Genomic DNA, 57,671 nt, shown 5'->3' on the forward strand with positions numbered 1-57,671 from the left:
CGATGAACTGCGTCAGGCGCTCTCGCGCGCCAGCATCGCATAGGCGTCGTCGCGCTCCAGCGGGCGCGCATAGAGATAGCCCTGGCCATAGGTGCAGCCGAGCGCGGCGAGCGTCTGGGCCAGTTCGTTGGTCTCGATGCCTTCCGCCGTCGTCCGCATCCCCAGTGCCTGCGCCAGGCTCAGGATCGCGCGGACGATCGCCACCTTGTCGCGATCGGCGAGCATGCCGGACACGAAGCTGCGGTCGATCTTGAGCACGTCGATCGGCAGCTTCTGGAGATAGGCGAGGTTCGAATAGCCGGTGCCGAAATCGTCCATCGCCAGCGTCGTGCCCAGACCTTTCAGGGCCTGCATCGTCGCGGCGATGCGATCGGGATCGCTGACGATCGCGCTTTCCGTGAGCTCCAGCGTCAGCCGCTCGCCTTCGATGCCGTACGCCTCGATCGCCGCGCGCACCATCGGCGCGACCTGATCGCGCTGGAGCTGGATCGCCGACAGGTTGATCGACAGGTTCGCGCCGCATCGCCCTCCCGCCTGTGCATCCCACGCCGCGATCGTCCGAGCCGCCTCGTCCATGGCCCAGCGGCCGAGCGGCACGATCAGGCCGCTTTCCTCCGCCACCGGGATGAAATCGACGGGCGATACCTCCCGTCCGTCGGGGGACCAGCGGGCCAGCGTCTCGAACGATACGATCCGTCCGCTCGCCAGGTCGCAGATCGGCTGAAAGGTCAACCGCAGGTCACCGTTGTCGATCGCATGGCGCAGCCGCGTCTCGATGCCGAACTGGGTGCGGACGATGTCGAAGGTCGAGTGGTTATAGACCTCGGCCTTGCCGGTCTTCTTCGCGCGCTTCACCGCGAACTGGGCGTGGCGGATCAGGTCCTCGGGCTCGGAAATCTCGTCGCCGCCGAGCGCGACGCCGATCGAGCATTCGACCCGGATCTCGAAATCCGAAAGGCGGAACGGCGTGGCCAGCGCGGCGCGGATGCGCGCGGCGACGTGCATCGCGTCGGCCTCCCCCTCGTCGGCGGCGACCAGCACGCCGAACTCGTCGCCGCCGATCCGCGCCAGCGTGTCGCGCGCGCGCAGCGCCCCACGCAGCCGCCGCGCGACAGAGATCAACAGCTCGTCGCCCGCCAGCGATCCCATGCACGCGTTGACGCGGGCGAACCGGTCCATGTTGACGATCATCACCGCATAGGCATGCGCGTTCTCGCGGGTGATCGATCCTTCCACCACGTCGCCGAAACCGCCGCGATTGGGCAGGCCGGTCAGGCTGTCGGACAGCATCTCGCGACGCAGGCTGGTTTCTGTGCGACGTTCGCCGGTCTGATCGACCAGGGTCATCAGGCAGCGCGGCTGGCCGCGCATCTCGGGCCGGCGCGCCAGCATCACATGGAAATGCCGCGCGTCGATCTCTTCGCCGACCTGCCAGTCGAACTCCTGCTGCGTCGCCGGCGATTCGAGGAAGGCGAGGATCCGCGCTCCGAGCAGGCGGATGATCGGGGACTCTGTCGCCGACATGCCCAGCCCGGCGCGACGGAACGGCCGGTTGACCCCCATGAAATGGAAACTGCCTTCGGAATGTTCGATCAACGCCGCCGGGATCGGCACCAGATCGACCACCCGCGCCAAGGCGGTCGGGCCGAACGCGCGTGCGGGATCGACCGCCTTGACCGGCGTGGCGGAAGTGTCCGTACTGATCGCCGCGCGCGGCTTGCGGAAAATCATTGTCGACGAGCTAGCCCGCCAATGGTTAAGGCAGGCTAAAACGCGGCCATCCTGTCCCTCGGTGTCAGAAGCGGTTGTCGCGGGGGAAGCCGGTGGGCGGCATCCGCCCCGCCGCCCCGCGCGCGGCGCGCCATGGGCCCATATCGCTTTCGGTCCGCATCCGCCCCGCCTCGCCGCCCATCGCCCAGGTCAGCCCGCGCTCAAAACGGAAGGTGATCGCGTCCGACAGGCCCCCGTCGCGATAGCGCTGGAGCTGTACGCCCTGACCGCGCGCCAGTTCGGCCAGTTCGCTGATCGGGAACACCAGCAGCTTGCGATTATCGCCGACCGCCGCGACATAATCGTCCTCCGCGCCGACCGGCCTGACCAGCGCCAGCCTCGCGCCCGTGCGCGGCGTCATCACCGTCTTGCCCTTGCGCGTCTCGGCGATCGTATCGGCGGCCTTGACCAGGAAACCGCGCCCGTCGCTGGCGGCGACCAGCAGCTTTTCCGCCGTGCCCGCGCGCATGAGCGCGACGATGCCGGCGTTGCCGTCCAGATCGATCATCAGCCGCACCGGCTCGCCGAACCCGCGCCCGCCGGGCAGCTTGTCGGCGCCCAGCGTGTAGAAGCGCCCGGTGTCAGCGGCGAGCAGCAGCTTGTCGGTGGTCTGCGCATGGAACGCGAACAGCGGGCCGTCGCCCTCCTTGAATTTCATCGTTTCGGCCGAAGCAAGCTCGACATGACCGCGCATCGCCCGGATCCACCCGCGCTGCGACAGGATCACGGTGATCGGCTCGCGCTCGATCATCGCCTCCAGGGGGATTTCGCGCGCGGGCGCCGCCTCCTCGATCGTCGTCCGCCGCGCGCCCAGCGCGGTCTCCGGACCATAACGGTCGCGAATCTTCGCCAGATCACGCTTCAGCCGCGTGCGCTGACGGGCGTCCGACGACAGCAGCAGCTGCAGGTCGGCCTGCTCCTTCGTCAGCGCGTCGCGCTCGCGGATGATCTCCATCTCCTCCAGCTTGCGCAGCCGCCGCAGCCGCATGTCCAGGATCGCCTCGGCCTGGCGATCGGTCAGCATGAACTCGGCGATCATCACCGGCTTGGGCTCGTCCTCGGTGCGGATGATCTCGATCACCCGGTCGAGGTTGAGATAGGCGATCAGGTAACCGCCCAGCAGTTCCAGCCGGTCGGCGATCTTGTCGAGCCGGTGCTCGGATCGCCGCCGCAGCACGACGAAGCAATGTTCGACCCAGGCCGCCAGCGCATCGCGCAGGGACATCACCCGCGGCGTGCGCGTCTTGTCGAGCACGTTGAGGTTGAGCGAAACCCGCGTTTCCAGATCGGACAGCCGGTACAGGCTCTCGATCAGCGTCGTCGGATCGACGGTGCGCGCGCGCGGCTCGATGACGATGCGCACCGCCTCGTCGCTTTCATCGCGCACGTCGCCCAGGATCGGCAGCTTCTTGGCGTTGATAAGCTCGGCGATCCCCTCGATCAGCTTGCCCTTCTGGACGCCGTACGGGATTTCGCTGACCGCCAGCGCCCAGCCGCCGCCCTTCTCACGCTCCACCGCGATACGCGCGCGGACGCGAAACCCGCCGCGCCCGCTCGCATAGGCTTCCGCGATCGCGGCCGGACTGTCGACGACGAGCCCGCCGGTCGGGAAATCCGGCCCCTTCACATGATCGAGCACATCGGCCTGCGGATTGTCGATCAGCGCGACGGCGGCGTCGATCAGCTCGGCGGCGTTGTGCGGGGGGATGCTGGTCGCCATGCCCACCGCGATCCCGGCCGCGCCGTTCGCCAGCAGGTTCGGGAACAGACCCGGAAACAGCTCGGGCTCCTGTTCCTCGCCGTTATAGGTCGGGCGAAAATCGGTCGCGTCCTCGTCCAGCCCGTCCATCAGGTCGATCGCGACCTGGGTCAGCCGGGCCTCGGTATAGCGGTACGCGGCGGCATTATCGCCGTCGATGTTGCCGAAATTGCCCTGTCCGTCGACCAGCGGGTAGCGCAGCGCGAAGGTCTGCGCGAGGCGAACCATGGCGTCGTACACCGACTGGTCGCCATGCGGGTGGTATTTGCCGATCACGTCGCCGACGACGCGCGCACATTTCTTGTAGCCGGAGGCCGGGTCAAGCCGCAGTAGCCGCATCGCCCACAACAGACGGCGGTGGACCGGCTTCAGCCCATCACGAACATCGGGCAGCGACCGCGCGGTGATCGTCGACAGCGCGTAGACGAGATAGCGTTCGGAAAGCGCGCTGTCGAAGGGGGCATCGACGATCGGTTCGACGGGTTGGCTGGCCATTGCCAGCGCGGGTTAGCAAGGCCCGGGGAACATCGCCAGAACCTTGTAGGCCCGGAACCTTGTAGACCCGGAACCTTCGTCGGCTCAGCCCGCCACGGCATCCAGATCGATGATCCGCGTCAGTTCGCGCCTCGCGATCCGCCAGCCCTCCGCCGTCCTGCGATAGGTATCGCGATACTCGCCGACCAGTTCCAGCCCGCCCATCGGCACGGGCAAGGTTCCGCGCGGTCCGTGGATCGCCAGGCCGATACAGAATCCCCTGGCCTCTCGATCATCGACGATCGTCACCCTGGCATTCGACAGCAGATGCCGCCGTATTCGCGGCGACGCCTGGATCACCAGCTCCAGCGAGCGGCGCAGCCCGGCATGGCCGGTGAACTCCAGCGCCGGTTCGGCCGGTACGACGCGGCGGAAAACCGCATCCTGCGTGAACAGCGCGACGAAGGCATCCGCATCGACGTTGTCGAGATGGATATTATAGTCGGTCATCAGGGCGATGCAGTCCTGAATCGCCAGCAGTTCCTCGATCCGATCCATCGCCGCTCTCCACCCGACGGTTGAGTGCCCGGCGTCGCGCCTGTGCCCGCTCTCCGCCAGTCGCGAAGGCCGGGCCCGCTAACTTATCACGTCGGGAATATCGTTTCGGTGAAAGCGGTTCCGAGGATCACTGCCGGACGAGCCGGATCGCGGTACATCCATGCCGGGCGGCGTGTAATTCGCGACAAGGCACTTTGATACCCGGACGGCCGGCGCAGCATGGTCGCCATCGCCATTCGCCGGTTTCCTCCCGCCCGGCTGCCGTTGTGGAGCCGTCAGCTTGACCCCTAAATCCGCGTTTCTCGCGGCCGTGCCGTTACTGGCACTGGCCTTTCCTGCCGCCGCGCAGGAAACCCGGACCACCGGCAGTGCTGCGCCGCCGGCGCCGCGCGAGGTTTCCGCTCAGGACGGCGCGGCGCCCGTCACCGACCGCCAGGTCTACACGCCCGCCGATTTCGCGCGTTACGCGCCGCGCACCGCCTACGACATGCTTCAGCGCATACCGGGCTTCCAGATCCGCGACAGCGAACAGTTGCGCGGGCTGGGGCAGGCGACCGGCAACGTGCTGTTCAACGGCGAACGGCCGTCGAACAAGTCCGACACGATGTTCACCCAGTTGTCGCGCATCCCTGCCGCGACGGTGGAGCGAATCGAGGTCGTCGACGGCGGCACGCTGCAGATTCCGGGCCTGTCGGGACAGGTCGCCAATGTCGTATTCCGCGCCGCCGCGCTGACCGGGCAATTCTCGTGGCGACCGCAGTTTCGCGTGCACAACACCGATCCGCTGGTGTCGCGCGCCAACATATCGGTCAGCGGGCGCAGCGGGCCGCTCCAGTACCAGATCGGCCTCGACAACGATCAGGCATCGCGCAGCGGGGCGGACGGCCTCACGCTGATCTACGACGGCGCCGGCGCGGTGATCGAGCGACGCGACGACGTCTGGACCAACGACGATGATTCGCCGAAGGTCAGCGGCCGGTTCACGCTCGACGGACCCGGCAACTCGGTCGCCCACCTCAACGCGCATTATCAGCGGACCTATTCGCGATACAATGAGGACGGCCTGCGCTCGCTGCCCGGCCAGGCCGACCGCCTGCGTACGGTGCGGGATCGCGAACTCGGCTGGAACTACGAGATCGGCGGCGACTATGAATTCGGGCTCGGGCCGGGCCGGCTCAAGCTGGTCGGCCTGCGCCGCTACAATTTCGAACCGTTCACCCAGACGATCCTGGTCGATTATCTCGACGCGACACCGACCAGCGGCGAGCGTTTCTCGCAGACCGGCCGGGTGGGCGAAACGATCGCGCGCGGCGAATATGGCTGGAAGATGCTGGGCGGCGACTGGCAATGGTCGGCGGAAGCCGCCTATAACACGCTCGACAGCGTGACGAGCGTCGGCGCGCTCGACGCCTCCGGCCGGTTCGTCGATACGCCCTTCCCCGGCGGCACCGGCGGCGTCGATGAAGACCGCTACGAAAGCCTGCTGAGCTACAGCCGGCCGCTGACGCCCCAGTTCAACATCCAGCTCATCGCCGGCGCCGAACATTCGACGATCACCCAGACGGCGGTCGGCGGCGTGTCGCGCAGCTTCCTGCGGCCCAAGGGATCTCTGTCGCTGTCGTGGAAACCGTCGGCGGATTTCGATCTGTCGCTCAAGCTGCGGCGCCGCGTGCTCCAGCTGTCCTTCTACGATTTCCTGGCCCGTGCCTTCCTGAACGACGGCAACCAGAACGCGGGCAACATCGATCTGCGCCCGCAGCAGGACTGGACCGTCGAGGCGGAGGCGAACAGGCGGCTCGGCCCCTGGGGATCGACCAAGCTGCGCTTCATCTATCGCGACGTCGTCGACTACGTGGACATCGTGCCGGTCGGCACCGGCGAATCCGCGGGCAACATCGCCAAATCCTGGGCTAGCGCGATCGACTGGACGAGCACCATCCAGTTCGAACCGCTGGGCTGGAAGGGCGCCCGGCTCGATTCGCGCGTGCTGTTCCAGAAATCCTCGCTACGCGACCCCTTCACCGGCGAGGTCCGCTACTGGAGCGGCTTCACCGACACGATCATCAACACCCAGTTCCGCCACGACATCCCCGCCAGCGACTGGGCGTGGGGCGGCGGCCTCGAATATTCGCACAACCAGCCGCGCTATCGCCGCAACCAGACCGACCGGACGTGGGAAGGGCCGATCTTCGCCTCGGTGTTCGTCGAGCACAAGGACGTGTTCGGGCTGACGGTGCGCGCCGACGTGGTCAATTTCAACGATGCGCGGTCCCGCCGGGAACGCTTCATCTACGCCGGCCTGCGCGGTGCCAGCCAGCTGCTGCTGCGCGAGAGCCGCGATCGCCGGATCGGGCCGATCTTCTCCTTCTCGGTGCGCGGATCGTTTTGATGGCTTAGGCTGCGGCGATGTTCCGCCTCGCCGCGCTTGCCGCTATCGCTGTCGCCATGACCGGCGACCTGCTGACCTGGCCCGACCTTGTAAAGCGTCCGCGCCCCGCCGCCGACGCGACGATCGCCTATGGCCCGGATCAGATGCAGAAGGTCGATCTTTGGCTACCCGCCGGCAAGGGGCCGCACCCGGTTGTCCTGATGGTCCACGGCGGCTGCTGGCAGACGTCGGTCGCCGATCGCAGCCTGATGGACTGGATCGCCGCTGACCTGCGGGGCGAAGGCTATGCAGTGTGGAACATCGACTATCGCGGGGTCGATCGTGCGGGCGGCGGCTATCCGGGCACCTTCGCAGATGCTGCGAAGGCATCTGATCAAATAGCTGTCCATGCAAGAAAATATCATCTCGACACGCGCCGCATCGTCGCCGTCGGCCATTCGGCGGGCGGGCATCTCGCGCTGTGGCTCGCCGCGCGCCCGCGCCTGCCGAAGGACAGTCCGCTGCGCACGCGCCGGCCACTGAAGATCGCGCATGTCGTCAGCCTGGGCGGGCTGCCCGATCTCGAGGCAACCGCCGCCAGCCCCGACAATGGCTGCGGCATAGAAGTCGTCGCGAAACTGGTCGGCGCCGGGCGCGACGATCCGTATCGCGACACCTCCGTGCCGCGCCTTCTTCCGCTCAAGGTGCCGCAGGACCTCGTCAACGGCCGCGAGGATCGCATCATCCCCTATCGCATGGCGACCGACTATTTCGCCGCGGCGACCGCCAGTGGTGACCGGGTACAACTCCACACCATCCCCGCGACCGGCCATGTCGAACTGGTCGCCCCCGAAAGCGCCGCCTGGGCGGAGACAAAGCGACTGATCGCCGCCGCCTTCGCCGCGCCTTGACGCATTTTCCTACTCATGAGACGGTATAACTACCTAAGTGGGAGAATGAAGATGCGTGCGGCGATCACGATCATCGGTGCCTTTATTCTCACCGCCTGCAGCGCAGCGCCCGATCGGGAGGAGAGGCAGAGCGCCGAAACCGCCGATCTCGCCACTGCGGACGCGCCAGCCGCACCGGGCATCGCCGTGACCGCCGCTCCCGGCGTGGCTTTCAATTATCGCTACGCCTTCCGGCTGCCGCCAGCGCGGATCGCTGCGGCGCAGGAACGTCATGCCCAGGCTTGCGAAAAGCTGGGCATCACGCGCTGCCGAATCACCGGCATGCGCTACACGCTGGTCGCAGGCGATCGCATCGACGCAATGCTGGCGTTCAAACTCGATCCGACGCTGGCCCGCGCATTCGGCCGGGAGGGTATCGCAGCGATCGAAGCAGCCGAAGGCATGCTGGTGAATGCCGAGATTTCAGGCACCGATGCCGGGAGCGCGATCGCCCGACTGTCCGGCGACCGCACCAGAATTGCGGAGGAACGCGCCCGCCTGGACGGGGAACTTGGCAAGACGACGTTGAATGACAACGCTCGTGCGGAATTGCTGCGGCAGCGCGGCGAACTCGATCGCCAGGCGCGCTCGACCACGGACGCCATCACGGGTCAGCAGGACAGTCTGGCCACGACCCCGATGACGTTCGATTATGAATCAGGCACCGCGATCCGCAGGTTCGACCCCAGATCGCCTTTCGCGGAAGCGGCCGACACCGCGGTGGCATCCCTGCAATGGACTTTGGCGGTCGCGCTCGGCGCGGTTGCGCTGCTCGGGCCGCCGGCGCTGCTGATTGCCCTGCTGGCGTTCCTGTGGTTCCGCCTGCGGCATCGCATTCGGTGGCCTCGTCATACCCCCGCCGACTGATTGCACCCCCCGCCCCCATCCGATATAGGCCCGCCCATCCCCGCCCCGGCCCCTCGCGGCGCCGGGGCGTGCTCTTTTCGAAGGACCGCCGATGGCTCGCCGCCGCCAGATCTACGAGGGCAAGGCCAAGATCCTCTACGAGGGCCCCGAACCCGGCACGCTGATCCAGTATTTCAAGGACGACGCGACCGCGTTCAACGCCCAGAAGAAGGGCACGATCAGCGGCAAGGGCGTGCTAAACAACCGCATTTCCGAGCATATCTTCACCCTGCTCGGCCAGATCGGCGTACCGACACACTTCATACGCCGTCTCAACATGCGCGAACAACTTATTCGCCAGGTAGAGATCGTGCCGATCGAGGTCGTCGTTCGCAACGTCGCCGCCGGATCGCTCAGCAAGCGGCTGGGGATCGAGGAAGGCGTGCAGCTGCCGCGCACGATCGTCGAATATTATTACAAGGACGACGCACTCGGCGATCCGATGATCTCCGAGGAACATGTGCTGTGCTTCGGCTGGGCTAGCCAGGACGAGCTGCACGACATGGCCGACATGGCCATCCGCGTGAACGACTTCCTGACCGGGCTGTTCGCCGGCATCGGCATCCGCCTGGTCGACTTCAAGCTCGAATTCGGTCGCATCTGGGACAACGACTACGGCCGCATCATCCTGGCCGACGAGATCAGCCCCGACGGCTGCCGGCTGTGGGACATGGCCTCGGGCGAAAAGCTCGACAAGGATCGCTTCCGCCGCGACCTGGGCGGCGAGGTGGAGGCCTATCAGGAGGTCGCTCGCCGTCTGGGCCTGCTGCCCGAGGGGGCCGAATCGGCCGTGCTCGACCTCGAAAGCCACCGCAAGCGCCGCGGAAAGTGATCGGCGGCGGCGTTTAGAGGCCCTTAACCCTCTTGCGGTTAGATTTCCCCCGACCTGAACTGGGGGAATGATCGACAATGCGTAGCGTGATCGCGGCCCTGCCGCTGCTGGCTCTAGCCGCGTGCGGCGGCGCTTCCGGCCCGCAAACCGTGGGCAGCATCGCCCCGCCCGCCTCTGGCGGCGGTACGGGAGGAACGGGCGGCACCGGCGGCACAGGCGGCGGAATCGGCGGCGGGACCGGCACGGGCACCTCGACGCCCACGCCCACCCCGGCCAACCTGCTCGACGTGTCCACCGAAACGACCTTCAACGCGGTCGGCAGCTTCCACTCGCTCGATGTCACCGAAACCGGCGTCTACGCGTCGAGCGGCCCGGTGCTCTACCAGGGCAACGCATCGACTGTCCGCGCACCCAGCGGGGCCGTCATCTACAATCCGCGCGACGGCATCTTCACCGTCCAGTTCACCGATCAGAAGGCGGGCATGGGCACCGGCACGGTGCGTTTCCAGGATCCCGCGCACCGCACCGATTACGGCGGTTCGGCCGGTCCCGAATGGGGCGTGCCGACCAACCTGACCGATTTCAACTATCTGGAGGCGGTCGGCCCCACCGCGCGCGCCGCCGGCACCGAGCCCGGCGATTTCGGCCGCACCGACAGCGTCACCTTCTTCTACCAGCGCCCGGGTTCGCAGACGAAGTACGTCTCGCTCGCCGGCTATGTCCGCAACGCGTTCGATCGCACCGCCGACCCGCTGGTGTTCAAGGCGACGACGACGTCGAACTTCCAGCGCGGCGCGATGGTGTTCGGGACGGAGACGATCCGGTCGCAGGTGCCGATCACCGGCACCGGCACCTACACCGGCGGCCTGCTCGCGACGATGGTGTCGAACACCACGATCGACACGCCGAACCGCATGCCCAATTACTTCCAGTGGATCACGGGTTCGAGCACGATCACGCTTGATTTCGGCCGATCGACGATGGCGATGCTGCTGACCGGCACCGTGCTGCCCGCCACCTACGGGGGCCAGCTCGTCCCCGGCAACCAGGTGAGCATCCAGGGCGGCTCGACCTTCGAGGCGAAGGGCAGCGGCAAGATCGATCTGGTCAACACCGGCGGCTTCACCGGCGGTTTCTCCGGCGCCGACAATTACGTCCGCTTCGTCAACAACGGCGTGACGACGATCGTCAACACGACCAGCGTCAGCCAGGGTGGCAGCGTGGCCGGCGCCAGTTCGATCGACGGCGCCTTCTTCGGCCCCAACGCGGTCAACGTCGGCGGCAACCTGCGTATCGTTGGCGGCATCCCCGATCAGCGCGTCGATATCCTCGGCGCGTTCACCGGCGCGAAGCAGCCGTAAGCCGCATCACGGTTCGGGGGGACCAGATCATGCGCGGCCTGATCGTCGCGGCGATGATGTTGTGCGCGGGGCTGGCGACGCCGGCCGCCGCGCAGCATCAGGCCAAGTGCAGCTACGGCATCTGCCACGTCCGGCTGACCCCGGACCAGTTGCTCGCCCAGGCCGAGGCGATGGTCCGCGACCGCCGCTTCGACGAAGCCGCACCGCTGATCGCCGCGCTGGCGCAGGCGCCTGACATGAAGCTGCAGAGCCGCTTCCTGGCCGGCTTCGCCGCGTCGGAACAGGGGCATTATGATCACGCGGCAGAGACGTTCAAGGCGATCCTGGCCGACGATCCGTCGCAGACCCGCGTCCGGCTCGAACTCGCCCGCGCTATGCTCGGCCTCGGCCAGACCGCCAGCGCCGACCGCCAGTTCCGCATCGCCCAGGTCTCCGGCGAACTCCCACCCGACGTCGCCGCCGCGATCCGGGGCGCGCGCCAGGTGATCCGGTCGCGCCGCGCATGGCGGCTCGATCTCGACGTCGGCATCGCGCCCGACAGCAATATCAACAACGCGACCGCGGCCGACCGCATCGACGTGAACTTCGGCGACGTGACGCTGCCGATCGATCTCGATTCGGGCGCGCAGGCCAAATCGGGCACCGGCCAGACCGCCAGCCTGAACGCCGGCGCGCGCGTGCCCGTCGCGGGCCGCGCGCTCCTGCTCGTCGGCATCGACGGACAGGGCAGCAATTATTCGGGCCGGGCCTATGACGATTTCTCGTTGCAAGGCGCGGCGGGGATCGAGCGCCACCTGTCCGACACGACCAGCATCTCGGTCGAGGGGCTGGCGGCGCAACGCTGGTTCGGCGGATCGCTTGCCAGTCGCCAGATCGGCGTCCGCACCGGCGCCCAACTTGGCCTCGGCGGCAACGCGCGACTCGGCCTCCAGCTCGACACCCGCCGCACCACCGCGCTGTTCGACAGCAACTGGTCCGGCTGGCAGGCAGGCCTCTACGCCACCGCCGAAAAGGCCGTCGCCCCCACGCTCGTCGCCTCCCTCGGCGGCTTCGCGCGGCGCGACTGGCTGAACGCCGCCGCCTATTCCAGCACCGAACTGGGGATCACCACCGGCCTCGGCGGCGAACTGCCGATGGGCATAAGCTTCGGCCTGTCGGGCAATATCAGCCGCGCGGTGTTCGACGCGCCGACCGAGCTGTTCTCGCGCGATCCGCGCAGCGACTGGCGCTACGGCGGCCGGCTGACGCTCGGCAACCGGGCGATGCGGGTGTTCGGCTTCTCGCCGCAGGTGACGCTGTCGTACAATCGCAACGCATCGAGCATCGCCTATTACGCGACCGACCGGTTGCGCATGCGCTTCTCCGTCGCGCGCTATTTCTGACCGCTCAGCCCTTCGCCCGATAGCCGCAGATCGCGCCGAACACGAAACAGCTGAACAGCGCCAGCTCCACCTTGCCCCCCGGATCGGACCAGCCGAAATACTGCCGGCCGAACGCGAACAGGGCGACGAACATCACCATCGCCAGATACGCCATGATTCCTGGTCCCTTCACGCTGACGAGTCGCGCGTCGCGAAGCCTGCGCCCGACAGGTAAACGAGGGATGAAGCCTTGCCCGCGCGGCACCACAGGCTATTAGGCCGCGCATCCCCTTCCCGCTCGCGAGGCCCCCGCTCATGAAGCTCCGTATCGTCGTCACGCTGAAGCCAGGAGTGCTCGATCCGCAGGGCAAGGCGATCGAACATGCGCTCGCCGGGCTCGGCTTTGCCGGCGTCGATGCGGTCCGCGCCGGGCGCATCTTCGAACTCGACGTCGCCGACGACACCTCCGACGACCAGATCGACGCGATGTGCCGCCAGCTGCTCGCCAACACGGTGATCGAGAATTACCGGGTCGAGCGGCCGTGACCGCCGCGGTCGTCGTCTTTCCCGGCTCCAACTGCGATCGCGACCTGGCGGTGGCGATCCGCGAGGTGACCGGCCGCGCGCCCGCGATGGTGTGGCACGGCGACAGTGATCTGCCCGCCGGCACCGATTTCATCGCCCTGCCCGGCGGCTTCTCCTACGGCGATTACCTGCGCTGCGGCGCGATCGCAGCGCGATCGCCGGTGATGCGGGCGGTGGTAGCCGCCGCCGAGCGCGGCGTCCCGGTGCTCGGCGTGTGCAACGGTTTCCAGGTGCTGACCGAAAGCGGCCTGCTGCCGGGCGCGCTGATGCGCAACGCCGGGCTCGACTTCGTCTGCCGCGATGTCGCGCTGACGGTCGCGAACAGCCAGAGCCTGTTCACCAGCGGCTATCGCGCGGGGGAGACGATCTCCGTCCCGGTCGCGCACCATGACGGCAATTACTTCGCCGACGCCGACACGCTCGACCGCCTCGAAGGCGAAGGCCGCGTCGCCTTCCGCTATGCCGAGGATGTCAACGGATCGGCCCGCGGCATCGCCGGCATCCTGAACGCCGCCGGCAACGTGCTGGGCATGATGCCCCACCCGGAGCGCAAGATCGAAGCCGCGCACGGTGGCACCGACGGACGACGGCTGTTCGAGGGGCTGCTGGCGGCGGTCGCCTAGATCAAGCGCGCACCAACTACTGAACCGTTCGCCCTGAGCTTGTCGAAGGGCTGCCCTTCTTCGTGCAACAGGCCATCCACTGCCGGTCCGAACCTCCGGCGAAAGCCCTAAAGCTTGGTCTTGAACGGCGTGAAGTTGGTCGCGTCGTCGTACACGTCGATCCCCTCGCGCTTCTTCAGAAAGCCGACGACCGCATAGGTGCCCGGCGTCAGCAGCGCTTCCCACAATGTCTTCAGGATGAACTGGCTCAGCACGACCTGGATGATCTGGTCGGTCGTCCAGCCGGTCGTGCCGGCGAAGGCGAGCGGGTAGAACAACAGGCTGTCGAGCCCCTGCCCTACCACCGTCGACCCGATGGTGCGCGCCCACAGGAAGCGCCCCTGCGTCCACACCTTCATCCGCGCCAGCACCCAGCTGTTGGCGAATTCGCCCACCCAGAAGGCAGTGATCGAGGCGGCGACGATCCGCCAGGTATTGCCGAACACAGCCTCGTAATGCGCCTGCCCGTCCCAGCTGCGCGCCGGCGGCAGCGACACGACCACCCAGGCCATGAACGCCATGAAGATGAGCGCGGCGAACCCCGTCCAGATCACCCGCCGCGCGCGGGCATAGCCGTACACCTCGGTCAGCACGTCGCCGACGATGTAGCTGACGGGGAAGAAGAAGATGCCCGCCCCGAACGACCACAGCCCGATCATCGGCAGGTCGACCTCCGACCGTTTCGACGCACCGATCAGGTTGCTGAGCAGCAGGATCACGACGAACGCGACCATCACGAAATCGAAGTAGCGGAACTGCCCGCGCGCGACGTCGGACGCGCTGATGCGCTGCGGCTGATGGTCCCCCTGGCTCATGGCCGGTGCTTATGATCGCCGTTTCGCCCGCGCGCAATCCGCGCTAGGGCACCCCCCTCGCGCGCCCGTAGCTCAGTTGGATAGAGCACGTGCCTTCTAAGCTCGTGGTCGCTGGTTCGAATCCAGCCGGGCGCGCCATTTCCTCCTCAGGCCCAACCGCCCACCGGCAGGTCGAGGTACATCTTGTCCTCGGGCACGCCCCGCCAGGGACAGGGCGCGACGGCCCCGCCGCTGCCCAGGTGCCGCGCCGTCATCAGGCGATCGCGCCGTGGCAGTGCTTGTACTTCAGCCCCGAACCGCACGGGCACGGCGCGTTGCGGCTGACCACGCCCTTCCAGCTTTCCGGATCCTCGCCGATCTCCGCGCCCGACGGCTGCGGGATCGACAGTGCCGGCATGCCCGGCGTCAGCAGGCCCTGCGCGCCGGCGTCCCAGTCGTGCGTATTGTCCTCGCCGGTGAAGGGATCGATGTGGCTGGTGATGAAATCGGGCAGTTCGGGCAGCGCCGCGAAATCCTCCATCGGCGCCATGCGGAACTGCGCGAAGGCGAGCGTGCGGGTCACGTCCTCGCGGATGCTGGCGAGCATGCGCTCGAACATCGCGAAGGCTTCCTGCTTATACTCGTTGATCGGCGTCTTCTGCGCATAGGCACGCAGGTGGACGACCTGGCGCAGCGCATCGAGCAGCGCCAGATGCTCCTTCCAGTGATGATCGAGGTTCTGGAGCAGGATCGACTTCTCGATGCCGGTCCACGTCTCGGAATCGAGATCCTTCGACTTCTCCTCGACGACCGCGTCGGCCGCCTCGCGCAGGCGATCGACCACCGTCTCGGGCTCGATCCCCTCCTCCTTTGCCCAGTCGGCGAACGGTGCCTCCACGGCCAGCGTCGATGCCGCCTTCTCGGCCAGGCCGGCGACGTCCCACTGCTCGGGATAGCTGTCGGGCGGGCAGGCATCGCCGACCAGCGCGTTGACCGTCTCCGCGCGCATGTCGACCACCACGTCGCCGACGGTGTCGGCATCCATGATGTCGGCGCGCTGTTCGTAGATCACCTTGCGCTGGTCGTTCATCACGTCATCATATTCGACGACCTGCTTGCGGATGTCGTAGTTGCGCGCCTCGACCTTCTTCTGCGCGGTCTCGATCGCCTTGGTCAGCCACTTGCTGCCGATCGCCTCGCCGTCGCCGATGTTGTTGCGCATCATCTTGGCGAACAGCGTGTCGGGCCCGAAGATGCGCAGCAGATCGTCGTCGAGGCTGAGGTAGAAGCGGCTGAGCCCCGGATCGCCCTGGCGCCCCGAACGGCCGCGCAACTGGTTGTCGATGCGGCGGCTTTCGTGCCGTTCGGTGCCCAGCACGAAGAGGCCGCCGGCGGCGAGCACCTCGGCCTTTTCGGCGGCAACCTCTTCCTTGATGCGCGCGATGGCGGCGTCGCGTTCCGGCCCCTCGGGCATGTCGCGCAGTTCGTCCTCGACGCGGAACTCGACGTTGCCGCCCAACTGGATGTCGGTGCCGCGTCCGGCCATGTTGGTCGCGATGGTCACCGCGCCCTTGCGGCCGGCCTGCGCGACGATATGCGCTTCGCGCTCGTGCAGGCGGGCGTTCAGCACTTCATGGACCACGCCTTCCTCTTGCAGGAATGCGCTGAGCAGTTCGGACTTCTCGATCGAAACGGTGCCGACCAGCGTCGGCTGCCCCTTCGCCGCATGCTCGCCGATGCGCTTGGCGATCGCGCGGAACTTGTCCTGCGTGTCCTTGTAGAATTCGTCCTCCTCGTCGATCCGCTGCACCGGCACATTGGTCGGGATCGTGACGACGTTCATCTTGTAGATGTCGAAGAACTCGGCCGCCTCGGTCGCCGCGGTCCCGGTCATGCCGCTCAGCTTGGGATACATGCGGAAGTAGTTCTGGAAGGTGATCGAGGCCAACGTCTGGTTCTCGGGCTCGATCTGGACGTTTTCCTTCGCCTCGACCGCCTGGTGCAGGCCGTCGGACCAGCGCCGGCCATCCATCATGCGGCCCGTAAATTCGTCGATGATGACGACCTTCTCGTCCTTGACGATGTAATCGGTGTCGCGCTTGAACATCATGTTCGCGCGCAGCGCCTGGTTGGTGTGGTGGACGACCTGGGTGTTCTCGAAGTCATAGAGGTTGCCGCCCTGGAGCAGCCCCGCCGCCTCCAGCATCCGCTCGACCTTCTCGGTGCCGTCCTCGGTCAGGACGATCGTCTTTTGCTTCTCGTCCTTCTCGTAATCCTCGTCGGACAGCTGCTTCACCACTGCATCGACCTGGATATAGAGTTCCGACTTGTCGTCGGTCGGGCCGGAGATGATGAGCGGCGTCCGCGCCTCGTCGATCAGGATAGAGTCGACCTCGTCGACGATCGCGTAGGCGAACGGCCGCTGCGTCATCGACGCGCGGTCGTACTTCATGTTGTCGCGCAGGTAATCGAAGCCGAATTCGTTGTTCGTGCCGTAGGTGATGTCGCTGTGATACGCCTCGCGCCGCTCATGATCAGCCAGGTTGGGCACGATCACCCCCACCGTCAGGCCCAGGAAGCGATAGATCTGCCCCATCCACTCGGCATCGCGCCGCGCCAGATAGTCGTTGACGGTGACGACATGGACGCCCTTCGCCGGCAGCGCGTTGAGATATGTGGCGAGCGTCGCCACCAGCGTCTTGCCCTCGCCCGTGCGCATCTCGGCGATCTCGCCGCGGTGGAGCACGATGCCGCCGATCATCTGGACGTCGAAGTGCCGCATGCCCAGCACGCGAACCGACGCCTCGCGCACCGTCGCGAACGCCTCGGGCAGCAGCGCGTCGAGCTTCTCGCCATTCTCCAGCCGCTCGCGGAAGCGCGCGGTCTGGCCGGCCAGTTCCTCGTCCGACATCGCCTGAAGCGGTGCCTCGAACGCGAGGATCTTGTCGGTGACCGACTTCAGCGATTTGACGTAACGGTCGTTCGACGACCCGAACAGCGACTTGGCAAGTCCGCCCAGCATAAGCGTAATCCTCGGAAAATATGGGAATGCGCGGCCGCACGCGGGGCCGCGGAAATCATGGCGATCGAAGGGGGCGGCCAGCGCCGCCGCCGGCGTCCTATTCGCGCCGGCGCTCTGGCGTGATCGCCCGCGCCACGTCGAGCGCGCGGCGCAGGTCGAGCGTGAGCGGCGCGGGCGCGACATAACCGTCGGGCCGCGCGGCGATCCGGCGAACGGCGGCGGGCGCCACCGCCCGTGCCGCCTGAACGACCCCGGTGCTGGCCTCCACCGCCGCCTGCGCCCGCGCATCGACCGCCCGGCCGACGCCGGTCAGCGCCGACAGCATCGCAGTGAGGAGGAGGAACAGGTTCAAGCGGGGCTTTCCTTCAATCGCCGCACATAGGTTCACGAGACGGGGACGTCCACCTATTCCGCTACTACGGGGTACGTATCGAATAGCTTCGGATCGGCAAAGCAGGTTGCCGCGGCTCTACTCGATCCGCCCGCGCGGCTGAGACTTGCCTGTCGCGCGATCCGTGCAGACATAAATGATTTCGGACTCGTCGACTGGACGGTTGGAATTGCACCCGATCGCCCAGCGGATGGCAAACGCGGCACTTCCATTGATGCGAACGCCAGCAGCATCGGTTGCAGGCGTGTATCGCACCTTGGCCGTCACAAACCGGCAGCTCGCACGGTCCAGGACCTTCGATCCGCTCGACGCGGTAGTCTCGCATTTGGTTACCTTGCCGCTTGGATCCACCTTCAAAACCATGTCCACCCTCCCCTGCTCGCCCCGCTGACGGGCATCGGGCGGGTAGTTGTCGGCTCCGGTGAGCCGATGCGGTGTCGGCGGGGTTTGCGCGGCGATGAACGCAGAGAAGAAGACGAGAAGACCGGTCATTGCGAAAGCCCTGCGGTTTTGAACATTCTATTGGAGAACGGATGCGGCGCGAAGCGGGAATTGCGCCCGACCACGAACCCGGTAGAGGGCAGGCCATGACCGATCGTTCCCCCCTCGCCCCCCCCACCCTGCCCGCCCTGCCCGAGATCGCCGGCGTCACCCGCCGCGTGGCGCGGGCGCGGTACAAGGCGTGGGATCGCTGCGACCTGACTTTTATCACGCTCGAACCGGCAACGGCGGTCGCCGGCGTGCTGACGCAGAGCCGCTGCCCCTCGCCCGAGGTCGAATGGTGCCGCCGCGCGCTGGTGCTCGGTCGCGCGCGGGCGCTGGTGGTCAACGCGGGCAATTCCAACGCCTTCACCGGCAACCGCGGCCGCGCGGCGGTGGAGGCGATCGCGGCGCGCACCGCGGCGCATCTCGATTGCGATCCGTCCGACGTGTTCGTCGCCTCGACCGGGGTGATCGGCGTGCCGTTGCCGATCGACAGGGCCGAGGCCGGTCTGGACGCCGCCTATGCCGCGCCGCCCTGCGACTGGATCGCGGCGGCCGAGACTATCATGACGACCGACACCTTTGCCAAGGTGGCGACCGCATCCGCGATCGTCGGCGGCCACCGCGTCGAACTGGTCGGGATCGTCAAGGGATCGGGCATGATCGCGCCGGACATGGCGACGATGCTGGGCTTCGTCTTCACCGACGCCGCCGTCACGCCGGAGTTTCTCCAGAAGGCGCTGTCGGCGGTCAATACCCGGACCTTCTCGTGCATCACGGTCGACAGCGATACATCGACCAGCGACACCGTGCTCGCCTTCGCGACCGGCGCGGCGGGCAATGCGCCGATCGAGGACGAGGACAGCGCGGGCGCCGACGCCTTCACCGCCGCGCTCGCCGATCTGTGCATGCAACTCGCCCAACTGGTCGTCCGTGATGGCGAGGGTGCGCGCAAGCTGATCGAGATCACCGTGGAGGGCGCCGAGAGCGACCGTTCGGCCCACCGCATCGCAATGAGCATCGCCAACTCGCCGCTGGTCAAGACCGCGATCGCCGGCGAGGACGCCAACTGGGGCCGCGTGGTGATGGCGGTGGGCAAGGCCGGCGAACCGGCGGAGCGCGACCGCCTCTCGATCCGCTTCGGCGAGACGCAGGTCGCCCGCGACGGGCTGGCGGTGGAGGGCTATGATGAGGCGCCGGTCGCCGCGCACCTGAAGGGTGACGAGATCGCGATCGGCGTGGACCTGGGCCTGGGAGACGGCCGCGCGACCGTGTGGACGTGCGACCTGACACATGGCTACATCAGCATCAATGCGGATTATCGGAGTTGAGCCTTCAAGGCTGTTCGTTTCGCACCGGCAAATCCGGACCAACGTAACCATCGACAGTTTTCAGCAGTCGCGCGGAAATAATGCGATCGGCGATGACTTCGCCATCATATACGCCCATATGCCCAAAAAACCCCGGCGCGGTGGACACTCGACCGACAAATTCCACGGTCCAGATTTGGGTAGCATCGGCTTGAAGCTCCTGAACCTGCCGAATCCTGTCTGTCGCAGGTAGAAGCGCGACATTCATCCAGATCTTGCGATCGGGCTCGATATATGGGGGGTCAGTCGCAGCACCCTCGATGAACTGCTGGCCTTCGAACGCGTCCAGATAGATGCCGGTGAAAACACGGGGAGCCGAGTAGCCGATACACTGTCGGTACGCTTCTTCGAACGCGCCGCCTTGTCTCCGGGCGCATCTTTTCATCCATGCTGCCCAAGATCGTTCCGACGCGAAATCACCGCGGACCAGCTTAGGCGGACTATCGCGGAGCGAACTTGTAAGAAGGGCGGCGCAACCGACAGTCGCAACCGCCCATATCCTCACGCCAGTTCACCCTCCAGCCACGCCTTGATCCGGCCCTTGGGTTCGGCGCCGACCTTGGTCGCGGCGGGGTTGCCGCCCTTGAACAGGATCATCGTCGGGATGCCGCGCACGCCGTAGCGGCCCGGCGCGTCGGGGTTGTCGTCGATGTTCAGCTTGGCGATCGTCACCTGCTCGCCCAGTTCCTCGCTGATTTCCTCCAGGCTGGGGCCGATCATCTTGCACGGGCCGCACCATTCGGCCCAGAAATCGACGAGCACCGGCTTGTCCGAATTGATGACGTCGTCGTGGAAGCTCGCGTCGGTGATCTGCTTGGTCGGCATCGTGCCAGTCTCCTTGGATGTGGGCGCAATCTAGGGGCGCGCGCGCGCCGTCTCAAGCGCGCGATGGCAAGCTTTGCTCCGTCGCGGCCAATGCCGGCTTGTGCGCGGCAAGATCGGCGTCTGACAGCACGAACAGGCGCGGACCGGCGGTATAGAGCAGCGCCGCCTCCACGGTACGGCCGGGGAAAATCGCCGCCAGCGCCGCGGCATAGGCCGCCATCTGGCGGAGGTGATAGGGGGGAATCTCGGATCGATCGAGCGGCGTGCGCCGCCCGGTCTTGAAATCGACGATGCGGACGCGGTCGGGCGTCACAACCAGCCGGTCGACCGTACCCGCGATCACCGCGCCGCCCACCGTCGCGGCGATCGGCGCTTCGGCAAGCGATTCCGGCCCGAACAGTTCGGCAAAGGAGGGATCGGCGATAATCGCGCAGGCGGACGTCGCGATCTCCACGCGTGCCGCTTCATCCTCCACCCCGCCCGCGCCGGCCAGCCAGCGCAGCGCCGCCGCCCGCCGCCGCTCGGGCGGCACCGAAGGCAGCCGCTCGAACAGCGCATGGAGCAACCGCCCGCGCTCCGCCGCCGCGCGCATCGCGGGAGTCGGCGGCGGATCGGCGACTGCGTCGTCGCCCAGCGACGAGGGTGCGAGCGGGCGCGGGGGGCGCGCTTCCTGCGGCGCGGATTGGCCGATCCAGTCGGGCAACGGCGCTTCGGCGACAATCGCGCGGCGGCGCTCGCGGGCCGATACCGGCGGCTGTGGCGCCCGGCCGACGAAGGTGCGCCCGCCCGTCTCCTCGTCCGCGGCGATGCCCAGCGTGTCGAGCGCACGCCCAGCCGCCGCGTGCCAGCTGTTCGCGCTGAGCGGCCGGTTGCCCAGCGCGCCCGCGATCACCAGCCGCTCCTCCGCCCGCGTCGCCGCGACGTAGAACAGCCGCCAATGCTCCTCCAGCTCGCGCGCCTCCGCCTCGGCGACCACTGCGTCGAGCGGCGATCCGGCGCGCTCGGCGGCGCGCGGTCGGAACACCGGCAGATCGACGCCCTCCACCTGCCATTTCACGATATCGCGCCGGGCATTGGCGGGATCGGCGGTGGCGTCGGCCAGGATGACGAGCGGCGCCTGCAATCCCTTTGCCCCATGCGCGGTCATCACCCGTACCGCGTCGAGCGGCGCCGAAGGATCGCGCACGATCTCCACCTCGCCGCGATCGAACCAGTCGAGGAAGCGTTGCAGCGACGGCGTGGCGCTCCCTTCGAAGCTGAGCGCGGCGCCCAGCAGTTCCTCGATCGGATCGCGCGCTTCCTCGCCCAACCGCCCCAGCAGCTTGCGCCGCCCGTCCAGCGGCCCCGACAGCATTTCCTCCAGGAACCGATAGGGTGTGGTGAAATCCGCCCGCGCCAGCATCGCGCGCAGCGGTTCCAGTCGATCCTCGCCCTGCGTGGCGCGCAGGTGCCGCCACAGGCTGACCGGCCCGTCGCGCATCGCCGCCGCCATCAGCTCTTCCTGGCTCCACCCGATCAGCGGCGAGACGAGAAGGCTGGCGAGACTGAGGTCGTCGTCCGGCTGAAGCACGAAGCGGATCGCGGCCAGCAGATCCTGCACCGCCAGCGGCGCGTTCAACCGCAACCGGTCCACCCCCGCCACCGGCACGCCCTCCGCATAGAGGCGCGCGACGATCAGCGCGGCCAGCTCGCCGCGCCGCTTGACCAGCACCATGATGTCCTCGGGCGCCAGCATCCGCCCCTTGCTCTCCAGTGGAAGCGTGCCGATCCAGCCCTTGATCGTACGCGCGATCCGTTTCGCGAGCAGGCGAGTGGCATCGTCGACCCAGCCCTCCTCATCCGCCTCGGTGCCGCCGTCGGCCATCGTCGGCGCCCACAGGGTGACGCTGCCCGGCCCCGCCACCTCGCTGGCGTGGCGTTCGCGGTCGGCGACCCCCAGGCCGGGTTCGGGCAGTTCGGCGATCGCCGCATCGACGAATTCCAGCACCGGCCGCGTCGACCGGAAACTGGCGGTCAGCGACAAAGTGTCGAGCCGCACCGCCTCGCGTCCTTCGTCGTCGACGGCGATGCTGCGCCGTTCGAAATGCTGGTGCGCGGCCCTGAAATACACCGGGCTGGTGCCCTGGAAGCCGAAGATCGCCTGCTTGTAGTCGCCGACCGTGAACAGGGTGCGGTCGATCGTCCGCGGGCTGCCGTCACCCGCGAAGAATTCGTCGGCGATCGAGCGGACGATCGCCCATTGCCGGGGGTTGGTGTCCTGCGCCTCGTCGATCAGGACGTGATCGGTCGCCTGATCGAGCTTGTAGCGCACCCATTCGCCCATGCCGGGCTGTGCCAGCAGATCGACGGTGGCGCGGATCAGGTCGTCGAAATCGACCGTGCCCAGCCGGCGCTTGGCGGCGACATAGGTCGCGGCATAGGCCTGCCCCGCCTCCAGCGCGCCGGCCAGCAGATCGGCATAGCCCGCGCGCGCGACCAGCCCGAGCAGATCGCTGCACCGTGCGGCGATTTCCGCACCCACCTCGGCATAATCCGGCATCACCGCCAGCAGCTTGGCCGAGGCCTTGCGCGGCTCGCCCTTGCCGGTGACGAAGATGCCAGCCAGCGCCTCCAGCCCCGCCGCGCGGCCGGCGAGATCGGCATCGAGCCACGCCTGCGCGGTCGCCGCGAAGCCCTGCCCCGTCGCCGTGCCCCACGCCAGATTGGCATCGATCGTCTGGCGCACCGCATCGCGATCGAACAGCGCGTCGGAACAATGTTCGGCGACATATGCAGCAACGTCGCCGCCCGGCAGGTCAAGCGCACGACGCAGCCACGGGCCGACGTCGCCTGTCGGGAGTGCCGCCATCGCGTCGGGCGCCCGCGCGCACGCCAGCAGAAACGCCTCCGCCCCGCCCTCCCCCAGCCGCAGCGACAGCGCGCCGATCGCATCGACCAGCCGGCCGCGCCCCGATGCCTGTTCGGCGACCAGCATCTCCGCCAGCGCCTCGCGCGCCAGCACCGCTTCCTCGCGCGCTTCCAGCGGACGGAAGCCCGGCACCAGCCCCGCCTCGACCGGGAAGCCGGCGAGCAGCCCCTGGCAGAAGCTGTGGATCGTCTGGATGCGCAGGCCGCCGCCCGGCGCATCGAGCACCCGCGCGAACAGCGTACGCGCGCGCCGACGCTGGTCGCGGTCGCCGGGCTCGCCCAGCGCCTGCAGGTCGTGGAACAGAACCGCGTCGTCCTCGCGCACCCAGCGCGCCAGGGTCGCGTTGATCCGCCCGGCCATTTCCGCCGCGCCCGCCTTCGTAAAGGTCAGACACAGGATCGTCTCTGGCCGTACGCCGCGCAGCAGCAGGCGATAGACGCGCGCCGACAGCACCTGCGTCTTGCCCGTCCCCGCGCTGGCCGACAGCCACACATGGCGCGCGGGATCGCTCGCCGCCCCCTGCGCATCCTTCAGCGGCGGGATGCGACCGCGCGGCTCAGTCCCGGCCATACCATTCGTCCCGGCGCATCAGCTGGTCATAATCGGAATAGGGCGCGAATTCGGGCACCAGCTTGGCGGTGAACGGCTCCGCGCCGGTCAGCCACTTGCCGGCGGCTTCCGCGAAGTTGCGTTCGGCCAGTCCAACGAACTCGCTCGTCACGATGCGGTTGTACTTGCCCACCGGATCGACCGGCCGCGCGACATAGCCGAAGCCGTCCTTGCCCCTGCCCAGCGACCAATATTCGAAATCGCCGGCGCGGCCGCTCAGCCCCTCATACCCCCCGCGCTCCGCGATCAGCCCGAGCAGGCCGAGTTGCAGGCTGTAGCCCGCGCGCACGGCGGCGGTGGAGGGTGGCTTGCCGGTCTTGTAGTCGATGATCGCCAGGCTGCCGTCGGCCAGCCGGTCGACGCGGTCGAAGGTGCCGTTCAGCGTCACGCCCGCGATTGCGATCTCGCCCCTGCGCTCGACCGCGATCACCGCGCGTCCATCGGCGCGGTCCTCGGCGATCTGGCGCCCGATCCAGTCGATCGCCTCGATCAGCCGCGGCTGCCACAGCGCGCGCATCATCGGGTGCGCGTCCGCCAGCCACCCTTCCGCGCGGGCGCGCAGCTTCGCGGCGTCCAGCCCGTCCTGTTCCCACGCTTCCTTCAGGATCTTGTGCACTTCCGTGCCGCGCCACGCCGCGCTGGGATCGGCATCGATCGGATCGAGCGGACGCAGCCGCAGGATGCGGCGGGCGTAAAAGGCATAGGGATCGGCCTTCAGGCGATCGACGTCGGTCACGGCGATGCGATCGGGCCGCCGTGCGCGCGGCGGCACCGGTTGCGGTCGTCCGGCCGGCTCGGGAACGCCCGCACGGTCCAGCCGCCGGGCCCAGTCGCTCAGGTCGGAGGCTTCCACCCACCCCTCGCCCGCCAGCGCGCGCAGACGCAGCCAGAAGCGCGAGGCGATCGTCGGCGACCGGGCGTCGCGCCGCGCCCGCGTCAGCAGCACGCGCGGCGCGCCCAGCCCGCTCGCCAGGTCGTGCGCCGCTACCCCGATCCGCGCGTCGAGCCCCGGCAGGCCCAGTTCGGCGCGGATGCGCGGCGCCAGCCACGCGTCGGGTGCCGGAAGTGCCGGCCAGACGCCCTCGCTAAGCCCCGCAAGGATCATCAGGTCCGCCGATTGCAGCCGCGCCTCGATCAGGCCGTAGATCGCCAGCCTCGGGTGGCCGCCCTGCGGCGGGCGCACCGCGATCTCGTCCATCACGGTGCGCAGCAGCGCCGGCAGCACGCCGGGTGCGACCCGTGCCGGCCCCTCGGGCGCCCTGGCTTCGAGTTCGGCGATCAGTTCGGCCGCCGCGCGTCCCTCCGCCCGAGCCCACAGCGCATCGCCGCACAGCGCGCTCGCGGCGGCGCGAAGGCCGTCGAGCAGGTCGGGCAGCCGCGCCGATGCCGCGCCGAACGTCGCCTCCAGCGGAGCGAGCACCGCCGAAATCGCGGGCCATCCTTCCGCTGCCGCGCCGCCGGCCTCCGCGAAATGCGTATCAAGCCCAGCAAGCCCCGCCGGCGGTCGCGGGCCGCGCAGCGCGAGGTCGAGCGCGCGCACGCCTTCCAGCCACGCGGGCCGCGCGTCGCCCGCGCGGACCAGCGGATGCTTGAGCAGCACCAGCAGGTCGAGCGGGGCGAAATCGCCCGCCGCCGCCTCGGCCAGCGCGAGCAGCAGCGTGCCGGGCGGAAGCTGCGACAACGGCTGGCCCGCCGAATCGTCGATCGTCACGTCCCAGCGGCGCAGGTGCGCGGACACCCGCCGCGCGAGCGTGCGATCCGGGGTGACCAGCGCCGCCGTCCGCCCCGGCACTTCCAGCACCTCGCGCAACGCCAGCGCGATCGCCTGCGCCTCCTCCGCCGGGGTCGCCGCCTCGATCGCCGACACACCGGACAGGTTGCGCTGCCCCGGCTTCAGCGCCGCCCAGTCATGGGTGAACTCGGCCGGGGCGAGCGCGGTGACGATCATCCGCCCGCGCGCGGGCGTCGCATCGGTCTCGCCGTCGCCGCGCCACGTCCGCACCTCGCCGCGCCCCGCGCCGATCCGGTCGAGCAGCAGCTTGAGGTGATATTGCGGGTGCGTCTCTTCACCGCGCGGCGCGCGTCCGGTTGCTGGGTCGGGCGCGAAGGGCCCCAGCGCGTCCCATTCGGCGTCGGCCATCGCCAGGTCGAGCCCCGGCAGCACCACTACGCCGCGCTGCAGGACGGCTATGCTGCGCAGCAATCGCGCGATCGCCGGCGCCGCCGATGTGACGCCCGCCACGCAGACGAACCCGTCCGGCGGTGCCGCGCGCCACGCGGCGGCGACCCGATCCAGCAAACGCCTGCGGCGATCGGCGGCGTCGATCCTGCCGATCCGCGCGAGTTCGCCCGGCCAGCGATCGAGGATCAGCGCGAAGCTGGACAGCGCGCGCTCCCAGTGGCGCGACAGCGTCTCGGCCAGCGCGATGTCGCGCAGCCGTGGCGGCGCGACCTCCTCGACCAGCAGTTGGTCGAGCGTCCGCGCGAGTTCGCCGGCCAGCCGAACCGCCTCCGCCGCGTCGAGCGCGGGATCAGCATCCTGCACCAGCCGCGCGAGCATCAGCCGGCGGCGCAGCGGCTCGACGGCGGGCGGCGGCGGATCGTCGTCGTCGGCCGGGTCGAACAGCGCGCCGACGCCTTCCTCCAGCGCATCGTCACCGACCCCCACGATGCGCGGCAGCAGCAACGCACCGCCGCTCGCGCGGACGAACGCATCTGTGATCGCGCGGCGCGCGCGATCGTTGGGGACTATCACCAGCCCACGCGCGAGCGCCAGAGCGTCGCCGCCGCCATATCGCTGGATCAGGCCGTCGGCGATCGCGTCGGCGAACGCCCGATGGGTCGGAATGGTGTAGAGGCCGGGGCGACGCCCGTCAGCCATCGGCGAGCACGGCTTCCGCCTCACCGATCGCGACCGGCGTCCCGACGTCGAACCACAGGCCCTGGTGCACCACGCCCCACGCCCTGCCCGCCGCGATCGCGCGTTCCCAGAAGAGATTGGTCGAGAACGGACCTTCGGGCCAGTCGCGGATCACGCGCGGGTGCAGGATCTGCACGCCGGTGTAGACGAACGGCGCCAGCCGCCCCGGCTTGCGCCGTCCGACGATGCGGCCGAACGCGTCGATGTGGAAATCGCCCTTGCCGCCATGGCTGTGCGCGCGGGCGAGCGGCACCAGCAGCAGCAGCGCGTCCATCGCATCGCCGTCCCAGCGCGCGGCGAGCGCGCGGATCGCGTCGATCGGCCCGTCGATCCACAGATTGTCGCTGTTGACGCACAGGATCGGATCGTCGCCCAGCAGGCCGCGCGCCTGGACCAGCCCGCCGCCCGTTTCCATCAGCCGCCGACGCTCGTCGGACACGACCACGTCGATGCCCTTTGCCCGCGCCCTCAGATGCGCCTCCAGCGCGTCGGCCATATAGTGGACGTTCACCACCGCGCGGCCGATGCCAGCGCTGCGCAGCCGGTCGAACACATGGTCGATCAGCGGCTTGCCCGCCACTTCGATCAGCGGCTTGGGCCGTGTCGCGGTCAGCGGACGCATCCGCTTGCCGAGACCCGCCGCCATCACCATCGCCGTTTCGGGAACGCGACCGCCCGGATCGGGCCGGATCCCCATCGTGCGCGTGGTCATGCCCCGGCCAGCGCCATCGGATCGCCGCGCCGTTCGACCGGCAGGTTGGCGTCGAACCACGATTTCACCGGCGCCAGCGCGGGATGTTCCAGATCGCGGTTCAGATAGCCCCAGACGCGCGGGCACAGCCCCGGATAGCGCGGCTTTCCGTCGCGCTGCCACAGCCGCGTGAAGATGCCGACGATCTTCGCGTTCCGCTGCGCGCCCAGGATATGATAGGCGGTGACGAACTCCTCCCCCACCCCGGTCGTGCGCAGATAACGGTCGAGCAGCGCGGCCTCCAGATCGGGGTGAACGTCGCGGCGCGCATCCTGCAGCAGCGAAACCAAGTCATAGGCCGGATGCCCGGCAAGCGCGTCCTGGAAGTCGAGCAGGCCGAGGCCGCCCTCGACCAGCATGATGTTCTCCGCATGATAATCACGCAGCACCGTCACCGGCGTCGCCGCGACCACCCGGTCGAACACCGCGTCCCACGCCGCGCGATAGCCGGAGGCATCCACATCGGCGCCGATCGCCGGGCAATACCATTCGGTCAGCAGCGCTGCCTCGCGGTGCAGCACGCCCGCGTCATAGGCCGGCACGTCGGCGGCAGGATGATCGCGCAGGCGGATCAGGATGTCGACCGCCGCCTCGTACAGCCGCAGCTCGCTTTCCGGCGCGGCGTCCACCGTCTCGCGCATCCGCGCGTCGCCGAAATCCTCCAGCAGCACCAGTCCGGCCCCCAGGTCGCTGCCCAGGATCGCCGGCGCGCCGAAGCCGCGCGTGTGGAGCCATTCGGCAATCGCGATGAACGGGCGCGGGTCTTCATGCGGCGGCGGTGCGTCCATCAGGATCGCGGTGCGATCATGCCCCACCGCGCGGAAATAGCGGCGGAACGACGCGTCGCCGGCCAGCGGCAGGATCTCGGCATCCTCCCACCCCAGTTGCGCAAGGAAATCGGGCGCCGCTTCGGGCGGGTTCATATCCGGGACCATCTGTCCTCCCAGCCCGGCGGCGCCGCCGCTGTCAACATCCGCGTCCCGTCGTCCGCGATCGCCAGTGTCAGGCGCAGGGCGTCCCGCCACGCCCGCGGCCCCGCACGCTCGGGCCATTCGACGACCAGCGCCATGTCCTGCCGCGCCTCGTCGAGGCCCAGTTCGTCAATCTCCGACGGATCGACGATACGATAGAGATCAACGTGCAGCACCGGCAGCCGCACCTCGGGCACGTCATAGGGCTGGACGATCGCGAAGCTGGGCGACGGCGCCTCGCCCGCCAGCCCCAGCGCCGCGAGCAGCCCGCGCGCGATGCTGGTCTTGCCGGCACCCAGCGGCCCCGACAGGGCGATCACGTCGCCCGTGCGGACGACGGCGGCGAGGCGAGCGCCGAGGTCGTGGCTGGCGGCGGGGTCGGAAAGGATCAATCAATCCTCCCCTGTAAGGGGAGGTGGCAGGCCGCAGGCCTGACGGAGGGGTGTCCCCGTATCGAGAGCGCGATACCCCTCCGTCGCGCGTATCGCGCGCCACCTCCCCTTGCAGGGGAGGATCGTCGCGCCAGTTGTCACCGTGGCAGCTCGATCGTCACCAGCGTACCCGCGCCCGGTTCGCTGACAAGCGCGATGCTGCCGCCATGCGCCTCGACGAAGCGTTTGGCGAGCGGCAGCCCCAGCCCCAGCGCGCGCTCCCCGTCGCGCGCGATACCATGCGTCGCGAAGCGATCGAATGCGCGCGCCGCCTCCGCCTTGCTCATGCCGGGGCCGTTGTCCGATACCACGATCCGCGCGGCGCGCGCATCACCATCGACGTGCAACAGCACGCGGCCGCCGCGCGGCGTCGCGGCGATGGCGTGGCTCAACAGATGCTCGACGGCCTGGCGCAACCGCTCGCCGTCGCCCGTCACCGTGCCGGCGGCGCCCAGCACCTCGACCGCCAGCGTGATCCGCTTGGCCTGCGCCTCGGGCGCGGCCGTCTGCGCCGCGCCGCCCGCCAGCATCTCCAGGTCGACCCGCTCGCGCGCCGCCGCCGCGTCGTCGCGCGTCAGGTCCAGCACATCGTCGACCAGCATCGACAGCCGTTCGACCGATGACAGGATCGCCTCGGCATAGCCCGTCGCGGTATCGCTCAGCGCCCCGGCATAGCCGCCGTGCAACATCTCCGCGAAACCCTTGATCGAGGTGAGCGGGGTGCGCAGTTCATAGCTCATGTTGGCGACGAACTGGGTCTTCACCCGATCGGCCTCCTCCAGTGCTTCGTTGCGGTCGCGCAGCGCGCGTTCCATCCGGCGGCTGTCGGTCACGTCGAACATCGTGAACAGCGCGTTGCCGTCAGGCAAAGGCACCGCGGCGAATTCGAACTGGCGCCCGTCGGCGAAGGTGAAGCGCCCCGCCCGGTTGAGGCGATCGACCGTCGCGGATCGCACGAGATCGCCCAGCATCCCCGCGCGCTGCGGGTTGTCGAGCTTCGCCGCCGCCGCCTTCGCCAGCGCATCGACGCGCGGGTGGCTGGCCAGCAGGTCCTCGTCGAAGCCCCACAGCGTGCGGAACTTCTGGTTCCAAGTCTGCAGCCGTCCGTCGGCGGCGAACACGCCCAGCGCCTCGAACAGATTGTCGAACGTCGCGGTACGCACGCGCAGCAGCGTGTCGCGCGCGCTTGCCAGCTGGACCTGCTCGGTCCGGTCCTCGAAGATCGCCAGCAATCCGCCGTCGGGCAACGGCTGGGCGACGACGCGCAGGTGGACGCCGCCCGGCAGGTGCCAGGCCTCCTCCTGTTCGGCCGCGCTCAGGAACCAGTCGCGCCGTTCCGCCTTCCACGCCGGGAAATCGCGCACCTCGGGCAGGCGCTTGGCCTCGCGCATCCGTTCCAGCACACGGTCGAACTCGGGGCGGTCGCGCAGCCATTCGTCCCTCATCGCGAAGATGCGGCGGAACGGCTGGTTGCAGAACGCCAGGCTGCGGTCCGGCGCGAACTGGGCCACGCCCGCCGAGAGGCGATCGAGCATCGCACGCTGTGCCTCGGCGAACCGCTTGATGCCGCTGCGCGCCTGTTCCAGCTCGTCGATGTCGATCGCGAAACCCGCGACCCCGCCGGTCGGCAACGGCACGTCGTAGATGCGCAACGTGCGCCGCGCTCCACCGATCGTCGCCGGCACCGCCGCCATCTGCGGCCGCCCGGTCTCGCGCGCGATCGCGGCGTTGGCCAGCGGCCCGCCCATTCCCGATGCCTCGACCAGTTCCAGCCCGCGATCGATGGTCGCCCGCGCGTCCGGCGCCTCGACGGCGGAAACATAAGCCGAATTGACCATCGTCAGCGCCAGGTCGCGGTTGCGATACCACATCGGCATCGGCGCAGCCTCGATCAGCCCGGCCAGCGCCTCGAACGCCTCGTGCAGGTCGGCGCCGCCCTCGGTCAGCCGTTCGATCTCGCGTTCGCTGTCGCTCTGATCGGCGAACCACAGCACGACGCCGCCGGGCGCCAGCAGCGCCTCAGGCGCGCGGACGCCCGATACGACCAGCCGGTCGGCCGCCCCCCGCGCCGACACCATGATGCGGAACGGCTTGCCCGCGCGCTGCGCGGCGTTGACCGCGGCGGCCAGCTCCGCGCCGTCGGCGGGCAGCAAACCCTCGTCAGGCCCGGTCAGGTCGGTCAGGTATCGCGCCTCGCCACGCAGCCCCAGCCAGTCGGTCACGCGCGGCGGCAGCTCGATCCGCCCGTCGCCCCGCACGATCGCGGCCTGTACCGGTGCCGCGCCGAGCAACGCCGCGACGCGCGCTCCCTCTGCCTGCCCGGCCCGCGCCGTCCCGCGCATGGCAAGCCCGGCGAACAGCGCCCAGCCCGCACCGGCCACGAGCAGCGCGAGCACGCCGCCCGCCAGCAGCGCGGTGGTCGTCGAGATCACGATCATGGAGCGGTAAGCGGCCCGGACATCGCCCATGTCCTTAGGCGAGATGCGGGGCCTTCGAAAAGCACCGAGCCGACAAAAAGAAGGCGGGCGGTCGCGCCTGCGACCACCCGCCTTCCCGATGCGATCGATCGCGCGCGATCAGTAGCGATAGTGATCCGGCTTGAACGGCCCTTCCACCGGCACGCCGATGTAGCCGGCCTGCTTGGGCGTCAGCTTCGACAGCTTCACGCCGAGCTTCTCGAGATGCAGCGCCGCCACCTTCTCGTCGAGGTGCTTGGGCAGGACATAGACCTGGTTCTGGTATTCGCCGCCCTTGGTCCACAGCTCGATCTGCGCCAGCGTCTGGTTGGTGAACGACGACGACATCACGAACGATGGGTGGCCGGTCGCGCAGCCCAGGTTCACCAGCCGGCCCTTGGCCAGCACGATGATCTGCTTGCCGTCGGGGAACTTCACCAGGTCGGTGCCCGGCTTCACCTCGGTCCACTCATAGTTGCTGAGCGCGGCGATCTGGATCTCGCTGTCGAAGTGTCCGATGTTGCAGACGATCGCCATCGGCTTCATCGCCTTCATGTGATCGGCGGTGATGACGTCAGCGTTGCCGGTCGCTGTGCAGAAGATGTCGGCGCGCTGCACCGCTTCTTCCATCGTCACGACCTCGAAGCCCTCCATCGCCGCCTGCAGAGCGCAGATCGGGTCGATCTCCGTCACCAGAACGCGGGCGCCGCCGTTGCGGAGCGACTGGGCGCTACCCTTGCCGACATCGCCGAAGCCCGCGACGCAGGCGACCTTGCCGGCCAGCATCACGTCGGTCGCGCGGCGGATCGCGTCGACCAGCGATTCCTTGCAGCCATAGAGGTTGTCGAACTTCGACTTGGTCACGCTGTCGTTGACGTTGATCGCCGGGAACGGCAGCTCGCCCTTCTTGGCGATCTCGTACAGGCGGTGGACGCCGGTGGTCGTTTCTTCCGACACACCCTTCAGGTTCTTGACCGTCTCGGTCAAATACCCCGGATATTTCGCGACGAAGGCCTTCAGCGCGCGCTGGAACTCGACTTCCTCGTCATTCTCCGGCTCGCCCAGCGTCTGGCCAGCCTCGAGCTTCGCGCCCCACAGCGCGAACATCGTCGCGTCGCCACCGTCGTCCAGGATGATGTTGGCGGTCGTACCGTCGCCATCAGCGCCCCAGTTGAAGATGTCGCCGACATAGTCCCAATATTCGGCCAGGCTCTCGCCCTTCACCGCGAACACCGGCACGCCGGTCGCGGCGATCGCGGCGGCGGCATGATCCTGGGTCGAGAAGATGTTGCACGTCGCCCAGCGCACGTCGGCGCCCAGCGCGGTCAGCGTCTCGATCAGCACCGCCGTCTGGATCGTCATGTGCAGCGAACCGGTGATGCGCGCGCCCTTCAGCGGCTGGGCCGCGCCGAATTCCTCGCGCAGCGCCATCAGGCCGGGCATCTCGGTCTCGGCAATCTCGATCTCGCGACGGCCGAATTCGGCGAGGGACAGGTCGGCGACGACGTAATCGGTCTTCTCGATGGCGGGGGCGGTGGCCACGGCTCAAAATCCTTGCGAAACTGGAATGGATACGGCGCCCCTAGCCGGGAAGCGGCACGGGATCAAATATAAAGATATCTTTATATCGCCGCCGGAAGTCCGAAATCGACCGGAGGCAGGTTGTCACGGGCGCACCAGTTCTTATTCAGGTCAGGCCACCCGATCAAAGGACACCCTTCTGCACGCCACCCATGTGACTCCCCTGATCGGCACGATGGTCGCCGGCCTGGTTCTGGCCTTCGTGCTGGCGATGATCGCCACCCGGCTGCGCGTGTCGCCGCTGCTCGGCTATCTGCTCGCGGGCGTCGTGGTCGGGCCGTTCACCCCGGGCTATGTCGCGGACCAGCGACTGGCGAACGAACTGGCCGAAATCGGCGTGATCCTGCTGATGTTCGGCGTCGGCCTGCATTTCTCGCTGCGCGACCTGATGGCGGTGAAGCGGATCGCAGTGCCGGGCGCGCTCGTCCAGATCGGCGTCGCCACCGCGCTCGGGGCAGGGCTCGCCTGGCTGCTCGACTGGTCGCTCGCCGGCGGGCTGGTGTTCGGCCTCGCGCTGTCGGTCGCCTCCACCGTCGTGCTGCTCAAGGCGCTGCAGGCCCGCAAGATCCTCGACACCGAACGCGGGCGCATCGCCGTCGGCTGGCTGATCGTCGAGGATCTGGTGATGGTCTTCGCGCTCGTCATGATCCCGGCCCTCGCCGGGGCCAGCGGCGCAGATCTCGGCTGGTCGCTGGTCGTCACGCTGGGCAAGGTCGTCGCCTTCGTCGCGCTGATGCTGGTGGTCGGCCGCCGCTTCGTGCCGTGGCTGCTCCACATCGTCGCGCATTCGGGCAACCGTGAACTGTTCCGCCTCGCCGTGCTGGCGATCGCGCTCGGCGTTGCCGCGGGCGCCACGATGCTGTTCGGCGTGTCGTTCGCGCTCGGCGCCTTCTTCGCCGGCATGATCCTCGCCGAATCCCCGCTCAGCCAGCGCGCGGCGGAGGAGACGCTTCCCCTGCGCGACGCCTTCGCGGTGCTGTTCTTCGTGTCGGTCGGCATGTTGTTCAACCCGGCGATCCTCGTCACCGACACGCTGCCGTTGCTCGGCACGCTGGGCATCATCATCATCGGCAAGAGCATCGCCGCCTTCGCGATCGTTCGCGCCTTCGGCCATCCGGCGAAAACGGCGCTGACCATTTCGGCCAGCCTGGCGCAGATCGGCGAATTCTCGTTCATCCTGGCCGCAATGGGCGTCGCGCTCGCCGTCCTGCCGCCCGATGGGCGCGACCTGATCCTGGCCGGCGCGATTCTGTCGATCATGCTCAACCCGCTGGTGTTCTGGCTGGTCGACAGGTTCGGCGGCCGCCTGATCCCCGGCGAGGGCGATCACGCGATCAGCCCGGTCGAGCCCGCCGCCCAGGCCGGCCACATGGTGCTGGTCGGACGCGGGCGCGTCGGCTCGCTCGTCGTCCGCCAGCTCGGCCAGACCCAGCACCGGCTGACCGTGATCGAGACCGAACGCGACGCTGGAGAAGCCGCCACCGCCGACAATATCGAGATGATCGTCGGCAATGCCGTCGATCGCGAGATCCTCGTCCGCGCACGCATCGCCGACGCCCGCCTGCTGCTGGTCGCCATCCCCAACGCGTTCGAGGCGGGGCAGATCGTCGAACAGGCGCGGTCGCTCAATCCCAATCTCCGCATCGTCGCCCGCGCCCATCACGATGCGGAGGTCGAGCATCTGGAGAAACGCGGCGCCAACATGGCGATCATGGGCGAACGCGAGATCGCCCGCCGGATGATCGACCAGGCGCTGATCGGCGCCTGAGCATCCGACCTAACGCCAAATTAACCATGACTCGGCGACACGAGGCATCATGTCCCGCCCCGTCATCGCCGCGACCCTGATCGTCCGTAACGAGGAACGCTGCCTCGCCCGCTGCCTCGCCAGCGTCGCGCCGCACGTCGATCGCATCGTCGTGCTCGATACCGGATCGACCGACGCCACCCCGCGCATCGCCGAACAGGCCGGGGCCGAGCTGCACCACCTCGCCTGGCCGAACGATTTCGCCGCCGCGCGCAACCATTTGCTCGACCTGGCCGACGCCGACTGGGCGCTGATGCTCGACGCCGACGAGACTCTGGTCGCGGGCGGCGAGGCGATCCGTGACTGGTGCGCGGCCCCGCCCCGCCTCGGCCGCATCGCGATCCGCAGCAGTTTCGACCAGCCCGGCGGCGGCACCGCGACCGATACCAGCTGGGTCACCCGCCTGCTGCCACGCGACGTCCGCTATACCGGGCGCGTCCATGAACAGCCGCTGTCCGACCTGCCGCGCGAACGCACCGCGATCGCCTGCGATCACGACGGCTACCGCGACGTCCGCCTGGGGGAAAAGAGCGCGCGCAACCGCCCGCTGCTGCTTCTCGATCTCGCCGACCGACCGGGCGATCCGTACATCCGCTACCAGCTCGGCCGCGATGCCGAAGTTGCCGGCGATCATGCCGACGCCGCCGACTGGTACGAACGCGCCGCCACCGGCACCCGCGCGGGCGACAGCTGGCGCCACGACCTCACCGTCCGCCGCCTCCATACGCTCGGCCAGGCCGGGCGGGCGATCGAGGCGATGGAACTGGCCGAGGCGCAGATGCCCGACTGGGACGATTCGCCCGATTTCTTCTTCGCGGTCGGCAACCTCGCGCTCGATCTCGCGATCACCGAACCCGCCAGCGCGCTCGGCCAGTGGCTTCCGCTCGCCACCGCCGCCTGGGAACGCTGCCTGGCGATCGGCGACCGGCCCGATCTCGACGGCAGCGTCGCCGGGCGCGGCAGCTTTCTCGCCCGGCAAAACCTCGACGCGATCCGAAGCCAGCTCGCCGGCTGAACAGCCCCCGTGGCCGGGCCGGCGATTGCCCGAATCGTTCCACAGGCATAATGGTCGCTCATGCGTCGCCTGCTCATCCCGGGTGCGACCGCGATCGCGCTGTTCGCATCCTTCGCCGCGTCGGCCCAGACGCGCCCGCCCCTGCCGGCCCTGGTGCTGGCGCAGATGCGCGCGCTCGACGCCCGTTGCGTCGCGGCGGGAGGACGCCCCGGCTCCGCCCGCTACGTGTTCGCACAGGATTTCACCGGCGACGGGCTGCTCGACTATCTGGTGTCGGAGGGCGACTATGCCTGTACCGGGCGGCCGGCGTTGTTCCGCAACGAAGGCCAGGCGACGATCGAGCTGCTGGTGACCGATCGCGCCAACGTCGCCCGTCGTCACTATGCGGAGCGGGTGCTCGCCTATCGCATAGTCGCGGGCACGCCGGTGAAGCTTCAGGTGGCGCGCAGCGGCGCGGCCTGCGGTGCCGGCGCCGCCCCAGGCGCGCGCTGCGCGACGCAACTCGCGTGGAACGGATCGGGGTTCGGCGACGCCACCCAGGCCGCCGAGGCACCTCCGCCCGCCACGCCCGCCGCAGCGGGCGAGGCAGCGTTCCTCGCCCGTTGCCGCGCCGATCTCGTCCGGCGCGATGCGAGCGCGGCGCGCTGGGCGGACCAGGAATGCCGCACGCGCTGGGGCCATGTCGTCGCCGCCGGCCCGGCCGCCGCGCGCCTGCTTGCCGCGATCCCCGCCCCGTCCGCCGCCCGGCCCTCGCTGGCGGCGCTCCGCCAGCAGATGAGCGGCGTCACCTGGGCACCCCATTCCTCGGCGCTGGCCACCGGCCGGCTCGGCAGCCTCGAGGTGACGATCGCCGGCCGCGCCCAGCCCGAAAAGATCGGCGTCAACTGGGCGAAGCAGGCCGCCGAGATCCCGTATGACATCCCCCAGGCGATGCGCGAGCGCGGCGCGACCGTGACCGAGACGGCGTGCGAGAAGACCGGCGTGGGCGCTGGCACGCGCAGCTATGCCGGCGTGACCCCGGCGGGTGGCCGCTTCACCCTGACGCTCGAACAGCAGACCGCGCCGCTCGGCAGCATGATGAGCTATTACGATGCCTGGGTCACCCTCGACGGCCGCCATCCGGCGCGCGGATCGACGTCCGGCTGCGACTTCTGACCGGTCCGGCACGGATTGGGGGCCGGTGTCGCGCCGCCGCTTGTGTCGCAGCGGTGCGCGACGCAGAAGCGCACCGATGCTGACGTCCGTCGCCGAAGCCCGGCACCGCCTTCTCGCGCTCGCGGTCCCGCTCACGCCGCAGGTGCTGCCGCTCGCCGCCGCCGCGGGCCGCTATGCCGCGGCCGACATAGTGGCACTGCGGACCCAGCCCGATACGGACCTGTCGGCGATGGACGGCTATGCGATCCGCCACGCCGACCTGCCGGGTCCCTTGCGTCTGATCGGCGAAAGCGCGGCGGGGCGCCCCTTCGCCGGCGAGCTCGCGCCGGGCGAGGCCGTGCGAATCTTCACCGGCGCCGCGATGCCGGCGGGCGCGGATTGCGTGCTGGTGCAGGAGGAAGCCGAGCGCACCACGGCGCACGCCGGTGGCGACCGCGTCACCGTCACCGGCGACGGCCCCGCCCATCCCGGCCGCAACGTCCGCCGAAGGGCGCTCGATTTCGCAGTGGGCGATGTGCTGGTGAATGCGGGTGATCTCCTCACCCCCGCGCGCCTCGCGGTCGCGGCGATCGGGGGCCACGCCACCGTGCCGGTTCGCGCCCGCGTCCGCGTCGCCATCGCCGCCACCGGCGACGAACTGCGCCCGGCCGGCGCTGCGATCGGCCCCGGCGAGCTTCCCGAATCGAACGGCGTGATGATCGCCGCGCAGCTCGCCGGCCTGCCGGTCGACCTGGTCGACATGGGCATCCTGCCCGACCGGCGCGACACGCTGGCGGCGGCGTTTCGCGCCGTCGACGCCGATGTGATCGTCACGACCGGCGGCGCGTCGGTGGGTGACCATGACCTCGTCCGGCCCGCCCTGGAGGATGCCGGCGCGGTGATCGATTTCTGGCGGATCGCGCTGCGTCCGGGCAAGCCGATGATGGCCGGCCGGCTGGGCGGGGCGACGGTCGTCTGCCTGCCGGGCAATCCGGTGTCGGCGTTCGTCACCACCGAGATCTTCGTCAAACCGCTCGTCCGCCACCTCGCGGGCGCGGGCGCTCCGTTCCCGCCGACGCTCCGCGTGCCGCTCGGCGAGCCGCTGCCGGCCAACGATCACCGCGAGGACTATCTGCGCGCCGAGTTGCGCGACGGCCGGGCCTTCGTCGCCGCGATCCAGGACAGCTCGATGCTGCGCACCCTCGCACGCGCGACGTGCCTTGTGCTTCGCAGACCCCATGCGCACGCCGCTGCTGCGGGCGACATGGCGGAGATCGTTCCGCTGGGTTGACAGGCCGGAGAACAAACCATAGACGTTCGTTGTCTGTTCCAAGGACGGAGGGTCCGATGCTCACCAGGAAGCAGCATGAGCTGATCTGCTTCATCGCCGATCGTCTCAGCGAAACCGGCGTGTCGCCGTCGTTCGAGGAGATGAAGGACGCACTCGAGCTGAAGTCGAAGTCGGGGGTGCACCGCCTGATCTCCGCTCTAGAGGAGCGTGGCTTCCTGCGGCGCCTGCCCAACCGCGCCCGCGCGCTCGAAGTGGTCAAGATGCCCGAGCGGCCCGAGGCGAAGAAGAAGGCCGCGGCGACCGCGCCGGTCTCGACCACGGGTGCCAAGGCGCCGCCCGCGCCCGCCAACGACGTAATCGAAATTCCGCTCCACGGCCGCATCGCCGCCGGTGTTCCGATCGAGGCGCTGGAGGGTGCGACGATGCTTCCCGTTCCAGCCGCGCTGCTCGGCTCGGGCGAGCATTATGCGCTCGAGGTGTCTGGCGATTCGATGGTCGAAAAGGGTATCCTCGACGGCGACTATGCGCTCATCCGCCGCACCGAAACGGCGCGCGACGGCGACATCGTGGTCGCGCTGATCGACGATAGCGAGGCGACGCTCAAGACCTTCTACCGCGAAGGCGCGATGGTGCGTCTCGATCCGGCCAATCGTTCCTACGACCCGCAACGCTATGATTCGCGCCAGATTCGGGTGCAGGGCAAGCTCGCCGGACTGCTGCGGCGCTACTGATAGCTCCCCGTCGCCAACATATCTCGGCAATCGCCAAGCGCTGGGCTCTGGGAGGCGGCACCTGACCGCGCTATCGTCCGCGGCGGAGAGCAGCCTGGGATGGCGTGAATGTTCAGTATCGAAGTCGATCGCTTCACGGCGATGATCTGCAATTCCGGCTGGGGTTTCTGGACACCGGACACCGCACGCGACTTCCTCGCCGCGGAACGTGACGCGATCGAAGATCTCGGCCTCGCCCTTGGCGAACTTCTGATATTGTTCGATGCCTCGCGCTTTTCAGTCCAGGATCAGGAAGTCATCCGGATTCTGCGCCATCCCGCCAATCCTCTTTACAACGCGCGGCGCGGGGCTTTCGTAACGCCGCCGGGCCTGGGAAAGCTGCAGATCAGGCGCGGCAACCCGCAAGGCAATATCGGCGTCTTCGAAACAAACACGGAAGCCCGCGACTTTCTCCTCGCGGTATAGACGGTCGCCTCCGGTACGGGGGCGATCGCCTCACGGGTTCGCTGCGTCATCGCACGCCCTGCCGCCTGGCCTCGGCCTCGAACCCGGCCTTCGCCCGCGCCACCTGTCGTGGCAATTCGCCCGCGTCGATGAACGCATCGCGCCGCCCCGCGACCTGCGCCGCACGCTTGCCTTTCAGGTCAAAAAATTCGGGGTGGAAGTTCAGGAACACGTCGGCCCCCATCGCGCCCACCCGCGCCAGCGTGCGGCGGAAATCGGCCGCCGCCTGCGGATAGCCGGGGTCGCCCGCCAACTTCTGGCCCGCCACCGTCAGGCTGGTCGCAAAGATCACGCGGCGTCCGTCGGCCACCGTCGTCCACGTCGTCGCGCCCTTCGTATGCCCCGGCGTCATATGTGCGGTCAGCGCGATCGGCCCCAGCCGCAGCACATCGCCGTCACGGATCACCCGGTCGACCTTCACCGGCGGGAAACCGTCCAGCTCGGGCCGGTTTCGCGTCCGCCCGGCTTCCAGATCGCCCCGGTCGCCGGCGCTGGCGACCAGTTTCGCGCCCGTCAGCCGCTTGAGTTCAGCCAGCCCGCCCGAATGGTCGAAATGGGCGTGGTTGATGAGGATGTATTTCACATCCTTCAGTTCGAAGCCCAGCGTGCGGATATTGGCGGCGATCAACGGCGCGCTTTCCGGCAGTCCGCCGTCGATCAGCACATGCCCCGCCGGCCCGGTGACGAGGAACGCCGACAGCCCGTCCGTCCCGACATAATGGACGTTGCCGATGACGGTGAACGGCTGTGCCGGCCGGTTCCATGCGATCCGCTGCTGCGCATCCTGCGCCGCGGCCGGCACGGGGAGCAGCAGCAGGGCGGCGGCGAAAAGCGATCGGATCATCGTGGAAAGGCTCGCGGTGGCTGGACGGTGCGGGGCTTCACCCAGGGGTGGTCGCCAGCATCGTCGGCGACGCGGCGTACCCTAGCCGGGGCGAACGTCACCGTCACCCCGCCCGATCGCCGCAGGTAATCACGGTCGAGCTTCAGCCACGTCGGGGTGCAGCCGCGCGGCAGCCAGCGTTCGCTGACGACGATGTCCGCGCGCCGGCACGCCGCGATCAACGGGCCGGCGTCGAGGTGATAGCTGCTGCGCGTCGCCAGCACCCGCCACGTCCGCCCGCCGCGCCGCACCGTCGCCAGGCACAGGTCGGCGTTGCACTGCGCGCCCATGTCGTCGAGCACCGGCAGGTCGCCGTCCTCGCCGCCACCCTCTGCCAGCATGTCGCGCACATAATCGCCCGCCCGCTCACGCAACAGCGCCAGTGCGCCGCCGTCGGTGCGCAGCGCCAGGTGGCGGCCATCGCCTGTCACGATCAGGTCCGGCGCCGGAGTGGCCAGCGCCCACGCCGCGCCCGCCGCGAACGGCGCCACGCCCGCCCAGCGCACGCGGGTGCGCCACAGCAGGAACCAGAGCCCGCCCCCCACCATCAGCCCGAACGCCGCGCGCGGCATCGCCGGCAGCATCGCGACCGATCCCGGCGCGCTGGCGGTCGCATGCGCGATCCACAGCAGCAGGTCGAGCGACCGCGCGCACAGCCACCACACGGGCGCCCCCGCGCCCGCCAGGTCGAGCAACAGCGCCACCGCCTCCAGCGGCATCACCACAAAGGTCGTCAGCGGGATCGCGACGATGTTGGCGAGCGCGCCGTACAAACCGGCCTTGTGGAAATGGAACAGCCCGATCGGCATCAGCACCAGCTCGACCGCCAATCCCGTCAGCAGCAGCGCCAGCACACCCCGCCCGAACCGCCAGCCCCACCCCTCGTCGCGCGGCGCGAACCAGCCGCGCACCCGGCCGCCCTCGTGCAGCGCGACGATCGCGGTGACGGCGGCAAACGAAAGCTGGAAGCTCGCCCCCACGATCGCCTCGGGCCACAGCAGCAGCACGACGAGCGCCCCGGTCGCGACCAGCCGCAGCGTGATCGCCTCGCGACCCAGCACCAGCGCCGCCAGCACCAGCAGCGCGGCGATGCACGATCGCACCGTCGGCACCTCGCTGCCGGTCAGCAACGTATACGCCACCGCCACAACCGCCGCGACGCCGGCTGCGATCACCGGCAACCGCAGGTTGAGCGCCATCCACGGGCTGAGCGCCAGCAGCCGCAACACCACCAGCATCGTCGCGCCGACCACCGCGGTGATGTGCAGCCCGCTGACGGACAGCAGGTGCGCCAGCCCCGACCGGCGCATCGCCTCGGCGTCCGCTTCGGGGATGCCGCCCTGGTCTCCGGTCGCCAGGCTCGCCGCCACCGCGCCGCCCGCGCCTTCGACCCGCGCCTGGATGTGCCGCGAAAGCCGCGCGCGCAGGTCGCGCCCCGCCGCCTCGCCGCCGCCGACCATCTCGACCGGCGCGAAGCCGCGGCCCGTCGCGCCGATCCCGCCGAACCACGCGATCCGCGCATAATCATAGGCGCCGGGCACCGATGCACCCGGCGGCGGCATCAACCGCGCACGCAGCCTGATCGTCGCGCCGCGCGTCAGTCCGGCGGGCACGTCGCGCTCCGCCAGGTTGACCCGCACGCGCGGCGGCAGACCGTTCGCGGCGACCGGCGCCAGCCGCAGCCGGACGATCTGCCGTGCCGGCAACGGCTCGATCCGCTCCACCTTCGCGGTGAACGCCACCACCGCCGGCCGCGCCAGCACCGGCGCGCTCGCCGCGTCGGCCCGCCACCAGATCAGTGCGCAGCCGAGCACCATCATCGCGCCACCGGTCGTCAGCACGCGCCCGGTCCGGCCGCCCAGCGGCAGCACCAGCCCCGCCACGGCCAGCCCGCCGCTCGCCAGCATCCATCCGATCCACGCAGCCCGGTCGGGCAACACGAACCACGCCGCGATCCCCACCCCCAGCGCGACGGGCAGCCAAAGGACGAGCTGGTCCCGCTCCGCCTCCAGCCATGGCTCGAGTGAAGGGACACGCCACGGGCCCGGCGTTTGAAGCCACCGGGCGAGAGTGCTAGGGCGCGCGGCGGCTGGATTGGCCATCACGTCCGAACCTTGGGAGCATCGTCGCTTGGGCGCAACATCCTCTTCCGGCGGCCTACCCGGCCGCCCCGTGGTCACCCGCTTCGCGCCGTCGCCGACCGGCTATCTCCACATCGGCAACGCCCGCACCGGCATGTTCTCGTGGCTCTACGCGCGCCATCATGGCGGCAAGGCGCTGCTGCGCATCGAGGATACCGACAAGGCGCGATCGACGAAGGAAGCGATCGACGTGATCTTCGACGGCCTGTCGTGGCTCGGCCTCGACTGGGACGAGGAGCCGGTATTCCAGTCGACCCGCGTCGCGCGCCATGCCGAGGTGGTCGAGAAACTGCTCGCCCGCGGCAATGCGTACCGCTGCTACATGACGCAGGAAGACCTCGCCGCCGCCCGCGCCGCCGCCGAAGCCGAGCGCCGGCCGTTCCGCCTGAATTCGCCGTGGCGCGACGCCGATCCGGCCACCGCGCCCGAAGGCCAGCCCTTCGTCGTCCGCATCAAGGCGGAGCGCGATGGCGAGACCGCGATCGACGATCTGGTGCAGGGCCGCGTCACCGTCGCCAATGCCGAACTCGACGACATGGTGCTGCTGCGTTCGGACGGCACGCCGACCTACATGCTCGCGGTGGTCGTCGACGATCACGATATGGGCGTCACCCACGTCATTCGCGGCGACGATCACCTCAACAACGCCTTCCGCCAGCTCTCGATCATCCGTGCGATGGGCTGGCCGGAACCGGTCTACGCCCATATCCCGCTGATCCACGGCGGCGACGGCGGCAAGCTGTCGAAGCGCCACGGCGCGCTGGGCGTCGATGCCTACCGCGACGAACTCGGCATCCTGCCGGAGGCATTGTTCAACTATCTGCTCCGCCTCGGCTGGGGCCACGGCGACGACGAGATCATCTCGCGCGAACAGGCCATCGACTGGTTCGACCTCGACGGTGTCGGAAAATCACCAGCACGGTTCGATGCCAAGAAGCTGGAGAACCTGAACGGTCATTACATCCGTTCCGCCGACGACGCCCGTCTCGGCGATCTCGTCGCCCCGCGACTCGGCTTTGAGCTTTCGGTCGAGCGGCGTGATCTTCTGCGCCGCAGCATGGCCTCGCTCAAGCCGCGCGCGGCCAACATCCTCGAACTCGCCGACGGCGCGGCCTTCTTGTTTCGCACTCGCCCACTGGAATTGGACGAGGCTGCAAAGGCTCTGCTAGAGGGCGACGCACGGGCGCTCCTGACGAAGCTGCACGCCGCGCTTGACGCGGTCGAAAGCTGGGATACGGAGGCGCTCGAAACGGCGGTCCGCGAGGTCGCCGAGGCAGCAGGAGTGAAGCTCGGCGCGGTGGCCCAGCCGCTGCGCGCCGCGCTCGTCGGCCGCAAGACCTCGCCCGGCATCTTCGACGTGCTCGACCTGCTCGGGCGCGAAGAGAGCCTGGGCCGGATCGCAGACCAGATGGCCTGAGCCGCCCGGCTCGCGTGCGGCCGCAACGACGAAGGGGACACGACATGACCGACACCAGCCTCAAGATCGGCGACGGCGACTATCCCGTCCTGTCGGGCACCGTCGGCCCTGACGTGGTCGACATCCGCAAGCTATACGCGAAGACGGGGATGTTCACCTACGATCCCGGCTTCACCAGCACGGCGTCATGCGAATCGTCCCTGACCTATATCGACGGCGATCAGGGCGTGCTGCTCCACCGCGGCTACCCGATCGGCGAACTCGCCGAACATTCGTCGTTCATGGAAGTCAGCTACCTGCTGCTCAACGGCGAACTGCCCAACAGGCAGGAACTCGACAAGTTCACCTACACGATCAGCCGCCACACCATGCTGCACGAACAGCTGGCGACCTTTTACCGCGGCTTCCGTCGCGACGCGCACCCGATGGCAATCATGTGCGGCGTGGTGGGTGCGCTCAGCGCCTTCTATCACGACTCGACCGACATCACCGATCCGCACCAGCGGATGATCGCGTCGCACCGTCTGATCGCCAAAATGCCGACGATCGCGGCGATGGCGTACAAGTACAGCGTCGGACAGCCATTCGTCTATCCGAAGAACGACCTCTCCTACACCGGCAACTTCCTGCGCATGACGTTCGGCGTCCCGGCCGAGGAATATGAGGTGAACCCGGCGGTCGAACGCGCGATGGACCGAATCTTCATCCTCCACGCCGATCACGAACAGAACGCCTCGACGTCGACCGTCCGCCTGGCCGGATCGTCGGGCGCGAACCCGTTCGCCTGCATCGCGGCGGGCATCGCCTGCCTGTGGGGGCCCGCGCACGGCGGCGCCAACGAAGCCGCGCTCAACATGCTCCGCGAGATCGGCACGCCAGACAAGATCCCGGAATATGTCGCGCGCGCGAAGGACAAGAACGATCCGTTCCGCCTGATGGGCTTCGGCCACCGCGTGTACAAGAACTACGATCCCCGCGCGACGGTGATGCAGAAGACAGTGCGCGAGGTGTTCGACGCGCTGAAGGTCGATGATCCCCTGTTCGAGACCGCGCTGCGGCTCGAGGAAATCGCGCTCAAGGACGATTATTTCGTCGAGAAGAAGCTGTTCCCCAACGTCGATTTCTATTCGGGCGTCATCCTGTCGGCGATTGGTTTCCCGACGACGATGTTCACCGTGCTGTTCGCGCTCGCCCGCACCGTCGGCTGGGTCGCGCAGTGGAACGAGATGATCTCCGATCCCGAACAGAAGATCGGTCGTCCGCGTCAGCTCTACACCGGCCCGACCGAGCGCTCCTATTTGCCGATCGGCCAGCGCTGACATGACGCTGCGCGGTATCCTCCTCGTCGTCGGGCTGCTGATGACGGCGATGGGGATGCTGTGGATCGGCCAGGCGCTCGGCTATGCGCGCTGGCCCGAATCGAGCCTGATGATCGACCAGCCCGCATGGGCGACGCGCGGCTCGATCACCGCGGTCGCCGGGCTGGTGCTAGTCCTGGTGGCGCGCCGGGTCCGTCGCTAGCGCCAGCGTGAAGCGCGCGCCCTCGCCGGGGGTGCTCTCCACCGTGATATCGCCGCCCATCGCCCGCGCCAGGCGGCGCGAGATGTAGAGGCCGAGGCCGCTGCCGCCCGGCTCGGCGGGATCGACGCGGCCGAACTTGTCGAAGATCATCGCCTGGTCGGCCGCCGCTATGCCCTTGCCGTGATCGGTGACGGTCACCATCACCGTGTCGGCGCCGTGCCCGGTCTGCACGCCCACAGTCGCGCCGGGCGGCGAATAGCGTACGGCGTTGCCAATCAGGTTGACCAGAATCTGCAGCACCCGGCGATACTCGCCGGTCGCCGCCAGCATCTCGTCCGGGCCCGGACGCTCGATCCGCACATCGCCCTCGTTCGCGCGGACCGACAGCAGCCCCGCCGCGCGGCGCGCAAGTTCGGCCACATCGACCGTCTCGGTCGCGATCACGAAGTCGGGCCGCTCGATCGCCTCCAGGTCGACCAGATCGTCGATCATCCCCAGCAGGTGCCGTCCCGCGCTGGCAATGTCGGCGGCATAGCCGACGTAGTTGTCGGACAGCGGGCCTTCCACCTGTGCGCCCATGCTGCCGGCGTTGGCGATGATCCGTTCCAGCGGGCCGCGCAGCGACCGTTCGATCCGCTCGCCGAAACCGGCGGCGAAGATCGGCGGGGCAAGCGGCGGCGGATCGGACGCCTCCACGTCGAGCATCCGCACCGCCCCGGTGAAGCCCGCGAACCGCCCTCGCGCATCGACGCGCGGATCGGCGATCAGCCGCGCCCGCCGCCCGGTGCCGCGCAATTCGGCGTCCTGCCGGTCGAACCGCATCTGCGCCGCGACGGCGCCCAGGATCGGGAAGCCGCCTTCTCCATCCTCGGCCAGCGCGAACAGCCGGACGATCGGCTGGCCCAGCATCGCGGCCGCGTCGAAGCCCCAGCGGGTGCCGGCATAGGGGCTGATGTGCGTGAAGCGCAGCGCCGCGTCGCTTTCCCACAGCCAGTCGGCCTCGCTCGCCAGGAAATCGCGCGCCTCGCCCGCACCGCGCCACGGCGTCCGCGCCCGCCAGCCGCCGGCCAGGATCGTCACGCCGCCGTCGTCGGGCTCGGCGCGGATATCGAGTTCCAGGTCGTCCTCGCCGTCCGCCACCACGATCTCGCGCGCGATGGCGATGCCCAGCCGCCGCGCGAGCCGCACCACGCCGGCGATCGCCGGGATCGGCACCTCCTGCCCCGCGCCTCCGCCGGCGCGGGCGATCAGGTCGCGCAGGCGCGGATCGGCATCGACCAGCCGGTCGTGCAGGTCGGTGCGCGCGGTCACGGGATGAAGCAGATGGTCGAGCGCGGTCACCGAAGCGGCCCCGCCGCGCCGAGCGCCACCACCGCGGCGCGATAGCCGGGGTGCAGGCGCAGCGGCTCGACCGCGATCCGCGCCGTCTCCGCATCGACCGCCATCGCCACGTCGAGCGTGTCGGCAAAGCCATCGGCATCGCAGCGCGGGTCGGCCTCGCTCAACTGGTATCCGATCCGCGCCATCACGTCGCGCGGCACGTCGAGCGCGCGCAGCACCAGCCACAGCCGGTCGCGCGCCGCATCGGTCAGCAATTCGCGTGCGAGATCAAAGGACGTGCCCAGCGCGTGCGCGACGAACGCCGCAATCATCACCAGCCGCCGGTCGCGCAGCATCTCGTCGAGCAGCGCGGGCAGTTCCTGTTCCTCGGCCTCGATCGCGGCGGCCAGCCGCATCGCCACCGATTCGAGCCGATCGCCCTCGTCATGCGCGGCCAGGTTGCGCAGCGCAGCCTCCGTGATCGCGCGATCGATCGCCGCGATTTGGTCGGGCGCGACCGCCGCCGCGCGCTCGCGCAGCGCCGCCGCGACCCACCACAGCAATCGCGCATGCAATCCCGCGGGCAGGCCAGTGCCAACCAGCGCCCCGCTCTCCGCCACGCCGCGCCGCTGGCTCTCGCCGATCATCACCCCCGCCGCCGCACTCGCGACGACGCGGTCAGAGCTTTGCGCCAGCCGCGCCAGCACGCTCGGGATTTCGCCCTCGGTCGCCTCGCCCGGCATCGCCGCAGCCAGCAGTTCCAGCCGCACCCGCGCCAGGCACTCGCCGACGAAATCGGCATCGTGCAACAGGCCCGCGCTTGCCAGCCGCTCGACCAGCGGCGCACCACCCGCCAGAGCGCCCGCCGGCACCCCGGCCCCGCGCGCCGCCAGCATCCGCCCGGCGCGCTCGACCAATTCCCCCTCGATCCCGCCCGCCATCGCCGCGATCGTCGCGCCCAGCGCCGCGCGGGTGCGATTGTCGAGCCGTTCGGCCTCGGGCAGGAACATGTCGTCGATCGCGGTCGCCAGCGCGACACGCGCGCGAAGCGCAGCCGCGTCGGCCCGCGCGAGCAGCGCGCGCGCCTCCGCGTCCAGCGATCCGGGCATTGCGGAACGATCCGACATGGCCTCGCCCTAGCGCAAGCGTCGTTAAAACGTCCCTAAGCCTTTTCGCGGCTCGCTTCGATCGCCGCGGCCAGCGACGCCAGCGCATAGAGCGCGACGAGCGCCAGCCCCGCCGTCATCTGCCCCGCGATCGCGAAGGGCAGCAGGACCAGCGGGCCCGCCGCCGGGGTCGACCACCAGCGCCGCTTCGCCGTCGGCACCCGTTCGAGCAGCGCCGCCAGCGCGATCGTCACGACCGCCAGCACCGCGCCCGACCAGTCTCCACCGGTATGCGTCGCCACCGCGCCGGTCAGCAGCGTGACGAGTCCCGCGACACCCCACACCACCCGTTCCTGCGTGCGCGCCAGCCCGTCCTCGCCCCGCAGCCAGCTGAGCATCGATCCGGTCGAAAGCGCCGCGATGCCCAGCAGCGACGCCGCCAGCCCCGCCGCCGGCTGCATCACCGCGAACAGCGCCACCGCGCCCGCCGCCGCCACCGCGCCGGTCATCGTCACCGCCCAGGCCGGCACCCCGCGCGATACCAGATGCGGCAGGCTCCAGCCGGTGATCGGCGTGAACAGGAAGCGGTCGGTCCACGCCGTCCGCCGGTCGCCCAGCGCGGCCAGCACCGATTTCGACCGCCGCAGCAGCGCCGCCGAATTGCGCTCCACCCCGTGCCGCGTGCGGCCGGTCGCAGGCGGCAGCAGCAGCTGGATCGCCCCCGCGCCCGCCGTCTGACGCAACAGCGCGGACTGGAAATCATAGTCCGCGGGCATGTCCGCCACTTCGCGCAGACGCGCGGCCGGCACCCGCGCCAGCCCCGCCCAGCTATGCGAATTGTCGACCCGCTCGATCCCGCCGCCGGGCTCGCCGTCACGCGCGACCAGCAGCGCCTCATGGCTTTCCGACGCGATCCATTCGATGACCGCGTCGGTCGTCACCAGCGCGTCGGCGATCACGATCACCTCGGCCAGCGGATGGACCTTGGCCGCCGCCTCCTCGGCCGATCGCACCACATCGACGGTAACGCCGCGCCCCGCGATCCGGCTGACTGCGCCTAGCAACGCCGGCGTCACCCGCGCCACCGCCACCAGCAGGTGGCTCGCGCCGACCGCCACCAGCAACCGCGCCTGATATTCGATCAACGTCGCGCCCCCGAACGGCAGCGTCGCCGCCAGCGCATCGCCGCGATCCTCGGCGTCCTCGGTCGCGAAGATCAGCCCGGCGAGCATCAGTAGATCAGGTGCGGCGCACGCACCTCGCGCCACGCCGCCTCGTCGGCCTGCGCCCGCGCGTCGAGATCGCCCGGCTCCGCGGCCGCGTCATCGACCCATTCGCGCAGGGCAGGCCCGCCGTTGATGACGTCGATCGCGAGCTTGCCGAACTCATATTCATACGGGAAATCGCGCCACAGCGGGTAATCGCCATGCACCGTCCGCACCGCCTTGAACGCCAGCGCCTGAAGCCGCCACGGACGGAAGGCGAAATGGTCGTAGAACGGCCCCTCGGCATGGATGTGCAGCCCGCCGCACAGCTGGTGGACATGCTTGTGGAAGGTCGGCTCGAAACTGATCTCGCGCAGCGCGCATCCCGCCAGCCAGTCGGACGCCGACCGCCGCATCTCCGCCAGAACCGCCCGCGCGTCGATATCGGGCGCGCCGAACAGTTCCAGCGGCCGGGTCGTGCCCCGCCCTTCGCTGAGAGTCGTTCCCTCCAGCATCACCGTGCCGGCATAGGCCCGCGCCATGTTGAGGTTGGCGGCGTTCGGGCTCGGATTGATCCACACCCGATCCGCCGGCCAGCCGAAGCCCGGCGCGGCATCGGGCTCATACCCCTCCATCGCCACCACGCGATACGCGACGTCCAGCTTGAAATGGTCGACGAACCAGTGGCCCAGTTCGCCCAGCGTCATCCCGTGCCGCATCGGCATCGGCCCCGCGCCAACGAAGCTCTCCCAGCCCGGCAACAGCGTCAGCCCCTCGACCGGGCGGCCGGCGGGATTGGGCCGGTCGAGCACCCAGACTTCCTTGCCATGCTCCGCCGCCGCTTCCAGCATGTAGAGCAGGGTGGTGATAAAGGTGTAGATGCGACACCCCAGATCCTGCAGGTCAATCAGTACCACGTCGAAGGTATGCATCGACTGACCCGTAGGGCGACGCACCTCGCCATAGAGCGAGAAGACGGGGACGCCGTGCACCGGGTCGTCGAAATCCGGCGACTCCACCATATTGTCCTGCTTGTCGCCGCGTAGGCCGTGCTGCGGCCCGAACGCCGCCGTCACGTTGACGCCCGCCGCCGCCAGCGCGTCGAGGCTGTGGGTCAGGTCCGCCGTCACCGATGCCGGATGCGCCAGCAACGCCACCCGCCGCCCCTTCAGGCGGCCGAGCAGGTCGGGATCGGACAGCAGCGCATCAATGCCGAATTTCATGAGGTTCCGAGTGCCGGGAGTTCGAGCGCAAAGCAATCGGGATGATGGAAATCAGGCTTTCCGGGCGGGTGCTTGAGCGCCCAATAGGATTTGGTGCCGTCGGTTTCCTCGATCACCGCGGACAGGGCGAGTTTCATGCCGGCCTCGATGATTCCTGGGCCGAGCAAGACATCAAGCTCATAGCTGGCCGGATAGATGCCGGCGCGATCGTCGAGCCGGCAATCGACTATATGCGGGTCACGGTCGAGATCGAGAGGCAGCATCCCCCTTCGCCAGTCGCTGAACGCATAGGCCGCCCAGGCGCCAGCCGGCGCAAAATTGAACTCGCGATAACCCGCCGCGCCCTTTTCCTTCGCAAACAACTCGAAGCATGTGGTCGTCCACAGATCATCGGCTCGCCCTGGCGCATGGTCGGGAAGCGTCAGGGTTCTGGCCGGCTTCACCCGATAGACAAGCATCACATCATGCGAACAATGCCATATCTCCACCTGCACCGCCGAAACCACGGTCGCGGGCGTGTCGGGATGACACCGGAGATCACGGACCATCCTGTCCCGTTCGTGCTGAGCCTGTCGAAGCACCGTCCTTCTCCTCGCCAATCGGGTAGAAGAAAGGACAGCCCTTCGACAAGCTCAGGGCGAACGAAGAAACGGAAATGCGCAGGCGAAACCCCTTCCAATGTTGGATTTCAGATGCTTGGCTGATCCGATGCTGGCCGGGCGAAAGGGGCAAAAGTGACAAAGGCTGACGAATTGACCGCGTTCGCGTCACCTTTGCCGCCAACCGCAGCACCGCGCCCCGGTGACGCGCGCGGCTTTTGGCGATAAGCGCCCCTGCGTCATGACCGATCAGACTTTCCAGTCCAGCCTGCTGCGCACCCTGTCGGAACGCGGCTACATCCACCAGACGACAGACGCGGCGGCGCTCGATGCGCTCGCGACGAAGGCGGTGGTGCCGGGCTATATCGGCTTCGATCCGACCGCGCCGTCGCTCCACGTCGGCAGCCTCGTCCAGATCATGCTGCTGCGCCGGCTCCAGCAGGCCGGCCACAAGCCGATCGTGCTGATGGGCGGCGGCACGGGCAAGATCGGCGACCCGTCGTTCAAGGAGGAATCGCGCCAGATGCTCACGGTCGAGCGGCTGGCGGAAAACGTCGCCTCGATCCGCCGCATCTTCGAACGCTTCCTGACGTTCGGCGACGGGCCGAGCGACGCGGTTATGCTCGACAATGCCGAATGGCTCGACGCGCTCGAATATATCCCGTTCCTGCGCGAGGTCGGCCAGCATTTCAGCGTCAATCGCATGCTCAGCTTCGATTCGGTCAAGCTGCGGCTCGACCGCGAACAATCGCTGTCGTTCCTCGAATTCAACTACATGATCCTCCAGGCGTACGACTTCCGCGAACTGGCGAACCGCCATGGTTGCCGCCTCCAGATGGGCGGCAGCGACCAGTGGGGGAATATCGTCAACGGGATCGAGCTCACACGGCGGATGGACGGGCGAGAGGTGTTCGGCGTCACCACCCCGCTCATCACCACGGCCGACGGCGGCAAGATGGGCAAGACGATGGCCGGCGCCGTCTGGCTGCACGAGGATCAGTTGCCGCATTTCGATTACTGGCAGTTCTGGCGCAACACCGACGACCGCGACGTCGGCCGTTTCCTGCGCCTGTTCACCGATATGCCGCTCGATGAGATCACGCGGCTGGAGCAGCTTGAAGGCGCCGAGATCAACGAGGCGAAGAAGCTGCTGGCGACGGAAGCGACGGCGATGTGCCGCGGCCGCGCCGCCGCCGAGGAGGCCGCCGAGACCGCGCGGCGGACCTTCGAGGAAGGCTCCAGCGGTGCCGCGCTGCCGACAATCACCGTCGCCGGCGGGTCGATCGCGATCGTCGATGCGCTGATCGGCCTGGGATTCGCAAAATCGAAAGGCGAGGCGCGGCGCCTGATCGCCGGCGGCGGCGCGCGGGTGGACGGCGAGAAGGTGAGCGACGAGGCGCTGGTGGTGCCGGTAACGGGAGAGATCCGCGTTTCCGCCGGCAAGAAGCATCACGGCATCGTCCGCCCAGCCTGACGTGGCATAGGGCGCGTTAAGCACCTTTACTGCCAGCAAAATTTACGTCTCGCTGACAGAACGGGGGGATGGCGTACGGAAATCTGGCGTATCGCGACGAACGCGATGTGACCCGCGAGGAGGTGCACCACCGCACCCGCCTGACGCTCGCCGACGGCCGCAGCCTGGCCGTCGTGGTGGTCAACATCTCGCCGCACGGCTTCATGGCCCGCTGCGAGGCGGTGCTGGCGGAGGGCGACGCGGTCCGCATCGCCCTGCCCGGCGTCGGGGCAACACCGGCCCGTGTCCGCTGGTCGCTCGGCGGGCGGATCGGCTGTCAGTTCGACCGCATGGTCGGCCTGGCACCCTATTACGAACTGCTCGCCGCGCTGCTGCGCTGAGGCTTGCAAAGTTGGAATTCGCCTGCTGGATGACCGTCAGGCTCTTTCACACCGCGGTCACCCGGATCGCAGCAATCCCGCCGCCGCGTCGCGCTCGAACAGATAGAGCGCGGTGCGCGCCGCCTGTCCGCGTTCGCCGCTGAGCCCGCCGTCGCGGTCGACCAGCAGCCGCGCGTCGGCATTGGCCTGCGGCAGCAGCTCGCCAATCATCTCGGGTGTCGCCAGCCGAAAACCCTGCTCGCCCGACTGGCGCGTGCCCAGCAGTTCCCCGGCGCCGCGCAGCCGCAGATCCTCCTCCGCGATGCGGAAACCGTCGTTGGTCTCGCGCATCAGCGCCAGCCTCGCGCGCGCCGTCTCGCTCAGATGGCTGCCGCGCAGCAGCAGGCACACCGATCGCCCCCCGCCGCGCCCCACCCGCCCGCGCAGCTGGTGCAGCTGGGCCAGCCCGAACCGGTCGGCATGCTCGATGACGATCAGCGTGGCGTTGAGCACGTCGACGCCCACCTCGATCACCGTCGTCGCCACCAGCACGCCCGCCCGTCCGCTGGCGAAACGCGCCATCTCGGCGTCCTTGTCCGGCCCCTTCATCCGCCCGTGGACCAGCGCGACGCGGTCACCGAATCGCCCCCGCAGCGCCTCCGCCCGCGCCTCGGCGGCGGCGAGGTCCGATTTCTCGCTCTCCTCGACCAGCGGGCACACCCAATAGGCCTGCCCGCCCCCCGACAGATGCCGGGCCAGCCCGTCAACTACCTCGTCCAGCCGGTCCTCGGCGATCACCCGCGTCTCGATCGGCTCCCGCCCCGGCGGCATCTCGTCCAGCCGGCTGACGTCCATCTCGCCGTAGTTGGCCAGCGTCAGCGTGCGCGGGATCGGCGTCGCGGTCATCACCAGCAGGTGCGGCGGCCGTTCCGCCTTGGCCTGCAGCATCATCCGTTGGGCGACGCCGAAGCGGTGCTGCTCGTCGACCACCGCCAGCCCAAGGTCGCGGTACGCCACCCCCTGCTGAAAGATCGCATGGGTGCCGATCAGGATGTCGATCTCCCCCGACGCCAGCCCCATCAGCGTCGATTCGCGGACCCGCCCCTTGTCCCGCCCGGTCAGGATGGCGACCGTCGCGATCCCCGCCAGTTGGCGGGACAGTGTCTCGAAATGCTGCCTCGCGAGGATTTCGGTCGGCGCCAGCAGCGCGCCCTGCGCCCCGGCCTCCACCGCGATGAGCAGCGCGTTGAGCGCGACCAGCGTCTTGCCCGATCCGACGTCGCCCTGCAGCAACCGCAGCATCGGCCGGCTCTGCGCCATGTCGCCCTCGATCTCGGCGATGGTCCGCGCCTGCGCTCCGGTCGGCGCATAGGGCAGGTTCAGACGCCCGCGCAGCCGCCCATCGCCGGCCAGCGCCCGTCCCCGCTTGGCCCGCGCCTCGCCCCGCACCAGCAGCAGCGCGAGCTGATTGGCGAACACCTCGTCATACGCCAGCCGCGCCCGCGCCCCGGCGTCGGACGGATCGGCGTGGATACCGGCCAGCGCCGCCCGCCAGTCCGGCCAGCCGGCCTTCGCCTTGACGCTCGGCTCGATCCATTCGGGCAGGTCGGGCGCCCGCTCGACCGCCTGCGCCACCAGCGCCGCCAGCCGCTTCGACGTCACCCCTTCGGACAACGGATAGATCGCCTCCCGCCCGCTCCCCTCCGGCGCCTCGTCGAGCGGCACGGCATAGTCGGGATGGACGATCTGCAATTCCTGCCCATATTGCTCCAGCCTGCCCGACACGCGGCGCGGCTCGTTCAGCGGCAGCAGCTTCTTCACCCAGCCCGACGATCCGCCGAAGTAAGTGAGGCTGACGTGATTGCCTCGCGCATCGACCGCCTGCACCCGCGCCGGGCTGCGCGGCCCGCCGCTCATCCGGTACTGCACCGGCGTCAACGTGATCGCGATCACGCGCCCGGCATCGGCCGCGTCGAGTTCATCGCGCGGCAGGCGATCGACGAAGCCGGTCGGCAAATGGAACGCGACGTCCACGACCCGCGCCAGCCCAAGCCGGTCCAGCGGCTTCGCCAGTCCGGGCCCGACACCCTTCAGCGCGGTGACTTCGGCGAACAGCGGGTTGAGGATGGCGGGGCGCATGGCTATCTCCCCCGCTAGCCCAAGCCGACGGCGTTCGAAAGCGCCGCCGGCCGATCGTGCGTGGAGACGAGCTCTTGGATCGCCAGACGAGACTGAAACGCCTGCGCTTCCGCAGCTGGCACCGCGGCACCAAGGAAGCGGACCTGATGGTCGGCGGCTTCTTCGATGCGCATGCGGCCGGCTGGTCCGATACGCAGATCGACTGGTTCGAGGCGTTCCTGGAGGAACAGGATGTCGATATCATGGCCTGGGCGATGGGCGCCGCCGAGGTGCCCGCGCGCTGGCGGGGACCGATGATGACGGACCTCAAGACGCTGACCTACGTTCCGATTAGCCGATAGCCCCCTCCCCGCCGCGCAAGAGGGTTTGGAAAGGGGCCTCGTCGCAGGCCCGTTCTCCGTGAGACACCTTCCCTCTCCCAAACCCTCTCCCCGACGGGAAGAGGGCTTCAGTTGAGACCCGATGCCTGACCTTTCAAGGATTCTCTCCGCCTCCAGCCCCCTGACGCTCGCCGGCGTCGCGACCGGCTTCCTGCCCGTGCTGCTTGCCGACCTCGCGCGCGCGGCGAGCGCCGGTGCCTGCTTCATCGCCCCCGACGAAGCGGCGATGCGCGCCATCGAATCGACCGCGCGCTTCTTTGCACCGGAAGTGCAGGTGATCGCTTTCCCGGCGTGGGATTGCCTGCCCTACGACCGCGCCAGCCCCACGCTGCGGGTGATGGCGGAGCGACTTGCGACACTCCACGTGCTCCAGCAGAAGGCGGCAGGTCCGCGCCTGCTCATCACCACCGCCAACGCCGCGAGCCAGCGCACGCTCACCCCGTTCCGCATCCGCAGCCTCGTCGCCCATCTCGCGCCGGGTGAGCGGATCAGCCGCGAGAAGCTGTCCGCACTGCTCCAGGCGAACGGCTATGTCCGTACCGAATCGGTTGCCGACGCGGGCGAGTTCGCGGTGCGCGGCAGTCTTGTCGACCTCTTCCCCAGTGGCGCCGAGGCGGCGCTGCGGCTCGATTTCTTCGGCGACGAGATCGAGATCGTCCGTACCTTCGACCCCGCCGACCAGCGGACGACGGGCAGCGTCAAGGGCTTCACGCTGCTTCCGGCATCGGAAGCGCTGCTCGACGAGGAGAGCGTCAAGCGCTTCCGTGCCCGCTATCGCGAGACGTTCGGCGCGACCGCGACCGGCGATCCGCTGTACCAGGCGGTCAGCGACGGCCGGCGGCTGGCCGGTATGGAACATTGGCTGCCCCTGTTCGAGGAGCGGCTGGAGACACTGTTCGATCATCTGCCCGGCGACATGGTCGTCGTCCGCGATGCCGGTGTCGCCGGTGCAGCGGAAGGCCGCTTCGAATCGATCGCGGACTATCACGCGAACCGGCTGAAGGCGTCCGGCGCGGCACCGGGCAGCTATCGACCGCTGCCGACCAAGTCGCTCTATCTGGCACCGGAGGAATGGGCCGCGCGGCTCGACGAAGCCCCCGCCCATGTCGCGACGCCGTTCCACGAGCCGGAGAGTGCGGCCGTCCTCGAATTCGGCGTCGATGGCCCGCGCGATTTCGCGCCCGAGCGAGCGAGCGGTGCCAACGTCTACGAAGCGGTCGTCGCGCACCTCAAAAAGGCGAAGGGCAAACGCATCCTCGCCAGCTATTCGACCGGATCGCGCGAGCGGTTGAAGGGGCTTCTTGAGGATCACGGCCTGGCCGGCGCGCGCCTGGTCGATACGTGGCAACAGGCGCAGGGCGTCGTCGACAGCGGCACCGCGCTGATCGTCCTGCCACTCGATCACGGCTTCTCCGCGCCCGGCGTCGCGCTGCTCACCGAACAGGATATGCTCGGCGATCGCCTGGTCCGCCGCGCCAAGCGCCGCAAGTCGGCCGATGCCTTCCTCGCCGAACTCGCGACCCTCTCGCCCGGCGACCTTGTCGTCCACGTCGATCACGGCATCGGACGATATGAGGGGCTGACGTCGATCCCCGTCGGCAAGTCGCCGCACGATTGCGTCGCGCTGACCTATCTCGGCGGCGACAAGCTCTACGTTCCGGTCGAGAACCTCGAGGTCCTCAGCCGCTACGGATCGGGCGAGGACGGCGCCAGCCTCGACAAATTGGGCGGCGAGGCGTGGCAGCGACGCAAGTCGCGGATGAAGGAACGCATTCGCGAGATCGCCGGTGAATTGATCGCAACCGCTGCCGAACGCGCGTTGCGCCCGGCCGACATCGCCGAACCCGATGGATCGGGCTTCGCGAGCTTCGTCGATCGCTTCCCCTACGAGGAAACTGACGATCAGGACCGCGCGATCGCCGATGTGCTGGGCGATCTGGCGAAGGGATCGCCGATGGACCGGCTGATCGTCGGCGACGTCGGCTTCGGCAAGACCGAGGTCGCGCTGCGTGCCGCCTTCGTCGCGGCGATGGCGGGGATGCAGGTGGCGATCGTCTGCCCGACGACGCTGCTCGCGCGCCAGCATTTCCAGAACTTCGTCAGCCGGTTCGAAGGCTTCCCGATCCGGGTCGGCCGCCTCTCTCGCCTCGTCCCCGCCGCCGAGGCGAAGGCGACCAAGGAGGGCATCGTTGACGGAACCATCGATGTGCTGATCGGCACGCACGCGATCCTCGCCAAGGGAGTCGAGTTCAAGCGCCTCGGCCTCGTCATCGTCGATGAGGAACAGCGCTTCGGCGTAACCCACAAGGAACGGCTGAAAGCGC

49 protein-coding genes and 1 tRNA gene (2 of these 50 only partly in view) are annotated in these 57,671 nt (G+C 69.0%); 24 read left to right on the top strand and 26 right to left on the bottom strand.

The genetic code is table 11. The annotated features are described in order from the left end of the window. A protein-coding gene (locus VYI76_RS09440; RefSeq protein ID WP_326524500.1) for a CCA tRNA nucleotidyltransferase crosses the window boundary here: on the top strand, positions 1-43 show its final stretch. 1,139 nt of this gene lie to the left of the window's left edge; 43 of the gene's 1,182 nt are visible here — the last part of the coding sequence; its start codon lies beyond the left edge, outside the window; the stop codon is at positions 41-43. Here the strand turns inward: VYI76_RS09440 and VYI76_RS09445 are convergent. The 4 genes from VYI76_RS09445 to VYI76_RS09460 form a co-directional block, all read right to left on the bottom strand. After that, positions 13-1,731: a putative bifunctional diguanylate cyclase/phosphodiesterase gene (locus tag VYI76_RS09445; protein WP_326524501.1), complete on the bottom strand. Its 1,719-nt coding sequence runs from the start codon at positions 1,729-1,731 to the stop codon at positions 13-15. The two genes, VYI76_RS09440 and VYI76_RS09445, sit on opposite strands and share 31 nt — an antisense overlap. Before the next feature lie 64 nt (positions 1,732-1,795). Next, the gene (parC, locus tag VYI76_RS09450) at positions 1,796-4,024 is read right to left on the bottom strand and encodes a DNA topoisomerase IV subunit A (RefSeq protein ID WP_326524502.1); all 2,229 of its coding nucleotides are present in this window, start codon (positions 4,022-4,024) and stop codon (positions 1,796-1,798) included. An 84-nt stretch (positions 4,025-4,108) separates the two neighbouring features. Further along, positions 4,109-4,561, bottom strand: a complete 453-nt coding sequence (locus tag VYI76_RS09455) for a nuclear transport factor 2 family protein (RefSeq protein ID WP_326524503.1) — start codon at positions 4,559-4,561, stop codon at positions 4,109-4,111. Between the two features lie 86 nt (positions 4,562-4,647). Further along, positions 4,648-4,797, bottom strand: a complete 150-nt coding sequence (locus VYI76_RS09460; protein ID WP_326524504.1) for a hypothetical protein — start codon at positions 4,795-4,797, stop codon at positions 4,648-4,650. A 74-nt stretch (positions 4,798-4,871) separates the two neighbouring features. Between VYI76_RS09460 and VYI76_RS09465 the strand changes: the two genes are divergently transcribed. From VYI76_RS09465 to VYI76_RS09490, 6 genes are all read left to right on the top strand, one after another. Beyond that, positions 4,872-6,950 carry a TonB-dependent receptor plug domain-containing protein gene (locus VYI76_RS09465; RefSeq protein WP_326524505.1) on the top strand — a complete coding sequence of 693 codons (2,079 nt, stop codon included), beginning with the start codon at positions 4,872-4,874 and terminating at the stop codon, positions 6,948-6,950. A 56-nt stretch (positions 6,951-7,006) separates the two neighbouring features. After that, positions 7,007-7,840 (top strand): alpha/beta hydrolase, encoded by an 834-nt coding sequence (locus VYI76_RS09470; protein ID WP_326524506.1) that lies wholly within the window; start codon positions 7,007-7,009, stop codon positions 7,838-7,840. A 45-nt stretch (positions 7,841-7,885) separates the two neighbouring features. Further along, complete coding sequence (locus VYI76_RS09475) at positions 7,886-8,746, top strand: hypothetical protein (protein WP_326524507.1); 861 nt, start codon at positions 7,886-7,888, stop codon at positions 8,744-8,746. A gap of 91 nt (positions 8,747-8,837) precedes the next feature. Continuing rightward, positions 8,838-9,617, top strand: coding sequence for a phosphoribosylaminoimidazolesuccinocarboxamide synthase (gene purC, locus VYI76_RS09480; RefSeq protein ID WP_326524508.1), 780 nt, complete (start codon positions 8,838-8,840; stop codon positions 9,615-9,617). A gap of 77 nt (positions 9,618-9,694) precedes the next feature. Further along, a complete protein-coding gene (locus tag VYI76_RS09485; RefSeq protein WP_326524509.1) occupies positions 9,695-10,978 on the top strand; it encodes a hypothetical protein in 1,284 nt (427 codons plus the stop codon). Positions 10,979-11,007: 29 nt separating this feature from the next. Continuing rightward, on the top strand, positions 11,008-12,360 hold the full coding sequence (locus VYI76_RS09490) for a porin family protein (protein ID WP_326524510.1): 1,353 nt from the start codon (positions 11,008-11,010) through the stop codon (positions 12,358-12,360). A 4-nt stretch (positions 12,361-12,364) separates the two neighbouring features. Here VYI76_RS09490 and VYI76_RS09495 read toward each other — a convergent pair whose 3' ends face one another. Next, positions 12,365-12,514: a hypothetical protein gene (locus VYI76_RS09495; RefSeq protein ID WP_326524511.1), complete on the bottom strand. Its 150-nt coding sequence runs from the start codon at positions 12,512-12,514 to the stop codon at positions 12,365-12,367. 140 nt (positions 12,515-12,654) lie between these two features. Here VYI76_RS09495 and purS point away from each other — a divergent pair, with 140 nt between their 5' ends. Next, positions 12,655-12,885 carry a phosphoribosylformylglycinamidine synthase subunit PurS gene (gene purS / locus VYI76_RS09500; protein WP_326524512.1) on the top strand — a complete coding sequence of 77 codons (231 nt, stop codon included), beginning with the start codon at positions 12,655-12,657 and terminating at the stop codon, positions 12,883-12,885. Continuing rightward, on the top strand, positions 12,882-13,547 hold the full coding sequence (purQ, locus tag VYI76_RS09505) for a phosphoribosylformylglycinamidine synthase subunit PurQ (RefSeq protein ID WP_326524513.1): 666 nt from the start codon (positions 12,882-12,884) through the stop codon (positions 13,545-13,547). The genes purS and purQ overlap by 4 nt, the downstream gene beginning before the upstream one ends. A 107-nt stretch (positions 13,548-13,654) precedes the next feature. On the opposite strand, the gene VYI76_RS09510 is transcribed toward purQ, so the two are convergent. Next, the gene (locus VYI76_RS09510; RefSeq protein ID WP_326524514.1) at positions 13,655-14,401 is read right to left on the bottom strand and encodes a queuosine precursor transporter; all 747 of its coding nucleotides are present in this window, start codon (positions 14,399-14,401) and stop codon (positions 13,655-13,657) included. Positions 14,402-14,462: 61 nt separating this feature from the next. Here VYI76_RS09510 and VYI76_RS09515 point away from each other — a divergent pair. Further along, positions 14,463-14,539, top strand: a tRNA-Arg gene (locus tag VYI76_RS09515). A gap of 115 nt (positions 14,540-14,654) precedes the next feature. Here VYI76_RS09515 and secA read toward each other — a convergent pair. From secA to VYI76_RS09530, 3 genes are all read right to left on the bottom strand, one after another. Then, on the bottom strand, positions 14,655-17,402 hold the full coding sequence (secA, locus tag VYI76_RS09520) for a preprotein translocase subunit SecA (protein WP_326524515.1): 2,748 nt from the start codon (positions 17,400-17,402) through the stop codon (positions 14,655-14,657). Positions 17,403-17,499: 97 nt separating this feature from the next. Further along, positions 17,500-17,754, bottom strand: coding sequence for a hypothetical protein (locus VYI76_RS09525; protein WP_326524516.1), 255 nt, complete (start codon positions 17,752-17,754; stop codon positions 17,500-17,502). 117 nt (positions 17,755-17,871) lie between these two features. After that, on the bottom strand, positions 17,872-18,285 hold the full coding sequence (locus VYI76_RS09530; protein WP_326524517.1) for an energy transducer TonB: 414 nt from the start codon (positions 18,283-18,285) through the stop codon (positions 17,872-17,874). A 95-nt stretch (positions 18,286-18,380) separates the two neighbouring features. Between VYI76_RS09530 and argJ the strand changes: the two genes are divergently transcribed. After that, positions 18,381-19,607 (top strand): bifunctional glutamate N-acetyltransferase/amino-acid acetyltransferase ArgJ, encoded by a 1,227-nt coding sequence (gene argJ / locus VYI76_RS09535; protein ID WP_326524518.1) that lies wholly within the window; start codon positions 18,381-18,383, stop codon positions 19,605-19,607. Positions 19,608-19,611: 4 nt separating this feature from the next. Here the strand turns inward: argJ and VYI76_RS09540 are convergent, their stop codons facing one another. From VYI76_RS09540 to ahcY, 9 genes are all read right to left on the bottom strand, one after another. Beyond that, a complete protein-coding gene (locus VYI76_RS09540) occupies positions 19,612-20,031 on the bottom strand; it encodes a hypothetical protein (protein WP_326524519.1) in 420 nt (139 codons plus the stop codon). A 116-nt stretch (positions 20,032-20,147) separates the two neighbouring features. Beyond that, the gene (trxA, locus tag VYI76_RS09545) at positions 20,148-20,471 is read right to left on the bottom strand and encodes a thioredoxin (RefSeq protein WP_326524520.1); all 324 of its coding nucleotides are present in this window, start codon (positions 20,469-20,471) and stop codon (positions 20,148-20,150) included. A gap of 52 nt (positions 20,472-20,523) precedes the next feature. Next, entirely contained in the window at positions 20,524-23,949 is a 3,426-nt protein-coding gene (gene addA, locus VYI76_RS09550) for a double-strand break repair helicase AddA (RefSeq protein ID WP_326524521.1), read from the bottom strand. Further along, on the bottom strand, positions 23,936-26,869 hold the full coding sequence (gene addB, locus VYI76_RS09555) for a double-strand break repair protein AddB (RefSeq protein ID WP_326524522.1): 2,934 nt from the start codon (positions 26,867-26,869) through the stop codon (positions 23,936-23,938). Before addB ends, addA begins: the two co-directional genes overlap by 14 nt. Further along, a complete protein-coding gene (locus tag VYI76_RS09560) occupies positions 26,862-27,620 on the bottom strand; it encodes a nucleotidyltransferase family protein (RefSeq protein ID WP_326524523.1) in 759 nt (252 codons plus the stop codon). The genes addB and VYI76_RS09560 overlap by 8 nt, the downstream gene beginning before the upstream one ends. After that, a complete protein-coding gene (locus VYI76_RS09565) occupies positions 27,617-28,582 on the bottom strand; it encodes an aminoglycoside phosphotransferase family protein (RefSeq protein WP_326525082.1) in 966 nt (321 codons plus the stop codon). The genes VYI76_RS09560 and VYI76_RS09565 overlap by 4 nt, the downstream gene beginning before the upstream one ends. Then, complete coding sequence (tsaE, locus tag VYI76_RS09570; RefSeq protein WP_326524524.1) at positions 28,579-29,022, bottom strand: tRNA (adenosine(37)-N6)-threonylcarbamoyltransferase complex ATPase subunit type 1 TsaE; 444 nt, start codon at positions 29,020-29,022, stop codon at positions 28,579-28,581. Before tsaE ends, VYI76_RS09565 begins: the two co-directional genes overlap by 4 nt. Before the next feature lie 137 nt (positions 29,023-29,159). Next, positions 29,160-31,499 (bottom strand): sensor histidine kinase, encoded by a 2,340-nt coding sequence (locus VYI76_RS09575; RefSeq protein ID WP_326524525.1) that lies wholly within the window; start codon positions 31,497-31,499, stop codon positions 29,160-29,162. Positions 31,500-31,637: 138 nt separating this feature from the next. Continuing rightward, complete coding sequence (ahcY, locus tag VYI76_RS09580; RefSeq protein WP_326524526.1) at positions 31,638-33,059, bottom strand: adenosylhomocysteinase; 1,422 nt, start codon at positions 33,057-33,059, stop codon at positions 31,638-31,640. Between the two features lie 214 nt (positions 33,060-33,273). Between ahcY and ybaL the strand changes: the two genes are divergently transcribed. The 6 genes from ybaL (at position 33,274) to VYI76_RS09610 (ending at position 39,541) form a co-directional block, all read left to right on the top strand. Further along, complete coding sequence (gene ybaL, locus VYI76_RS09585; protein WP_443018942.1) at positions 33,274-34,866, top strand: YbaL family putative K(+) efflux transporter; 1,593 nt, start codon at positions 33,274-33,276, stop codon at positions 34,864-34,866. A gap of 49 nt (positions 34,867-34,915) precedes the next feature. Further along, positions 34,916-35,920, top strand: a complete 1,005-nt coding sequence (locus VYI76_RS09590; RefSeq protein ID WP_326524528.1) for a glycosyltransferase family 2 protein — start codon at positions 34,916-34,918, stop codon at positions 35,918-35,920. Between the two features lie 60 nt (positions 35,921-35,980). Continuing rightward, positions 35,981-37,075 carry a hypothetical protein gene (locus tag VYI76_RS09595; RefSeq protein WP_326524529.1) on the top strand — a complete coding sequence of 365 codons (1,095 nt, stop codon included), beginning with the start codon at positions 35,981-35,983 and terminating at the stop codon, positions 37,073-37,075. 76 nt (positions 37,076-37,151) lie between these two features. Then, entirely contained in the window at positions 37,152-38,345 is a 1,194-nt protein-coding gene (locus tag VYI76_RS09600; protein WP_326524530.1) for a molybdopterin molybdotransferase MoeA, read from the top strand. Positions 38,346-38,401: 56 nt separating this feature from the next. Then, positions 38,402-39,076, top strand: a complete 675-nt coding sequence (gene lexA, locus VYI76_RS09605; protein WP_326524531.1) for a transcriptional repressor LexA — start codon at positions 38,402-38,404, stop codon at positions 39,074-39,076. 108 nt (positions 39,077-39,184) lie between these two features. After that, positions 39,185-39,541: a hypothetical protein gene (locus VYI76_RS09610; protein WP_326524532.1), complete on the top strand. Its 357-nt coding sequence runs from the start codon at positions 39,185-39,187 to the stop codon at positions 39,539-39,541. A 46-nt stretch (positions 39,542-39,587) separates the two neighbouring features. On the opposite strand, the gene bla is transcribed toward VYI76_RS09610, so the two are convergent. Then, complete coding sequence (gene bla / locus VYI76_RS09615; protein ID WP_326524533.1) at positions 39,588-40,424, bottom strand: subclass B3 metallo-beta-lactamase; 837 nt, start codon at positions 40,422-40,424, stop codon at positions 39,588-39,590. Continuing rightward, positions 40,421-42,565 carry a ComEC/Rec2 family competence protein gene (locus VYI76_RS09620; protein WP_326524534.1) on the bottom strand — a complete coding sequence of 715 codons (2,145 nt, stop codon included), beginning with the start codon at positions 42,563-42,565 and terminating at the stop codon, positions 40,421-40,423. Before VYI76_RS09620 ends, bla begins: the two co-directional genes overlap by 4 nt. A gap of 70 nt (positions 42,566-42,635) precedes the next feature. Here VYI76_RS09620 and gltX point away from each other — a divergent pair, with 70 nt between their 5' ends. From gltX to VYI76_RS09635, 3 genes are read left to right on the top strand one after another with little or no spacing between them, the layout of a single operon-like run. Continuing rightward, positions 42,636-44,021 (top strand): glutamate--tRNA ligase, encoded by a 1,386-nt coding sequence (gene gltX / locus VYI76_RS09625; RefSeq protein WP_326524535.1) that lies wholly within the window; start codon positions 42,636-42,638, stop codon positions 44,019-44,021. A gap of 44 nt (positions 44,022-44,065) precedes the next feature. Further along, positions 44,066-45,340, top strand: a complete 1,275-nt coding sequence (locus tag VYI76_RS09630; RefSeq protein WP_326524536.1) for a citrate synthase — start codon at positions 44,066-44,068, stop codon at positions 45,338-45,340. Position 45,341: 1 nt separating this feature from the next. Continuing rightward, the gene (locus VYI76_RS09635; RefSeq protein ID WP_326524537.1) at positions 45,342-45,542 is read left to right on the top strand and encodes a hypothetical protein; all 201 of its coding nucleotides are present in this window, start codon (positions 45,342-45,344) and stop codon (positions 45,540-45,542) included. Here VYI76_RS09635 and VYI76_RS09640 read toward each other — a convergent pair. The 5 genes from VYI76_RS09640 to VYI76_RS09660 are packed head-to-tail and all read right to left on the bottom strand — an operon-like array spanning position 45,510 to position 50,902. Then, positions 45,510-46,883, bottom strand: coding sequence for a sensor histidine kinase (locus VYI76_RS09640; RefSeq protein ID WP_326524538.1), 1,374 nt, complete (start codon positions 46,881-46,883; stop codon positions 45,510-45,512). The two genes, VYI76_RS09635 and VYI76_RS09640, sit on opposite strands and share 33 nt — an antisense overlap. Next, on the bottom strand, positions 46,880-47,989 hold the full coding sequence (locus tag VYI76_RS09645) for a hypothetical protein (RefSeq protein ID WP_326524539.1): 1,110 nt from the start codon (positions 47,987-47,989) through the stop codon (positions 46,880-46,882). The genes VYI76_RS09640 and VYI76_RS09645 overlap by 4 nt, the downstream gene beginning before the upstream one ends. Positions 47,990-48,024: 35 nt before the next feature. Further along, the gene (locus VYI76_RS09650) at positions 48,025-49,200 is read right to left on the bottom strand and encodes a hypothetical protein (protein WP_326524540.1); all 1,176 of its coding nucleotides are present in this window, start codon (positions 49,198-49,200) and stop codon (positions 48,025-48,027) included. Beyond that, positions 49,200-50,396 (bottom strand): exo-beta-N-acetylmuramidase NamZ family protein, encoded by a 1,197-nt coding sequence (locus VYI76_RS09655; protein WP_326524541.1) that lies wholly within the window; start codon positions 50,394-50,396, stop codon positions 49,200-49,202. Before VYI76_RS09655 ends, VYI76_RS09650 begins: the two co-directional genes overlap by 1 nt. Continuing rightward, entirely contained in the window at positions 50,393-50,902 is a 510-nt protein-coding gene (locus VYI76_RS09660; protein ID WP_326524542.1) for a hypothetical protein, read from the bottom strand. The genes VYI76_RS09655 and VYI76_RS09660 overlap by 4 nt, the downstream gene beginning before the upstream one ends. A gap of 334 nt (positions 50,903-51,236) precedes the next feature. Between VYI76_RS09660 and tyrS the strand changes: the two genes are divergently transcribed. Beyond that, complete coding sequence (gene tyrS, locus VYI76_RS09665; RefSeq protein ID WP_326524543.1) at positions 51,237-52,469, top strand: tyrosine--tRNA ligase; 1,233 nt, start codon at positions 51,237-51,239, stop codon at positions 52,467-52,469. Between the two features lie 68 nt (positions 52,470-52,537). Next, positions 52,538-52,849, top strand: a complete 312-nt coding sequence (locus VYI76_RS09670; protein ID WP_326524544.1) for a PilZ domain-containing protein — start codon at positions 52,538-52,540, stop codon at positions 52,847-52,849. 57 nt (positions 52,850-52,906) lie between these two features. On the opposite strand, the gene recG is transcribed toward VYI76_RS09670, so the two are convergent. After that, on the bottom strand, positions 52,907-54,967 hold the full coding sequence (gene recG / locus VYI76_RS09675) for an ATP-dependent DNA helicase RecG (RefSeq protein WP_326524545.1): 2,061 nt from the start codon (positions 54,965-54,967) through the stop codon (positions 52,907-52,909). 74 nt (positions 54,968-55,041) lie between these two features. On the opposite strand from recG, the gene VYI76_RS09680 reads away from it, so the two are divergent. Next, complete coding sequence (locus VYI76_RS09680) at positions 55,042-55,308, top strand: FAD assembly factor SdhE (RefSeq protein WP_326525083.1); 267 nt, start codon at positions 55,042-55,044, stop codon at positions 55,306-55,308. 121 nt (positions 55,309-55,429) lie between these two features. Next, positions 55,430-57,671: the 5' portion of a transcription-repair coupling factor gene (mfd, locus tag VYI76_RS09685; protein WP_326524546.1), read on the top strand. It continues 1,205 nt past the right edge of the window; 2,242 of the gene's 3,447 nt are visible here — the first part of the coding sequence; it begins with the start codon at positions 55,430-55,432; its stop codon lies beyond the right edge, outside the window.

Origin of the sequence: Sphingomonas sp., from assembly GCF_035910975.1 — a bacterium.
In the GTDB taxonomy this organism is placed as follows: domain Bacteria; phylum Pseudomonadota; class Alphaproteobacteria; order Sphingomonadales; family Sphingomonadaceae; genus Sphingomonas.

Coding starts and splice junctions, on each gene's coding strand:
- VYI76_RS09445 (WP_326524501.1), bottom strand. CDS start 1,731: ATGATTTTCCGCAAGCCGCGCGCGGCGATCAGTACGGACACTTCCGCC.
- parC (WP_326524502.1), bottom strand. CDS start 4,024: ATGGCCAGCCAACCCGTCGAACCGATCGTCGATGCCCCCTTCGACAGC.
- VYI76_RS09455 (WP_326524503.1), bottom strand. CDS start 4,561: ATGGATCGGATCGAGGAACTGCTGGCGATTCAGGACTGCATCGCCCTG.
- VYI76_RS09460 (WP_326524504.1), bottom strand. CDS start 4,797: ATGGCGATGGCGACCATGCTGCGCCGGCCGTCCGGGTATCAAAGTGCC.
- VYI76_RS09470 (WP_326524506.1), top strand. CDS start 7,007: ATGACCGGCGACCTGCTGACCTGGCCCGACCTTGTAAAGCGTCCGCGC.
- VYI76_RS09475 (WP_326524507.1), top strand. CDS start 7,886: ATGAAGATGCGTGCGGCGATCACGATCATCGGTGCCTTTATTCTCACC.
- purC (WP_326524508.1), top strand. CDS start 8,838: ATGGCTCGCCGCCGCCAGATCTACGAGGGCAAGGCCAAGATCCTCTAC.
- VYI76_RS09485 (WP_326524509.1), top strand. CDS start 9,695: ATGCGTAGCGTGATCGCGGCCCTGCCGCTGCTGGCTCTAGCCGCGTGC.
- VYI76_RS09490 (WP_326524510.1), top strand. CDS start 11,008: ATGCGCGGCCTGATCGTCGCGGCGATGATGTTGTGCGCGGGGCTGGCG.
- VYI76_RS09495 (WP_326524511.1), bottom strand. CDS start 12,514: ATGGCGTATCTGGCGATGGTGATGTTCGTCGCCCTGTTCGCGTTCGGC.
- purS (WP_326524512.1), top strand. CDS start 12,655: ATGAAGCTCCGTATCGTCGTCACGCTGAAGCCAGGAGTGCTCGATCCG.
- VYI76_RS09510 (WP_326524514.1), bottom strand. CDS start 14,401: ATGAGCCAGGGGGACCATCAGCCGCAGCGCATCAGCGCGTCCGACGTC.
- secA (WP_326524515.1), bottom strand. CDS start 17,402: ATGCTGGGCGGACTTGCCAAGTCGCTGTTCGGGTCGTCGAACGACCGT.
- VYI76_RS09530 (WP_326524517.1), bottom strand. CDS start 18,285: ATGACCGGTCTTCTCGTCTTCTTCTCTGCGTTCATCGCCGCGCAAACC.
- argJ (WP_326524518.1), top strand. CDS start 18,381: ATGACCGATCGTTCCCCCCTCGCCCCCCCCACCCTGCCCGCCCTGCCC.
- VYI76_RS09540 (WP_326524519.1), bottom strand. CDS start 20,031: ATGAAAAGATGCGCCCGGAGACAAGGCGGCGCGTTCGAAGAAGCGTAC.
- trxA (WP_326524520.1), bottom strand. CDS start 20,471: ATGCCGACCAAGCAGATCACCGACGCGAGCTTCCACGACGACGTCATC.
- addA (WP_326524521.1), bottom strand. CDS start 23,949: ATGGCCGGGACTGAGCCGCGCGGTCGCATCCCGCCGCTGAAGGATGCG.
- addB (WP_326524522.1), bottom strand. CDS start 26,869: ATGGCTGACGGGCGTCGCCCCGGCCTCTACACCATTCCGACCCATCGG.
- VYI76_RS09560 (WP_326524523.1), bottom strand. CDS start 27,620: ATGACCACGCGCACGATGGGGATCCGGCCCGATCCGGGCGGTCGCGTT.
- VYI76_RS09565 (WP_326525082.1), bottom strand. CDS start 28,582: ATGAACCCGCCCGAAGCGGCGCCCGATTTCCTTGCGCAACTGGGGTGG.
- VYI76_RS09575 (WP_326524525.1), bottom strand. CDS start 31,499: ATGATCGTGATCTCGACGACCACCGCGCTGCTGGCGGGCGGCGTGCTC.
- ybaL (WP_443018942.1), top strand. CDS start 33,274: ATGGTCGCCGGCCTGGTTCTGGCCTTCGTGCTGGCGATGATCGCCACC.
- VYI76_RS09590 (WP_326524528.1), top strand. CDS start 34,916: ATGTCCCGCCCCGTCATCGCCGCGACCCTGATCGTCCGTAACGAGGAA.
- VYI76_RS09595 (WP_326524529.1), top strand. CDS start 35,981: ATGCGTCGCCTGCTCATCCCGGGTGCGACCGCGATCGCGCTGTTCGCA.
- VYI76_RS09600 (WP_326524530.1), top strand. CDS start 37,152: ATGCTGACGTCCGTCGCCGAAGCCCGGCACCGCCTTCTCGCGCTCGCG.
- lexA (WP_326524531.1), top strand. CDS start 38,402: ATGCTCACCAGGAAGCAGCATGAGCTGATCTGCTTCATCGCCGATCGT.
- VYI76_RS09610 (WP_326524532.1), top strand. CDS start 39,185: ATGTTCAGTATCGAAGTCGATCGCTTCACGGCGATGATCTGCAATTCC.
- bla (WP_326524533.1), bottom strand. CDS start 40,424: ATGATCCGATCGCTTTTCGCCGCCGCCCTGCTGCTGCTCCCCGTGCCG.
- VYI76_RS09620 (WP_326524534.1), bottom strand. CDS start 42,565: ATGGCCAATCCAGCCGCCGCGCGCCCTAGCACTCTCGCCCGGTGGCTT.
- VYI76_RS09630 (WP_326524536.1), top strand. CDS start 44,066: ATGACCGACACCAGCCTCAAGATCGGCGACGGCGACTATCCCGTCCTG.
- VYI76_RS09635 (WP_326524537.1), top strand. CDS start 45,342: ATGACGCTGCGCGGTATCCTCCTCGTCGTCGGGCTGCTGATGACGGCG.
- VYI76_RS09645 (WP_326524539.1), bottom strand. CDS start 47,989: ATGTCGGATCGTTCCGCAATGCCCGGATCGCTGGACGCGGAGGCGCGC.
- VYI76_RS09650 (WP_326524540.1), bottom strand. CDS start 49,200: ATGCTCGCCGGGCTGATCTTCGCGACCGAGGACGCCGAGGATCGCGGC.
- VYI76_RS09655 (WP_326524541.1), bottom strand. CDS start 50,396: ATGAAATTCGGCATTGATGCGCTGCTGTCCGATCCCGACCTGCTCGGC.
- tyrS (WP_326524543.1), top strand. CDS start 51,237: ATGACCGATCAGACTTTCCAGTCCAGCCTGCTGCGCACCCTGTCGGAA.
- VYI76_RS09670 (WP_326524544.1), top strand. CDS start 52,538: ATGGCGTACGGAAATCTGGCGTATCGCGACGAACGCGATGTGACCCGC.
- recG (WP_326524545.1), bottom strand. CDS start 54,967: ATGCGCCCCGCCATCCTCAACCCGCTGTTCGCCGAAGTCACCGCGCTG.